Origin of the sequence: Corynebacterium sp. MSK006 (assembly GCF_030232385.1) — a bacterium.
Lineage (GTDB): Bacteria > Actinomycetota > Actinomycetes > Mycobacteriales > Mycobacteriaceae > Corynebacterium > Corynebacterium frankenforstense_A.
The window spans coordinates 1-57,671 of the sequence record NZ_JASPJZ010000016.1 but is presented as its reverse complement, the minus strand read 5'-3'; the positions used below and the strand labels follow the sequence as shown (position 1 = coordinate 57,671).

At 72.3% G+C, this 57,671-nt stretch carries 44 protein-coding genes (1 of these 44 running past the window's edge); 7 read left to right on the top strand and 37 right to left on the bottom strand.

The window, feature by feature from the left end; all coding sequences use genetic code 11:
- From resB to QQA02_RS09215, 16 genes are all read right to left on the bottom strand, one after another.
- Positions 1–1,034: the 5' portion of a cytochrome c biogenesis protein ResB gene (resB, locus tag QQA02_RS09290; RefSeq protein WP_284864189.1), read on the bottom strand. It extends 631 nt beyond the left edge of the window; the window shows 1,034 of its 1,665 coding nt (coding positions 1–1,034); the start codon lies at positions 1,032–1,034; the stop codon falls past the left edge of the window.
- Positions 1,035–1,183: 149 nt separating this feature from the next.
- A complete protein-coding gene (locus tag QQA02_RS09285) occupies positions 1,184–1,993 on the bottom strand; it encodes a cytochrome c biogenesis CcdA family protein (RefSeq protein ID WP_284775304.1) in 810 nt (269 codons plus the stop codon).
- Positions 1,990–2,529, bottom strand: coding sequence for a TlpA disulfide reductase family protein (locus QQA02_RS09280; RefSeq protein ID WP_284775323.1), 540 nt, complete (start codon positions 2,527–2,529; stop codon positions 1,990–1,992). The genes QQA02_RS09285 and QQA02_RS09280 overlap by 4 nt, the downstream gene beginning before the upstream one ends.
- A 155-nt stretch (positions 2,530–2,684) precedes the next feature.
- Positions 2,685–3,293 carry a histidine phosphatase family protein gene (locus QQA02_RS09275; RefSeq protein WP_284775302.1) on the bottom strand — a complete coding sequence of 203 codons (609 nt, stop codon included), beginning with the start codon at positions 3,291–3,293 and terminating at the stop codon, positions 2,685–2,687.
- A gap of 9 nt (positions 3,294–3,302) precedes the next feature.
- Entirely contained in the window at positions 3,303–4,631 is a 1,329-nt protein-coding gene (hemL, locus tag QQA02_RS09270; protein WP_423777785.1) for a glutamate-1-semialdehyde 2,1-aminomutase, read from the bottom strand.
- Between the two features lie 68 nt (positions 4,632–4,699).
- Entirely contained in the window at positions 4,700–6,271 is a 1,572-nt protein-coding gene (hemG, locus tag QQA02_RS09265) for a protoporphyrinogen oxidase (protein WP_284775322.1), read from the bottom strand.
- A 47-nt stretch (positions 6,272–6,318) separates the two neighbouring features.
- Positions 6,319–7,395: a uroporphyrinogen decarboxylase gene (gene hemE, locus QQA02_RS09260; RefSeq protein WP_284775298.1), complete on the bottom strand. Its 1,077-nt coding sequence runs from the start codon at positions 7,393–7,395 to the stop codon at positions 6,319–6,321.
- Between the two features lie 48 nt (positions 7,396–7,443).
- Complete coding sequence (locus QQA02_RS09255) at positions 7,444–10,179, bottom strand: heavy metal translocating P-type ATPase (RefSeq protein WP_284864188.1); 2,736 nt, start codon at positions 10,177–10,179, stop codon at positions 7,444–7,446.
- A 217-nt stretch (positions 10,180–10,396) separates the two neighbouring features.
- Positions 10,397–10,900 (bottom strand): hypothetical protein, encoded by a 504-nt coding sequence (locus tag QQA02_RS09250; protein WP_284864187.1) that lies wholly within the window; start codon positions 10,898–10,900, stop codon positions 10,397–10,399.
- 13 nt (positions 10,901–10,913) lie between these two features.
- Positions 10,914–11,648 (bottom strand): hypothetical protein, encoded by a 735-nt coding sequence (locus QQA02_RS09245; RefSeq protein ID WP_284775293.1) that lies wholly within the window; start codon positions 11,646–11,648, stop codon positions 10,914–10,916.
- Positions 11,649–11,738: 90 nt separating this feature from the next.
- Positions 11,739–12,737, bottom strand: a complete 999-nt coding sequence (gene hemB / locus QQA02_RS09240; protein WP_284775321.1) for a porphobilinogen synthase — start codon at positions 12,735–12,737, stop codon at positions 11,739–11,741.
- A 147-nt stretch (positions 12,738–12,884) separates the two neighbouring features.
- Positions 12,885–14,636: a bifunctional uroporphyrinogen-III C-methyltransferase/uroporphyrinogen-III synthase gene (locus QQA02_RS09235; protein WP_284775292.1), complete on the bottom strand. Its 1,752-nt coding sequence runs from the start codon at positions 14,634–14,636 to the stop codon at positions 12,885–12,887.
- Positions 14,637–15,023: 387 nt separating this feature from the next.
- On the bottom strand, positions 15,024–15,443 hold the full coding sequence (locus QQA02_RS09230) for a hypothetical protein (RefSeq protein WP_284775290.1): 420 nt from the start codon (positions 15,441–15,443) through the stop codon (positions 15,024–15,026).
- Between the two features lie 18 nt (positions 15,444–15,461).
- On the bottom strand, positions 15,462–16,379 hold the full coding sequence (gene hemC, locus QQA02_RS09225; protein ID WP_284775288.1) for a hydroxymethylbilane synthase: 918 nt from the start codon (positions 16,377–16,379) through the stop codon (positions 15,462–15,464).
- Positions 16,376–17,848, bottom strand: a complete 1,473-nt coding sequence (locus tag QQA02_RS09220) for a glutamyl-tRNA reductase (protein ID WP_284775286.1) — start codon at positions 17,846–17,848, stop codon at positions 16,376–16,378. Before QQA02_RS09220 ends, hemC begins: the two co-directional genes overlap by 4 nt.
- Before the next feature lie 155 nt (positions 17,849–18,003).
- On the bottom strand, positions 18,004–18,222 hold the full coding sequence (locus tag QQA02_RS09215; protein WP_075664795.1) for a glutaredoxin family protein: 219 nt from the start codon (positions 18,220–18,222) through the stop codon (positions 18,004–18,006).
- A 414-nt stretch (positions 18,223–18,636) separates the two neighbouring features.
- Here QQA02_RS09215 and QQA02_RS09210 point away from each other — a divergent pair, with 414 nt between their 5' ends.
- Positions 18,637–19,692 (top strand): HAD-IB family hydrolase, encoded by a 1,056-nt coding sequence (locus tag QQA02_RS09210; RefSeq protein ID WP_284775285.1) that lies wholly within the window; start codon positions 18,637–18,639, stop codon positions 19,690–19,692.
- 146 nt (positions 19,693–19,838) lie between these two features.
- Here the strand turns inward: QQA02_RS09210 and QQA02_RS09205 are convergent, their stop codons facing one another.
- From QQA02_RS09205 to QQA02_RS09185, 5 genes are all read right to left on the bottom strand, one after another.
- Complete coding sequence (locus tag QQA02_RS09205) at positions 19,839–19,940, bottom strand: 30S ribosomal protein bS22 (RefSeq protein WP_075663151.1); 102 nt, start codon at positions 19,938–19,940, stop codon at positions 19,839–19,841.
- 183 nt (positions 19,941–20,123) lie between these two features.
- Positions 20,124–20,315, bottom strand: coding sequence for a helix-turn-helix domain-containing protein (locus QQA02_RS09200; protein WP_075663150.1), 192 nt, complete (start codon positions 20,313–20,315; stop codon positions 20,124–20,126).
- Between the two features lie 329 nt (positions 20,316–20,644).
- The gene (gene proC / locus QQA02_RS09195) at positions 20,645–21,487 is read right to left on the bottom strand and encodes a pyrroline-5-carboxylate reductase (RefSeq protein ID WP_284775283.1); all 843 of its coding nucleotides are present in this window, start codon (positions 21,485–21,487) and stop codon (positions 20,645–20,647) included.
- A 216-nt stretch (positions 21,488–21,703) separates the two neighbouring features.
- A complete protein-coding gene (locus tag QQA02_RS09190; RefSeq protein WP_284775281.1) occupies positions 21,704–22,753 on the bottom strand; it encodes an Rv0497 family membrane protein in 1,050 nt (349 codons plus the stop codon).
- Positions 22,754–22,764: 11 nt separating this feature from the next.
- On the bottom strand, positions 22,765–23,694 hold the full coding sequence (locus tag QQA02_RS09185) for a Ppx/GppA family phosphatase (RefSeq protein WP_284775280.1): 930 nt from the start codon (positions 23,692–23,694) through the stop codon (positions 22,765–22,767).
- Positions 23,695–23,728: 34 nt separating this feature from the next.
- Here QQA02_RS09185 and QQA02_RS09180 point away from each other — a divergent pair, with 34 nt between their 5' ends.
- A complete protein-coding gene (locus QQA02_RS09180) occupies positions 23,729–24,679 on the top strand; it encodes a DUF3109 family protein (RefSeq protein WP_284775279.1) in 951 nt (316 codons plus the stop codon).
- 231 nt (positions 24,680–24,910) lie between these two features.
- Here the strand turns inward: QQA02_RS09180 and QQA02_RS09175 are convergent, their stop codons facing one another.
- The 4 genes from QQA02_RS09175 to mshA form a co-directional block, all read right to left on the bottom strand.
- The gene (locus tag QQA02_RS09175) at positions 24,911–25,603 is read right to left on the bottom strand and encodes a response regulator transcription factor (RefSeq protein WP_284775277.1); all 693 of its coding nucleotides are present in this window, start codon (positions 25,601–25,603) and stop codon (positions 24,911–24,913) included.
- On the bottom strand, positions 25,600–27,015 hold the full coding sequence (locus QQA02_RS09170) for a sensor histidine kinase (RefSeq protein WP_284775276.1): 1,416 nt from the start codon (positions 27,013–27,015) through the stop codon (positions 25,600–25,602). The genes QQA02_RS09175 and QQA02_RS09170 overlap by 4 nt, the downstream gene beginning before the upstream one ends.
- 16 nt (positions 27,016–27,031) lie before the next feature.
- Positions 27,032–27,775 (bottom strand): phosphoglyceromutase, encoded by a 744-nt coding sequence (locus QQA02_RS09165; protein WP_284775275.1) that lies wholly within the window; start codon positions 27,773–27,775, stop codon positions 27,032–27,034.
- A gap of 428 nt (positions 27,776–28,203) precedes the next feature.
- A complete protein-coding gene (gene mshA / locus QQA02_RS09160) occupies positions 28,204–29,466 on the bottom strand; it encodes a D-inositol-3-phosphate glycosyltransferase (protein WP_284775273.1) in 1,263 nt (420 codons plus the stop codon).
- 251 nt (positions 29,467–29,717) lie between these two features.
- Between mshA and QQA02_RS09155 the strand changes: the two genes are divergently transcribed.
- Entirely contained in the window at positions 29,718–31,439 is a 1,722-nt protein-coding gene (locus QQA02_RS09155; RefSeq protein ID WP_284775271.1) for a long-chain-fatty-acid--CoA ligase, read from the top strand.
- Between the two features lie 52 nt (positions 31,440–31,491).
- Here the strand turns inward: QQA02_RS09155 and QQA02_RS09150 are convergent, their stop codons facing one another.
- Positions 31,492–33,735 (bottom strand): HNH endonuclease signature motif containing protein, encoded by a 2,244-nt coding sequence (locus QQA02_RS09150; RefSeq protein ID WP_284775269.1) that lies wholly within the window; start codon positions 33,733–33,735, stop codon positions 31,492–31,494.
- Between the two features lie 830 nt (positions 33,736–34,565).
- On the opposite strand from QQA02_RS09150, the gene QQA02_RS09145 reads away from it, so the two are divergent.
- Positions 34,566–43,949 carry a fatty acid synthase subunit beta domain-containing protein gene (locus tag QQA02_RS09145; protein ID WP_423777784.1) on the top strand — a complete coding sequence of 3,128 codons (9,384 nt, stop codon included), beginning with the start codon at positions 34,566–34,568 and terminating at the stop codon, positions 43,947–43,949.
- Here the strand turns inward: QQA02_RS09145 and QQA02_RS09140 are convergent.
- Positions 43,889–45,010 carry a UDP-N-acetylmuramate dehydrogenase gene (locus QQA02_RS09140; RefSeq protein WP_284775267.1) on the bottom strand — a complete coding sequence of 374 codons (1,122 nt, stop codon included), beginning with the start codon at positions 45,008–45,010 and terminating at the stop codon, positions 43,889–43,891. The two genes, QQA02_RS09145 and QQA02_RS09140, sit on opposite strands and share 61 nt — an antisense overlap.
- Before the next feature lie 39 nt (positions 45,011–45,049).
- Here QQA02_RS09140 and QQA02_RS09135 point away from each other — a divergent pair, with 39 nt between their 5' ends.
- Together QQA02_RS09135 and QQA02_RS09130 are read left to right on the top strand one after the other, a co-directional pair.
- Positions 45,050–45,553 carry a DUF2505 domain-containing protein gene (locus QQA02_RS09135; protein ID WP_284775264.1) on the top strand — a complete coding sequence of 168 codons (504 nt, stop codon included), beginning with the start codon at positions 45,050–45,052 and terminating at the stop codon, positions 45,551–45,553.
- A 150-nt stretch (positions 45,554–45,703) separates the two neighbouring features.
- On the top strand, positions 45,704–46,606 hold the full coding sequence (locus QQA02_RS09130) for an LmeA family phospholipid-binding protein (protein WP_284775319.1): 903 nt from the start codon (positions 45,704–45,706) through the stop codon (positions 46,604–46,606).
- Positions 46,607–46,699: 93 nt separating this feature from the next.
- Here QQA02_RS09130 and QQA02_RS09125 read toward each other — a convergent pair whose 3' ends face one another.
- The 8 genes from QQA02_RS09125 to QQA02_RS09090 all read right to left on the bottom strand — a co-directional run bounded on the left by QQA02_RS09125 (position 46,700) and on the right by QQA02_RS09090 (position 54,094).
- On the bottom strand, positions 46,700–47,380 hold the full coding sequence (locus QQA02_RS09125) for a beta/alpha barrel domain-containing protein (protein WP_284775262.1): 681 nt from the start codon (positions 47,378–47,380) through the stop codon (positions 46,700–46,702).
- Positions 47,377–47,673, bottom strand: a complete 297-nt coding sequence (locus QQA02_RS09120) for a DUF2516 family protein (RefSeq protein ID WP_423777783.1) — start codon at positions 47,671–47,673, stop codon at positions 47,377–47,379. The genes QQA02_RS09125 and QQA02_RS09120 overlap by 4 nt, the downstream gene beginning before the upstream one ends.
- Positions 47,674–47,701: 28 nt before the next feature.
- Positions 47,702–48,337, bottom strand: a complete 636-nt coding sequence (locus QQA02_RS09115) for a CGLAU_01105 family protein (protein WP_284775261.1) — start codon at positions 48,335–48,337, stop codon at positions 47,702–47,704.
- A 98-nt stretch (positions 48,338–48,435) separates the two neighbouring features.
- On the bottom strand, positions 48,436–49,818 hold the full coding sequence (locus QQA02_RS09110; protein WP_284775259.1) for a DUF445 domain-containing protein: 1,383 nt from the start codon (positions 49,816–49,818) through the stop codon (positions 48,436–48,438).
- A gap of 290 nt (positions 49,819–50,108) precedes the next feature.
- Positions 50,109–50,468 carry a hypothetical protein gene (locus tag QQA02_RS09105; RefSeq protein WP_284775257.1) on the bottom strand — a complete coding sequence of 120 codons (360 nt, stop codon included), beginning with the start codon at positions 50,466–50,468 and terminating at the stop codon, positions 50,109–50,111.
- Between the two features lie 45 nt (positions 50,469–50,513).
- Positions 50,514–51,263, bottom strand: coding sequence for a succinate dehydrogenase/fumarate reductase iron-sulfur subunit (locus QQA02_RS09100; RefSeq protein WP_284775256.1), 750 nt, complete (start codon positions 51,261–51,263; stop codon positions 50,514–50,516).
- On the bottom strand, positions 51,263–53,275 hold the full coding sequence (locus QQA02_RS09095; RefSeq protein WP_284775255.1) for a fumarate reductase/succinate dehydrogenase flavoprotein subunit: 2,013 nt from the start codon (positions 53,273–53,275) through the stop codon (positions 51,263–51,265). The genes QQA02_RS09100 and QQA02_RS09095 overlap by 1 nt, the downstream gene beginning before the upstream one ends.
- Positions 53,276–53,323: 48 nt before the next feature.
- A complete protein-coding gene (locus QQA02_RS09090) occupies positions 53,324–54,094 on the bottom strand; it encodes a succinate dehydrogenase cytochrome b subunit (RefSeq protein WP_284775253.1) in 771 nt (256 codons plus the stop codon).
- 365 nt (positions 54,095–54,459) lie between these two features.
- Here QQA02_RS09090 and ramB point away from each other — a divergent pair, with 365 nt between their 5' ends.
- On the top strand, positions 54,460–55,920 hold the full coding sequence (gene ramB, locus QQA02_RS09085; RefSeq protein WP_284775251.1) for an acetate metabolism transcriptional regulator RamB: 1,461 nt from the start codon (positions 54,460–54,462) through the stop codon (positions 55,918–55,920).
- Between the two features lie 102 nt (positions 55,921–56,022).
- Here the strand turns inward: ramB and ybaK are convergent, their stop codons facing one another.
- On the bottom strand, positions 56,023–56,541 hold the full coding sequence (gene ybaK, locus QQA02_RS09080) for a Cys-tRNA(Pro) deacylase (RefSeq protein ID WP_284775250.1): 519 nt from the start codon (positions 56,539–56,541) through the stop codon (positions 56,023–56,025).
- 14 nt (positions 56,542–56,555) lie between these two features.
- Positions 56,556–57,629 carry a hypothetical protein gene (locus QQA02_RS09075; protein WP_284775248.1) on the bottom strand — a complete coding sequence of 358 codons (1,074 nt, stop codon included), beginning with the start codon at positions 57,627–57,629 and terminating at the stop codon, positions 56,556–56,558.
- Positions 57,630–57,671 lie beyond the last annotated feature (42 nt).

Genomic DNA, 57,671 nt, shown 5'->3' with positions numbered 1-57,671 from the left:
GCCGGCGGGTCGAAGCGCATCGCGCCCGAGGACAGGAAGTTCGTCGGGTCGTCCGGGCGGAACTGGATGGTCTGGGTGCGGGTCTCGCCGTTGGGCCACTTGACCGTGAAGGTCGGCGCGAAGCCGTGGCCCTGCAGGTAGACGCGGTCGCCGCCGAGGCGCAGCGGGTGGTTGACCTTGAGCTCGTAGTCGCGCCAGGTCGCCGGGTTGGTGGTGATGTCCTCGCCCTCGGCGTAGGAGATGTTCGAGGTGAACATCTCGGCCTGGCCGTTGGGCAGGTAGTCCGCGGTGAAGTCGTGGGCGATGAAGCAGAACGGGCTGAGCTTGCCGCGGTAGAGCGGCCCGGAGCGGAAGGAGTCGAAGTTGGAGTCCGAGGTGTTGCAGAACTCCGTGGACTGGTCCAGGGCGACCGCCCCGGTCGAGCCCGACTCCGTGACGACGATGACCTGGCCCTCGTAGTAGACCATCCGGCCGGCGGCGATGGTGACCAGGATGGCCACCAGGCCCAGGTGGAAGACGAGGTTGAAGAACTCGCGGGCGTAGCCGCGCTCCGCGGACAGCGAGCGGACCCCGGCGCGGTCCTCCTCGGCGGAGAAGACCGACACACGCCAGCCCTTGAGCCGGCCGCGCACCTGGTCGAGCACCTCGTCGGGGGTCGCGTCGAGGTGGCCGGTGTGGTGGTGCGGCATGCGCGTCAGGCGCTTCGGGGCGCGCACCGGCTTGGCGCGCATCGCCTTGTAGTGCTCCCAGCTGCGCGGGATGATGCAGCCGACCAGCGAGATCGTCAGCAGGACGTAGATCGCCGTGAACCAGGACGAGGAGAAGACGTCGAAGAGCTGGAGCTTGTCGTAGATCTCGGCGAGGCGGCCGTTGTTGGCGATGTAGTCGTTGACCTTCTCCTCGTTGAGGCTGCGCTGCGGCAGCAGCGCGCCCGGGATCGCCGCGACGGCGACGAGGAAAAGGAGGATCAGCGCCGTGCGCATGCTGGTCAGCCAGTTCCATGCGCGACGCAGCCAGCGCGTCACCTGCTTCATCTGTTCCTTCTCCTCTGTCGTCTGGTCGTGTATCGGATTGTTCCGGGGTCGTGCTGCCCGGGTGGTGGCTGCCGCTGGGGGGCCATGGCACCGGCCGTGCACCGGTCGCGCGCAGGTCACGCCTGCGACGGCGCCGGCCCCGGGAGGCCCTAGATCACGGTCGTGCCGTAGCCGACCGTCCACTGGCGGACCCAGCCGACGAACTCGGCCCACACCCCGGTCACCAGCGCGAGGCCCACGAGGATCATCAGGACCCCGCCGATGACCTGGATGGTACGGGAGTGCCTGCGCAGCCAGCCCACGCCCCGCAGCGCCCAGGTCGAGCCCAGCGCGAGCAGCAGGAACGGCAGGCCGAGGCCCAGGCAGTAGGCCACGATGAGCACCACCCCGCGCGCGGCCGTGGTGCCCTCGGTGCCGGCGGCCACCGAGATGATCGCCGCGAGCGTCGGACCCAGGCACGGCGTCCAGCCCAGGGCGAAGACGCCGCCGAGCAGCGGCGCGCCGACCCAGGTGGTCACCCGCTTCGGGCTCATGCGCGTGTCGCGCTGCAGCCCCGGGATGAAGCCCAGGAAGACCAGGCCCATCACGATGGTGACCACCCCGCCGACGCGCATGAGCGTCTCGGCGTTGAGGGTGAGCATGCCGATCGCGCCGAAGACGGTGGCCGTGCCGAGCACGAAGACCACCGTGAAGCCCAGGATGAACAGCAACGCGGCGATGACCACGGCCCACTGGCGGCGCCGGCCCACGGTCGGGCCGTGCTCGCCGGAGTAGTCCATCTCCCCGCCGACCGTGCCGGCCAGGTAGGAGAGGTAGCCGGGCACCAGCGGGACCACGCACGGGGTCGCGAAGGAGACCAGGCCGGCCAGCGCCGCGGCCACCAGCGCCAGCACCAGCGGGCCGCCGGCGACCGTCTCGGCGAAGGTGCCGCCCGCCGCCAGAACGTCAGCTTCCGTCACTGCTCCTCCAGGAGGCCGTCGACGACCTCGGAAATCTCGGTGTCGGTGATCCCGCGCAGGAAGACGGCGGCCGGACGGTGCTGCTTGTCCAGCACGATCGTCGTCGGCACCACGGAGGTCGGCACGCCGCCCAGGGCGGCCGCGGTGCGGAACGGCGGGTCGTAGATCGAGGGGTAGGTCACCCCGTTGTCCTTGACGAAGTCCCGCGCGATCTCCGCGTTGTGGTCGCGCACGTTGATGCCGAGCACCGTGGCCGGCTTGTCCTCCGCTCTGAAGGACTCCTGCAGGCGCTCGAGGTCGTCGACCTCCGCGCGGCACGGCGCGCACCACTGGCCCCAGGCGTTGAGCACGACGACCTGGCCGTCGAAGTCCGACAGCGAGATCGTCTCGCCCTCGTCCATCAGAGACTCACCCGAGAAGCCCTGCAGGGGGGCGCGCTCGGACTCGTCGTAGAAGACCTCGGTGCTGCCGCTCGGCGAGTAGAAGTCGAAGGTGCCGCCGATGGCCACGGCGTCGTCGCCGCCGGCGTCCTCCATCGAGCACGCCGACAGCGCACCCGCCGCCACCACGACGGCGCCGAACAGCCCGGCCACGCGCGCACCGCGGCGCACGCCGGTGCTCCCCGCACCCACGGCACGGGAACCGCGGCGGCGCAGGGCGGGACGTCGGAAATTGATGGGGTCCGCCACAGTCAGATCTCCTGCGCGGGCTCGGTGTAGACGCACTCGGCGACGGCGGCGCCGCGGAAGACCAGAGAGGTCACGCTCGCCAGCTCGCAGCGGCGGTCCCACGGCATGTGCGCGACGTCGAGGCCGGCGACCCAGCGCTGCACGGTCACGATCGGCAGCTGGTGGGTGACCAGCACGGCCTCGTGGCCCTCGGCGGCCAGGCGGGCGCGCTCGACGGCGTCGAGCATGCGCGACTGGATGTCGCGGTAGGGCTCGCCCCAGCTCGGCTCGGAGGGGTCGACCATCAGCGGCCAGCGCACCGGGTTGATCAGCTGGGTGCGCCAGCCCTTGGTGCGCAGCCCCTCGAAGCGGTTGCCGGCCTCGATGAGGGACTCGTCGACCTGCGGCTCCAGGCCGGTCACGCACGCCATCGGCAACGCGGTCTGGCGGGTGCGCTGCAGCGGCGAGCAGGCCAGGTGCGTCACGTCGTGGCCCTCGAAGGCCTGGGCCGTGCGCGCGGCCTGGGACTCCCCGCGCGCGGAGAGGCGGAAGCCCGGCAGGCGACCGTAGAGCACGCGCTCCGGGTTGTGCACCTCCCCGTGGCGCACGAGGTGGACGATCGTCGTGGACATGGCTGTCTCCTAGGAGTTCGGGTCGGCCACGGCGGCGGCGCGGGCGGCCGGGGCGAGCGCGGCCTCGATGCGCTCAAAATCATCGTCGGTGAGCGCCGACGAGACAAACCAGGTCTCGAAGACGCTCGGCGGGGCGTAGACGCCCGCGTCGAGCAGCGCGTGGAAGAACGCCGGGTAGCGGAACGTGTCCGCGGCCTTCATGTCGGAGAAGTTGCGGCCGGCGCCCTCGGCGAAGCGCACCGAGAGCATCGTGGCGGCGCGCTGGATGTGGTGCGGCACGCCCTCGGCCTCGAGCGCGGTGTCGATCAGACCGGCCAGGCGGTCGGCGTTGGTGCACACCGTGTCGTAGACCTCCGGGGTGGCGCTGGTCAGCGAGGCCACACCCGCGGCCGTGGCCACCGGGTTACCGGACAGGGTGCCCGCCTGGTAGACGGGGCCCTCCGGGGCGAGGTGCTTCATGATCTCGGCGCGCCCGCCGAAGGCCGCCGCGGGCAGGCCGCCGGAGACGACCTTGCCGAAGGTGGTCAGGTCGCCGGCGACACCGTCGACGCCGTACCAGCCGTTGTAGGAGGTGCGGAAGCCGGTCATGACCTCGTCGAGGATGAGCAGCGCGCCGTCGGCGTGCGCGATCTCCTTGAGCGCGGCGTTGAAGCCCTCGTCCGGGGCGACGGTGCCCATGTTGCCGGCGGCGGCCTCGGCGATGATGCAGGCGATCTCGCCCGGGTGCTCGGCGAAGGCGCCGCGCACGGCCTCCAGGTCGTTGTAGGGCACGACGATGGTGTCGGCGGCGGCCGCGCCGGTCACCCCCGGCGAGTCCGGCAGCGCGAAGGTCGCCACACCCGAGCCGGCCGAGGCCAGCAGCGCGTCGACGTGGCCGTGGTAGCAGCCCTCGAACTTGAGCACCTTCGGCCGGCCGGTGTAGCCGCGGGCCAGGCGCACGGCGGACATCGTCGCCTCGGTGCCGGAGTTGACCAGGCGGACCTCCTCGACGGAGGTGCGGTCGACGATCAGGCGGGCCAGCTCGACCTCGCCGTAGGAGGGCGTGCCGAAGGACAGGCCCTTGAGCGCGGCCTCACGCACGGCCTCGACGACGGCCGGGTGCGCGTTGCCCATCAGCATCGGGCCCCAGGAGCAGACCAGGTCGACGTAGTCGTTGCCGTCGACGTCGGTCAGGTGCGAGCCCTTGGCCGACTCGATGAAACGGGTCTGGCCGCCGACGGAGCCGAAGGCGCGCACCGGGGAGTTCACCCCGCCGGGGGTGAGCCGGCGGGCCTCGGTGAACATCTCGGCGGACCGGGCGGTGTTTTCGGAGGTGGGCTGGGAACCGGGGGTAGTCATGGGGACCATTGTAGGGGTGCCCGGGGCGCCGCCGGGAGGTCCCCACCGCCCGGCGCGCGCCCGGCGGGTCAGTCCCCCTGGCCGAGCAGCCGGGCCGCGGCGGCCCGCGCGTCGGCGATGACGGCCGGCACGCCCACGCCGCCGGCCCAGGAGCCGGTGACCTCGACGCCGGGCACCTCGGCGACGGCCGCACGGGCGGCGGCGACGTGCTCGAGGTGGTGCTCGTCGTACCGCGGGATCCCGCCGAGCCAGCGCTGCACGTAGATCTCGGCGACGCCGGCCTCGCGGGCGTCGAAGCCGGTGATCGTCTTCAGGTCGTCGAGGGCGTAGTCGACGAGGGTGTCCTCGTCCTCGCGGATCAGCGCGTCGTCGCCGAAGCGGCCGAAGCTGGCGCGCAGGATCAGCCCGCCGCGCTCGGCCAGGTGCGGCCACTTCTTCGACGAGAAGGTGAAGGCCTTGGCGTGCACGCCCGGCTCGTCGCCGGCGACGAGGACCCCGGAGTTCTCCGGGAAGCCCTCGCCGGACTCGAGGCGCAGCCCCACGACGACGGAGCCGGCGAGCTTGACCGGCCTGAGAGCCTCGGCGGTCGCCGGGGAGACGGCCGCGAGCAGGCGCGCGGTGGTCGGCGCCGGGGTGGCCACGAGCACGGCGTCGTAGGTGCCCTCGCCGGCGCCGGTCAGGCGGTAGCCCTCGCCGTCGCGGGCGAGCCCGCTGACGAAGGCGTCGAGGTAGATCCTGGCCCCGGAGGCCTCGGCGAGCGCCTCGTAGAGCTCGCGGAAGCCGCCGCGCAGGGTGCCGAAGATGACGGGGCGCTTCTTCCGCTTGCCGACGCCGTCCTGGTCGCCCTCGGCGCTACCCGCACCGTCGGCGGGCTGGGCGCCGTCGCCGGCGACGGCGCCGGTGGCCTGCGTCCCGGCCGGGTGCGCGGCGCTGGTGGTCGGCTCGGCGGTCGCGGCCACGGAGCCGCGTGCGCCCTTCTCCCCGCGCTTGGCGGCGGCCTGCGCGGCCCGGGAGTCGAGCACGCGCTTGACGGCCCCGGAGAGCGTGGGCTTCTCGCTGGCCTCGACCATCGCGTCGAAGGCCTCCGCGAGCTGCGGCACGGTCGCGCGCACGCCGAGGTCGTCGGCGGTGCAGGAGTAGACCCCGCCGAGCAGCGCGGAGACGGCCCGCTCGACGACCTCGCCGCCGTAACGCGCCCGCACCAGCTCGCCGACATTGAGGTCGCCGCCGACCGGCCAGTCGACCGGCTCGGCGTCGCCCTCGGCGTCGATGCGCGCGGCGGTCTCCGCGGAGACCAGGTGGGCCACCGGCTCACTGGTCGCCGGGATGCCCATGACGGTGCCCGCCGGCAGCGGCTTCATCACCCCACCGGTGAAGACGGTCGAGTGCAGCCCGGAGGTGCCCACCACGTCGTCGCCCAGGCCGAGCTCGTCGATGAGCTCGCGGGCCGCGGGCCGGCGCACCAGGAAGGCCTCGGCGCCGAGGTCGACGGGGCCGGCCTCGAAGGGCACCGAGCACAGCTTGCCGCCGATGCGGTCGGTGGCCTCGAAGACCTCGACCTCGGCCTCCGGGTCGCGGCGGTGGATCTCCCAGGCGGCGGTCAGGCCGGCGATGCCGGCCCCGATGATGGCGTAACGCAACGGGGTGTGCTCCTTCACTACTCGACTACCCGCGTGTCTCGCGGGCGCTAGTCCGTCTCGTGGACGATGCGGACGGCCTCGGTGACGGCCTCGGCGGGGGTCTCGGGCAGCACGCCGTGGCCCAGGTTGAAGATGTGGCCGGTGGCGTAGCCCTCTTCGACCGCCCGGCGCGCGGCGGCGCGGATGCGCTCCACCTCGGCGCGCACGACGTCGGGACCGGCGAACAGCAGCGCGGGGTCCAGGTTACCCTGCAGCACCTTCGGCCCGGCCGCGCGGAAGATGCGCTCGGCGGCGCGGTCCAGCGGCACGCGCCAGTCCACGCCGACGACCTCGGGTCCGGCCTGCGCCATGTCGGCGAGCAGCTCGCCGGTGGTCACGCCGAAGTGGATGCGCGGGATCTCTGCGCCGGCGACGGCCTCGAAGATGCGCCGCGAGTACGGCAGGACGTGCTCGCGGTAGTCGTACTCGGAGAGGTAGCCGGCCCAGGAGTCGAAGAGCTGCACGGCGTCGACGCCGGCGGCGATCTGCCCGGACAGGAACGCGGTGACCGTGGACACGAGGCGCTCCATGAGCGCGTGCCAGGTCTCCGGCTCGGTGTGCATCAGGGCCTTGGTGTGCCGGTGGTTCTTGCTCGGCCCGCCCTCGACGAGGTAGCTGGCCAGCGTGAAGGGCGCACCGGCGAAGCCGATGAGCACCTGGTCGTCGCGCAGGCCGTCGAGGATCCCGGAAATACCCTCGCCGACTGCGGCGACGGGCTCCTCGAGGACGGGCAGCGCGTCGACGTCGGCGCGGCTGCGCACGGGGTGGTCCATGACGGGCCCGCGGCCGGGCACGATGTCCACGCCCACGCCGGCGGCCTTGAGCGGGACGACGATGTCGGAGAAGAGGATCGCGGCGTCGACGTCGTGGCGGCGCACCGGCTGCAGCGTGATCTCGGTGAGCAGGTCGGGCCGGAAGCAGGACTCGAGCATGCCCACCCCGGCGCGGATCTCGCGGTACTCCGGCAGCGAACGGCCTGCCTGGCGCATGAACCACACCGGCGTGCGCGTCGGGGTCCGCCCGGCGACGGCGTCGAGGAACGGGGCGCGGGTGAGCCGGCGACGTGCCGGGGAAGGGGTGATCATGCCCCCGATTGTGCCCGAACCCGTCGGCGCCCGACCAACCGGCGTGCGCTACACGGCCACGGGGCGCGCGGCGAGGTTGGACATCCCCTCGATGACCAGGGAGGCGGCGAGCATCGCGACGGTCGCGCCGAGCGGGTGGAGCACGCCGGTCAGGGCGCCGACGACCGCGACGGCGTTGTAGCCCCAGGCGAAAAGGATGTTGCGGTCGATGATGCGGCACACGCGGCGGGCCAGGGCGAGCAGCTCCTCGATGGCGCGGACGTCCTTGCGCAGCACCACCACGTCGACGCCGCGGTCGATCTCGTCGCTGTCGCGGTCGGGCTCGAGCGGGACGGTGCCGGAGACGAGCACGCCGACGTCGGCGACGCGCAGCGCGGCGGAGACCGACTCGTCGCCGACCATGGTCACGGTGTTGCCCTGGGTGTGCACGGTGCGCACGGTGCGGGCCTTGCGGCCGGGGGCGATGCCGGCGAGCACCCGGGAGATGCCGACGCTGTCGGCGAAGCGGCGGGCGACCGGGTAGATGTCGCGCGAGATCATCATGGTCTCCACGCCGAGGGCCTCGATGCCGTCGACGGCCTCGGCCGCGTCCTCCTTGACCGGGTCGTGCAGGGTGATCACGCCGCGGTCCACGCCGCCGATCGCGACGATGATCGGGGTGCCCTGCACGGAGGCCAGGGTGGCCAGCGGCTCGTCGAGGTCACCGACGGTGCACGGGCGCCACAAACGGGCGTTGACGTGGCGCTCGCGGCGCTTGCCCTCGGGGCCGTCGACCGGCAGCGTGCAGGTGGCCACGAAGTCGCCGCCGGCGGTGACCTTGGCGCTGGTGACGGGCACGCGGCGGGGCACGACGGTGTCGCCCGGGGCGTGCGGGATGGAGCGCGCGGCGCGCACGATGGCGCGGGCGGCCGGGTGCGGCGAGTCCGCGACGAGGCTGGCGGCCACGCGCAGCAGCAAGTCACGGTCGTTGCCGGGCAGCGCCTTGACGGACTCGACGACCATGTCGGAGGCGGTCAGGGTGCCCACGCGGTTGAAGATCAGCGTGTCGGTGCCCTCGAGGCGGCGCATCACGCCGCCGTCGCGCAGCAGCAGGCCGTGCCGGGCGCCGGCCTCGGTGCCCAGGCGCAGCGCCAGCGCCGAGGAGAGCGCCAGGGCCGGCGGGGCCACGCAGGCGAGCACGGCCAGGCCGGTGGCGAAGGCCCCGGTCGGGTTGCCGGTGAACCACCACCAGCCGAGGAAGGAGACGACGGCCAGGAAGCAGGAGACGACGATCAGCCAGGACGCCGAGCGCGTCGAGAGCATGACCGCGTCGTTCTGCCGGCGGTTGACCTGGGCGACCCACCGCTCGACGGCGGCGATGCGGGTGGCGTGGCCGGTGCGGCGCACGCGCACCTTCAGGGTGCCGGACCCCACGCGGTCGCCGGCGCCGACGTGCCCGCCGACGCTGACCTGGTAGGTCGGCTTGGTGTGGCGGTGGTGGCCCAGGCCGTGGCCGCGCATGTGGGTGTGGCCCTCGCCATGGCCGTGGTCCGGGCCGCGGGCGGCGGAGAGCACCGAGGCGACGATGACGCCGGAGCCGCCGACGACCATGCCGTCGACGGGCACGAGCTGGCCCGGCGTGAGCACGATGTCGTCGCCGACGTTGACCTCGCCGAGCGGCAGGCGCTCGCCCTCCGGGTCGTTGGGGTGGCGGCGGCGCTGCGCGATGGTGACCTCGGAGTGCAGGTCGGGGCGGGCGGCGGCGAGCTCCTCGACGAGGCTGGAGCGCGACTGGATCGACCAGCGCCGGCCGACCAGCAGCAGCGTGGTCATGCCGCAGGCGACGTCGAGGAAGATGTCCGGCCCGGAGCCGCCGAACATCGGCGGGGTGAAGAAGCCCGACTCCGAGAGCCAGCCGGGCCGCCCGGCGTCGGTGAACAGCAGCGCGCCGAGCGACCAGACGAAGGCGGCGGCCACGGCGATCGAGCTCGCCCCGTCGAGGGCGGTCGCGCCGCGGCGCACGCCGCCGGCCAGGGCGCGGTGGAACGGCCAGGCGCACCAGGTGACCACGGGCAGCGACAGCGCGAGGGTGACCCACTGCCAGTAGTCGAACTGCCAGCCGGTCACGAGGCTGAGCAGCAGCACCGGCACGGTCAAAATCACGGCGGTGACCAGGCGCGGGGTCGTGATCAGCCCGCGGGCGGTGTAGAGGACGTCGCGGCTCGCGCCGAGGTTGCCGCGGCGCGCGGCGTGCGCGACGGTCGCCGAGGCGGGCGCGCCGTTGGTGCGGCGCTCGGCCTCGGCGTCCTCGCGGGCGGCGGCGCGCAGCCAGCCCTCGCGGCGGGCGCGCTGCAGGGCGCGCTCCTCGCCGACGGAGCGGCGCACGGGCCGCCGGTTGCGGCGCACCCGGGCGTGCCGGGTCTGCTCGAGCTGCTCCACGCGTCGGCGCGTGGCCGGCGTCGGGGTGGCGGTGAGCCCGAACTGCGCGAAGATCGCCGTGAGGCGCTCCCCCGGAATTTCCGACGGCGCGCTGACCCACGCCCTGGCGTCCGGGTAGATGATGCGCGCATGGACGCCGGGGACGGCCTCCAGGGCGGCGACGAGGTGCTCGACGTCGCTGGCGTCGACGGTCTCCTCGCCCAGGCCCTTCAGGTCGAAGGCCCAGGAGACGAGGGTGACCACGTCGTCCTCGACCTCGACGCCGGCGCGGGCGGCGGCGTGCCGGGCGCGCTGGATGACCTGGTCGAGGCCCTCGCCGGACGGCGGCGTCTGCTCCGCGCGGGCCGCCTGCTCCTCTGCGCTCACCCCGTCTCCGCCTCCTTGCGTGTGTCTCGGGTGTCCCGGGTGTCTCCCGGCGTCGGCCGGTGTGCGTCCGGTTACCGGGCGTTTCCCGGCCGGTTGATCCGTTCCACTGTAGACCGCCCGGACACGAAACGCCCGCCCGACCGGAGATCCGGCGGGCGGGTGCGGGCGCTGGCGGGGCCGACCGGGCGTCACCGCTGTCGGCCCCCGGCCCGGGGCGCTAGGCGCCCGGGGTGTCGACGCCGCTGTGGTAACGGATGAAGCCGTTGGCGTCGGGGCGGAACATCGCCACCGCGGCGGCGGCGAAGACGACCAGGCTCAGCAGCACCGCCGGGCCGACGACCTTGGCCACCAGCGCGATCATGTTGCCCACCACGAGCAGCACCAGGAACACAGCCACCCAGCGCCGCCAGACGCGCGAGCCGGCGCGCACCTGCGGGGCGCACAGGCCGACCAGCAGCGCGCCGACGAGATTGAACCAGGCGACGAAGCGCATGTTGGAGCGCACGTTCTCGGCGTGCTCAGCGTTCCACTCGACGATCTCCTGCGGCACGTCGGTGGTCAGCAGCATCAGGCCGGCCACGGCGCACAGCACGGCCCCGGCGGCGAGCAGCCAGTAGGCCACGTCGAGCGAGCGCGGCCGCCCGGACTCCGGGTCGTAGTGGTAGTCGCGGTTCGGGTCGGGCCGGTTTCCCCCGCTGGCGGGGGTCGGGAACATCGTCACGGCGGATCCTCTCTCAGCGGTTGCCCGGGTCGGTCCAGGTGCGGTCCTGCTCGGCGGCGGCCTCGGCCGTCCAGCGCACCGTCTCCGAGTTGAAGATGTACACCAGCGCCAGGGCCGCGGCCACCCCGGCGAGCACCTGCACCGAGCCGTCGACGGCGAGCAGCGCGACGGGGATGGAACCGGCCCCTGCCGCGCCGACGCCGAAGAGGGCGACGGCCCGGATGACCAGGTAGATGCTGAAGAACATCAGCAGCCGGCGCGAGCCGTCGGACCAGCGGTGGCGCCGGGCGATCATCACCGTGGCCCACAGCAGGATCAGCTGGATGGCGATGCCGACCAGCGCCGAGAAGCCCGCGGAGGCGTATACGGCCACGTCCAGCATCTGCGGGGAGACGTCCGCGCCCTCGGTCTGCTCGAGGGTCTCGCGGGCCATGGTGCGCAGCGCGCCCGGGTCCGCGAGCACGCCGGCCACGCTGAGCAGCTGGTGCAGGATCTCCAGGCCGACGATGCCGCGCCACAGCGCGACGAGGATGCGCACCGCCTCCGGCGGCCGCTTGGCGTCCTCCTTGCGGGACTTGCTGCCCTTGCCCGACGTGCCGGCTACACCGGTCGAGCCGGCCGTGCCCGGGGCACCGGGCGCGCCGGAGCCGTTGTCCACGGCGGCAGGCGCGTCGGCCGGCGCCTGCGGGGCGCCGGACCCCGTCCCCGGGGTGCCCGGCGCTCCCCGGCGGTCGTCTCCGGTGGTCATCAGGTGCTCCTCCTTCGTCCGCGGCGCACCACGGCCCCACGTTACGCAGGACGCCGCGCAGCGCGGCGTCGTCAATTCAACTCCGCGGCGTCAGTCGCGGGCGAGCGCGCGGGCGGCGTCGACGGCGAAGTAGGTCAGGATCTGGTCGGCGCCGGCGCGCTTGATGGAGGTCAGCGACTCCATCATCACGCGGTCCAGGTCGATCCAGCCGTTGGCGGCGGCCGCGTGGATCATCGCGTACTCGCCGGAGACCTGGTAGGCCGCGACCGGCACCGGGCTCGAGGTGGCGAGCTCGTGCAGGATGTCGAGGTACGGCAGGGCCGGCTTGACCATGACGATGTCGGCGCCCTCCTCGATGTCCAGCTGGGTCTCCAGCATCGACTCGCGCGCGTTGGCCGGGTCCTGCTGGTAGGTGCGGCGGTCGCCCTTTAGCGAGCTGCCCACGGCGTCGCGGAAGGGGCCGAAGAACGCGGAGGCGTACTTGGCGGAGTAGGCCATGATCGCCACGTCCTCGAAGCCCTCGGAATCCAGCGCCTCGCGGATCACGCGGATCTGGCCGTCCATCATGCCCGAGGGGCTGACGATGTGGGCGCCGGCCTCGGCCTGGGCGACGGCCATGGCCTGGTAGAGCGGCAGGGTCGCGTCGTTGTCGACATAGGAGTTTCCGTGGCGGTCCTCGCTGAGCGAGCCGCAGTGGCCGTGGTCGGTGAACTCGTCGAGGCAGGTGTCGGCCATGACGATGACCTCGTCGCCGAACTCCTCGCGCAGGGCGGCCACGCCGCGGTTGAGGATGCCGTCCTCGCGCCAGGCGACCGAGCCGGTGGCGTCCTTGTCCCCGTCACGCGGCACGCCGAAGAGGTCCACGCAACGCACGCCGGCGTCCAGGGCCTCGTGCACGGCGGCCTTGAGCGAGTCGATCGTGTGCTGGTACTGGCCCGGCATCGAGGGGATCTCGCGGGCGGCGTCGATGCCGTCGGCGACGAACATCGGCAGGATGAAGTCGCGCGGGTCGAGGCGGGTCTCCGCGACCATGCCGCGCATCGCCGGGGTGGTGCGCAGGCGGCGCGGGCGGCGGACAGGCACGGTCAGCGGGAAGGTCTTGTCCGGCTGCGGGGTGGGGGTGGACACGGTGAAAGGCGCCTTCTTTCTCGGGTTGCGGTCTTGCTTACCCGACCATCTTAGGTACTCCCCCGCGGCGCGGCCGGGCGGGGCGTTTCCGCCGCGGCCCCGGGCGTGCTACTTCGAGGCGTCCTTGCCGGCGTTCTTCCCGGCGTCCTTCGCCGTGCTTTCCGACGCCTCGTGCGCCGCGCCCTTGGAGGTGCGCTTGCGGCTGCGGCGCTTCTTGCGCGGCGGCGGCAGCTTGCGGGCGGCGCGCAGCGCGGCGACGTGGTCGGCCAGCGAGTCGACCAGGTGCGGGATGTCGGAGACCTCCGGCACGACGTCGACGCGCAGCCCCTGCTCGCGCACGGCCTGCGCCGTGGACGGGCCGATCGCCGCGATGACGGTGCGCTGGTGGGGCTTGCCGGCGATGCCGACGAGGTTCTTCACCGTCGACGGGGAGGTGAAGCACACCGCGTCGAAGCCGCCGGACTTGATCATGTCGCGGATGTCCGCGCTCGGCGGCGCGGCACGGACGGTGCGGTAGGCCACGACGTCGTCGATCTCCCAGCCGAGGCCCTCGAGGCCTTCGACGAGGGTGTCGGCGGCGATGTCGGCGCGCGGCAGCAGCACGCGGCCGACCGGGTCGAGGTCCTCGACGTACTCCGGGAAGACGTCGATGAGGCCGAGCGCGTTCTGCTTGGTCGCCGGGGGCACGACCTCGGGGGCCAGGCCCTGCACGCGCAGCGCCTCGGCGGTCTTGCGGCCGACGGCGCCGAGGTGGATGCCGGCGAAGGCGCGCGCGTCGAGCCCGAACTCGGAGATCTTGCGCCACACGGCGTTGACCGCGTTGACGGAGGTGAAGATCACCCACTGGTAGCGGCCCTCGACGATGCCCTTGATGGCGCGCTCCATCTGGTTGGGGTTGCGCGGCGGCTCCAGGGAGATCGTCGGCACCTCCTGCGGGATCGCGCCGTGCGAGGCCAGGCGCGCGCTCATCGGCGCGGCCTGCGACTTCGCGCGCGGCACGAGCACCCGCCAGCCGTAGAGCGGGCGGTTCTCCCACCAGGAGTACTTCGAGCGCGAGTCGACGGCGGTGCCCAGGGTCGCCACGAGCTGGCCGTCGAGCTCGGTGTCGAGGCGGCCCAGCGTCCCCAGGGTGGCGTCGACGGTGCGCTGCAGCCGGGTGGTGCCGTTGACCGTCACGGAGGCGGGCATCGCGGCGGGCAGGCCGCGGTCGAGCAGCTCGGCGGCGATGGTGGGCAGGTCCTCGCGGGTGGCCTGCAGCACGAGCGGCTGCGGCGCGGAGGCCAGCTGGTCCCAGTCGACGTCGCCGTCGGTGACGTCGGTCTCGGTGAAGGTGGAGCCGAGCGCGATGCCCGCGTAGGCCGGCACCGTCGAGGGCAGCGACATGCCGGGCACGACCTGGAAGTCGGCGTCGGCGGCGGCCACGGCGTTGATCTCGGCGAGCACGCCCTCGCGCGAGAGCGGGTTGCCGGTGACGAGGCGCACGACGTTCTCGCCCCCGGCGGTCAGCTCGACGAGCCGCTTGGCGACGTCCCGGGGGTCGTCGCAGGCGAGCTCCTCCACCTCGGCGGCCGTCGGCGGCGCCGGGCGGGGCGGGCGGCGGCGGGCACCGCCGGCCTTGGTCTCCTCGACGAGGCGCTTGTAGGCCTCCTCGGCGGCGTCGATCTTCTCCTGCGGGACGGGCAGCGCGCTCGCGACGACCGCGCGCACGCCGTCGAGGACCTCGGGTTCCACCAGCGCGGTGGCCGTGTGGGCGAGCACCTCGCGGGCGCGGACGGTCAGCAGGTCGGAGTTGCCTGGGCCGGCGCCGACGAAGACGACCGTGCCCTGGGGCTGGGGGGACTCCTGCTGGGCCATGCTCATGTACTTCTTTTCTCGCTCGCGGACGGGGACCGGGCACCGGGTGCGGGACGCCGCGTCCGTCGCGGCCGGCGGGCGGCGCGACGGGTGCCCTCCACCCCACGGACCGCGTCTCCGGGGTGCGTGTGTCGGGCGTCCCCGTGATGGGCAGTAGTACGGCCCGCCGGTTCGACGGGCCGTAAGAGGCGACCCCGTGGGCCGCCACTCCATCACTATGTGGTATACACACCATAATTTAGCGGGCGGCAAATGAAAAACCGTCGCCCGCGGGCGGCCCCGGCTTTTCCTTATTATCTGGGCCGCTTTCCGACGTCCCCGTGGTCGCCGTCGGCGGTGCCGGCGCCGTATGCGCGTGGGCGCAGGCCGCCCCTGGAGGCCCCGCCGGACGGCCTAGTCGCCGCCGTCTGCGTCAGCGTCCGGGTCGGCGAGGCCGGCGAGCTCGCGCAGGCGCCGCGCGTACTCCTCGGCGTCCGGGGTGGAGACGACGATGCGCCCCACGGTCACGCCCTCGAGGTCGACGGCGACGCCGGGCCGCGGGCGGCCGGTGGTGCCGTGACAGACGGCGAAGACGGGGCCGGCCCCGGGGGCGTCGGGAGCATCGAAGGTGCCCGTGACGGTCACCCCGCGGATGCGGGTGGCGGGCACGCGCTCGCCGCGGGCGACGGCCGGGTCGGCGAAGACGTCCTCGAGCACCTCCACGCCGGACACGGCGCGCAGCGGCACGCTCAGGTCCGAGCGGTGCGCGGCGAGTTTCTCCCACCACTCCAGCTCGACGGTCAGTCTCCGGTCGGAGATCTCCAGGCGGGCCACGGCGTCACTCCCCCGCCGTCATTCGGTGCCGAGGAGCTCGGCGGCCCCGTCGGCGAAGAGGCGCTCGGCGAGCTGCTCGCCGAGGGCGCGCGCGGTGCGCGGGTCGGCCTCGGCCTCGCCCTCGGCGCGCAGGGAGCGCGAGCCGTCGAGGGCGAAGACCCCGGCCTTCAGGTGCACGCGGTCGCCGTCGATGACGGCGTGGGCGGCCACCGGCGCGGTGCAGCCGGCCTCGAGGCGGGCGAGCACGCCGCGCTCGGCGAGGGCCGCGACGGTGGAGTCGCGGCAGATCAGGGAGTCGATCGCCGCGCGGGTGTCCTCGTCGTCGGCGCGGCACTCGACGGCCAGCGCGCCCTGGGCGGGCGCCGGCATGACCCGGTCGGTGTCGAAGACCTCGGTGGCGCGCCCGCCCTGGCCCATGCGGACCAGGCCGGCGTAGGCGAGGACGACGGCGTCGAGCTCGCCGGAGGTGACCTTGCCCATGCGGGTGTCGATGTTGCCGCGCAGCGGGCGGATGTCCAGGTCCGGGCGGTGCGCCTTGAGCTGGGAGATGCGCCGCGGCGCGCCGGTGCCGACCTTCGCGCCCTCGGGCAGGGTGTCCAGGGGCAGCCCGTCGCGGGCGATGAGCGCCTCGCGCGGGTCCTCGCGGCGCGGGACCACCAGGTGGAAGCGCTCGTCGGGGGCCGTCGGCAGGTCCTTGTGGGAGTGCACGGCGATGTCGCACTCGCCGCTGGCCAGCGCGGCGCGCAGCCGCTGGGTGAACACGCCCACGCCGATGCGCTCGACGGGGGCCATGTTGACGTCACCGTGCGTGGTGACGATGTGGAGCTCGGCGTCCCACCCGGCCTCCGTCAGGTCATCGCGGATGTGGCCGGCCTGCGTGGTGGCCAGGCCGCTGCCCCGGGTACCGATCTGGAGGATGTGGTGGTCGTCGCTCATGCAGTCTCCTTGCGTTCGGCGTGCCGGCCCTCCTCGTCGGACCGGCTGCGGAAGTCGCCGGCGGGCAGGTGCGCGGCGGGCACCGCGACGCTGCGGTCGGCGTCACCTGCGTAGTCTAGCCCGAACAGCTCCTGCAGGGCGGTGTCGTAGGAGACGGTGCCGGACTCGACGGCGAGCTGCTTGACGCGCACCGTCGGCTGGTGCAGCAGCTTGTCGACGACGCGGTGCACCGCGCGCGAGGCTGCGGAGAACTCGTCCTCGGTCAGCTCCGGGGTACGGTTGCGCAGGCGCTTCAGCTCGGCCTCAGCCAGCTCGTTGGCGTGGCGGCGCAGGGCGGCCACGGCGGGCACGACGTCGCGCACGCGCTGCTCGGAGGAGTAGGAGCGCAGCTCCTCGGAGATGATCGCCTCGGCCTCGCGGCGGGCGTCGGACTTGTCGTCCTCGGCGTCGCGGGCGGCGCGCAGGCCCTCGATGTTGATCAGGCCGGCGTTGCGGCAGTCCGCCACGCCCGGGTCGATGTCGCGCGGCATGGACAGGTCGACGAGCACGAGCCTCCGGCCGGCGGCGTCGACGTCGTCGCGGGTGACGGTGAAGGTGCCGGCGCCGGTGGCGGAGACGACCAGGTCGACGCCGGAGAGGGCTGCGGCGCGGTCGGCGAAGTCGACGACCTCGGCGGCCACCCCGGCCTGGCGGGAGTGCTCGGCGAGGCGCTCGGCACGCATCCGGGTGCGGTTGGCGATGACCAGCGAGTCGACGCCGAGGCGGCCCAGGTGGGTCGCGGCCAGCGAGGCCATCGCCCCGGCGCCCAGCACGAGCGCGCGGCGCCCGGTCAGCGGACGGTCGGCGCCGGCGGTGTCAGCGCCGGCGTCTGCGGCATCCCCACCGGAGACGGCGCCGTCGGCACCGGCGGCGCCCACCGGGGCGTCGTCAATCGCGGGCAGGATGTCCAGGGCGTGGTCGAGCGCGTAGGTGACCATGGAGGCCCCGGCGTCGTCGATCGCGGTCTCGGAGTGCACGCGCTTGCCGGCGTGCAGCGAGGCCTGCGCCAGGGAGTGCAGGCGCGGGCCGACGCTGCCGGCCTCGGCGGCGTCCTGGTAGGCGGCGCGGACCTGGCCGATGATCTGCTGCTCGCCGGTGACCATGGAGTCCAGGCCGGCGGTGACGGTCATGACGTGCTCGGCGGCGGCGTCGCCGTAGCGCACGTAGAGGTAGCTGCGCAGGGTCTCCAGGTCGACGCCGGAGACGTCGTGGAGCATGTTGAAGATGTCCTGCACACCCTTGTGGAATCCGCTGGTCACGGCGTAGACCTCGAACCGGTTGCAGGTCGAGACGATCATCGCCTCGGAGACCGACGGGCCGTCGAGGAGCTCCTCGGCGGCGGAGTGCTTGGTCTCCGTGTCCATGCTCAGCCGCTCGAGAAGGGACACGGGCGCGGACCGGTGGGACATTCCGACCACGAGCACGCTCACGTTTAACTCACCGCTTTCCTGGGCCGCCTGCTCCACCGCCGACGCCCGGCCGGTGCGCGTCTCCGACGGCTCCTCCACCCCACGCGCGCGAGGGTCCGCCCCGCACACGATAGGTAAATCAATCCAATGGTTTAAATTTTAATAGGCCGGAGAGGCTAGGACAACAAAGCTCGGCCTAACTCGTCGTTGTCCACTTCCCAGGCGGCGAACTCCTCGCCGTCGAGCACCACGACCGGCACCCGGTCGCCGTACTCCTGCGCCAGCTCCGGGTCGGCGTCGACGTCCCGGACGGCCAGCCAGGCCCCGGCTCCGGCGACGACGTCACGGATCTGGTCGAGCACCCGCAGGCACGAACCGCAGCCGGCCCGCACCATGAGTTCCACCCGGTGGTCGTTCACCCGCGCGCCTCCTCGCGGCGCCCGCGGCGCCCCTCGATCCTGAAAGTCAGACATTCAATAAGTACCACCCCCGCCGGGCGAACGCAGAGTGAGGCCGACCTATTCCACGACCCCGCGGCAGCAGGCAAAACGCACGGTCGACACCCCCGTGGGCGGCGCACCGCGCCGCCGAACCCGCGCACGGACGCCGCGGGGGCCGCGCACGCGGGGGCGACGGACGTCGGCAAGCGGAGACGGTCTCGACGCGCGTACCCGGACGCATGCGGCCTACGATGGTGGGGTGCGGCGACCGTCGCGAGGGCGGCCGCCACCGCATGGCGCCGGCCGCCCGAGTCCGCCGCGCGCCCGCAGCCCCCGAACCGCCGACCCGCCGCAGAAAGGCGCCGACACGTGACATCCCAGGTCCCGTCCCGCTTTCCGGGCAATCCGAGGGACTTTCTCGCCCAGTGGTCCGCCAGCCGGGGAAATCTGCGCAACTTCTTCGAGACCACCGCGCTGCCCCCGCTCGACGACGCCGCCCAACAGGCCGCCGGCGAGGCCGCGGCCGCCGCGGCCGTGCGCGAGGTCTTCGGCATCGACCTCGAGGAGTTCGAGCTCGGCGTCGAGTCCGTCTCCGGGTCGATCAAGGCCGCCGGCGGGCTGAAGGTCTCACCCGCGGACCCCGACATCCCCCAGGAGCCGGGCGTGGCCGCCTTCTTCGACGTGGACAACACGCTGATCCAGGGTTCCTCGCTCATCGCCTTCGCGATGGGCCTGGCGCGCAAGCGCTTCTTCACGCTCGGCGAGATCGTCTCGATCGGCTGGAAGCAGCTGAAGTTCCGGCTGACCGGCTCCGAGAACGCCGACGACGTCGCCGAGGGCCGCGCGATGGCCCTCGAGATCATCAAGGACCGGCCCGTCGACGAGATCGTCGCGCTGTGCGAGGAGATCGTCGAGAACAGCATGCAGCAGCGCGCCTTCCCCGGCACCCGCGACCTGGCCGACATGCACCTGGCCGCCGGTCAGCAGGTCTGGCTGGTCTCCGCCACCCCGGTGCAGCTCGCGCAGATCCTCGCGCGCCGCTTCGGGTTCACCGGGGCGCTGGGCACAGTCGCCGAGGTCGAGGACGGCCGCTTCACCGGCCGGCTCGTCGGCGACATCCTGCACGGCCCCGGCAAGAAGCACGCGGTCGCTGCGCTGGCGGCCATCGAGCACCTGGACCTCGAGCGGTGCACGGCCTACTCCGACTCCGTCAACGACATCCCCATGCTGTCGATGGTGGGCACGCCCGTGGCGGTCAACCCGGACCGCAAGCTGCTCGCCGAGGCGCACGCGCGCGGCTGGCAGGTGCGCGACTACCGCAGCCTGCGCAAGGCCGTGCGCACCTACGGGGTGCCGAGCCTGTTCACCGCCGCGTTCAGCATCGCCGGGTGGCGGCTGCGGCGGCGCTGGCGGCGCAGGGGGTAGGGCCGGCGCGGGCTCGCGGCGCGGGTGGACCCGGCGCGGGTGGGGCCGGCCGGACGGCGGAGATAAACCCCCTCAGACACGACGACGGCGCCGCCGCCACCGGGAGGATCCGGGGCGGGCGGCGCCGAGAGGCCGTGCGGGCGCGCTTACTTGCCGAGCTTGCGACGCTGCACGCGGGTACGACGCAGCATCTTGCGGTGCTTCTTCTTCGACATGCGCTTGCGGCGCCACTTGGTCACGGAACCCATGGGGCTTTTCCTCACTTCGTTTGACGATGTTCTCTGCCTGTGCCGCGCCGGGCCAACGGCGGAGACGGCGGGCGACACGAATGCGGTCCAGTGTAGCGGCAGGTCGCCCTGCAACCAAAAGGACCCCGGGTGCCACGGCGCCTGGCGGGCGTCGCGGCTCCCGGGGCCGGGGACCTGTCGGGGCTAGCCGGCGTCGTAGAACGACGCCTCAAGGTACTCGTTGACGGCCGACTCGTGGACCCGGAAGGAGCGCCCGACGCGGACGGCGGGCAGCTCGCCGGAGTGCACGAGACGGTAGACCGTCATCTTGGAGACACGCATGATCTCCGCGACCTCGGCGACCGTCAGGAAGGTCCCTTTATCTTCATTGGCCATAAAACTACCTAACCCTTCAGCAAGTGACGCGCTGCAGGCTTCCCCTCCCGCAGAACGAACACGCACATGCTCGGCCAAGCTTAGCGTGAACGGTGTTACTCGTGCGACCCACGTGCAAGAAAAAATTCTCTGCGCTGGGAGTGACCCACGATTGCGGATGGGACCACTCCCCCGGCCGGGGTGGATCGAAGAGAAGCGGCCGGGGAGCACCCGGAGGCTTCCCGGGCGCCCCTCCGGGCGCGGTAGGTGGCGTTTTATGGGGCGTTTTGTGCGGCGTCGGGCGCTGCTGCGCGCGGTACTCGGCCCCTCGCCGCGCGGCGCGGGGCCGACTACTCCTCGCCGCCCTCCTCGGCCTCCTCGTCGACGGCGCCGAGCTCCGCGGAGCGGCACGCGCAGGCCTCGGTCGCGCGGAAGAACATGCCGCGCAGGCCGGACTCCTCGAGCTGGCGCAGGGCGGCGACGGTGGTGCCGGCCGGCGAGGAGACGGCGGCGCGCAGCACGGCCGGGTCGGCGCCCTCCTGCTCGAGCATGGCGCCGGCGCCCGCGACGGACCCGGCGGCCAGCTGGGTGGCGACCTCGCGGCGCAGGCCCAGCGAGACGCCCGCGTCGACGAGCGCCTCGGCGACCAGGAAGAGATAGGCGGGCGCGGAGCCGGCCAGCGCGGTGACGGCGTCCATGTCGGACTCGGCGACGCGCACGACGTCGCCGACCGAGGAGAGCAGCTCGGCGACGGCGTCGGCGGCCGCGTCGTCAACGTAGCGGCCGGCGGCGATGGCGCTGACGCCCTTGCCCACGGTCATCGGGGTGTTCGGCATGACGCGCACGACGGGCGCGCCGGCGCCCATGGCGGCCTCGAGGGAGGCGAGCGTCACGCCGGCGGCCATGGAGGCGACGGTCGAGGTCGGCTCGTTGTCGTTGACGGTGTCCGCGATCTCCTCGGCCACGGCGAGGGTCTTGTCCGGCTTGACGCACAGGAAGACGATCTCGGCGCCGGTGGCGGCCTCGGAGTTGTCGGTCACGGCGGTCACCCCGTACCGCTCGGTGAGCTCCGCGGAGCGCTCCTCGCGACGGTTCGAGACGGTAACGGTCGCGGGGTCGACTCCGGCGGCGGTCAGGCCGGCGACGAGGGCCTCGCCGATCTTCCCGCATCCGATAACAGCGATTGAAGTCATGCGCACAAGGGTGCCACTACGCACCGCGCAACTCCACCCGAGCGCGCGACCTGCACCGATGCGCGTGCCTGCCGCGATTGACGACGTCCCGTCCCACCCCGTGCGCGCCCCCGCGCCGTCCGTGCGTGAGGCTACGGAAAACGGCGAAACCCGGCCGTCCCACAGGCGGGACGACCGGGTGTCAGGGCCGGGACCGGCGGGCCGGTCGGCGGACGATCAGAGGATCATCGGCAGGTAGGGCCCGAAGGTCATCAGCAGTCCGACGACGGCGGCCAGGCCCATGCTCAGCCCGTCGCGGGCGGTGCGCAGGGCGTGCACGACGCCGACCAGGACGGCCGTGACGGCGAGCGCCAGCACGGCGACCAGGATGCGCGAGAGGCCGGACTCCCAGAGCTGCTGGAAGCCGAGGAAGACGATCGCGCCGACGACGATGCCGAGGACCGCGAGAATGATCACGGAGCCGATGCCGCCGGAGGTCTCCTCGTCGTCTTCGTCGTAGTCGTAGTCGTAGTCGGCGTCCTCGTAGTCGGCCGCGTCGAGGTCGTCGGTGGGGCGATCGGTGCGGGCGTCGGCGTCGTCGCGGACGGCCTGGAGCTCGGTGGTGTGGTCCGAGGTGTCCTCGACGCGGGCGAGCTCGCCGGTCTCGGAGTCGCTCGGCGCGACGGTGGCGGCGGCCGAGCCGGCGGCACCGGTGGCCGTGGCGGCCGCGGCGGTGCCGGAGGTCTTCTTGTCGTTCTCCGGCTTGGCGACCTTCTTGTCCGCGGCGGGCTTGTCGGCCTTGGCCTGCTCCGCTGCCTTCTTCTCGGCGGCGGCCTTGTCAGCAGCCTTCTTGTCGGCCTCGGCCTTCTGGGCCTTCGCTTTTTCGGCAGCCTTCTTGTCGGCCTCCGCCTTTTCGGCGGCGCGCTTCTCGGCGGCGGCCTTCTTCTCAGCCTCCGCCTTCTGAGCGGCGGCCTTCTTCTCAGCCTCCGCCTTTTCAGCGGCCTGCTTCTCGGCGGCGGCCTTCTTCTCGGCGTCGTCGGAGGCCTTGCGGGCGGGCTCGGCCGGCGCGTCGATCGGCACCGAGGAGTGCCGCGACTCGGCGGGCTTCTCGCGGACGCGCGGCATGTTGCCGGTCAGCTCCGCGACGGAGATGCCGCCCTCCTCGAGGCTGCGGCGGTGGCGCCGCCGGCGGGACGACGATCCCGAGCCGGACCCGTCGCCGGAGCGGGCGAGAAGCTCGGCAACGGTCAGCTGCTGCTTCCCCTCCTGGCTGTCCTTGTCGCTCATGGTGTCCCTTTCTATTCGAGGCCCTTGTCGATGCGCTGCAGGATGACACCCTCACGCAGCGCCCACGGGCAGATGTCGAGCTCCTCGAGGCCGAGGGCACGCATGGACGCCTCCGCGACCAGCGCACCGGCGACGATCTGGTGCGAGCGGTCGGCGCTGACACCCTCGAGCTCCGCGCGGTCGCTGGCCGTCATGCGCGAGATGAACGCGATGAGCTGGCGCAGGCCGGGGGCGGTCAGGGTCCGCTTGGTGAAGGGGCCGGCCGAGGACGGCGCTGCACCGGTGAGGCGGGCGAGCGTGCGGAAGGTCTTCGAGGTCGCCGCAGCCACGCGCGGCTCGCCGAAGGCGCGCATCATCTTCGCGGGCTCGGCGAGCTCGGCGTCGATGTAGTCGCGCAGCAGGTTGATCTTCTTGCGCTCGGGCGGGTCCGTGTCGAACCACGCGTGGGTCAGGCGGCCGGCGCCCAGGTCGAGCGAGTACGCCACGTCGGGGTGCTCGTCGGAGCCGGTGCTGATCTCGAGCGAGCCGCCGCCGATGTCAAGGTTGGCGATCCGCCCGGCCGACCAGCCGTACCAACGGCGCGCGGCGAGGAACGTCAGGCGCGCCTCGTCCTCGCCGGAGAGGATCTCGAGCGTGATGCCCGTCTTCTTGGCGACGTGCTCGATGACCTCCTTCCGGTTGGTCGCCGATCGCACGGCCGACGTGGCGAAGGGGATCACCTCGTCGCACCCGAGCTGCTGGGAGAGCTCGGCGGCCTCGGAGACCGCCTTGGTCAGCTTCTTCAGCCCGCGCTCGTCGATCGCTCCGTCGTCGTCGACGAGCTCGACGAGCCGCAACGACGTCTTCCAGTCACTCATCGGGGTCGGCCGGCCACCGGCCGTCGCATCGACCGCCACGAGGTGGACAGTGTTGCTGCCCACGTCCAATACACCTAGTCGCACACCCATCAGGGTAGACGGTCTACCGTAAGCAGGTGTGAATCACCCGCAGTCGACCCCGGTGTTCCTCGGCTTCCCGGAGGCGTCCCCGGCCGGCCGCTCCATCACCGCCGGCCGTGAGGTGCCCCCGGACTTCGCCCGGGAGATCTTTGAGTTCCCCGACCCCGAGGACCCCCAGCACGTCTTCTCCGTGGACCTGACCTGGGTCGAGTCGTACTGGGAGTGCGCCTTCGGCACCCCGGAGTGCCACGGCATCGACGCCGCCCTCCCCGAGGTCGGCTGCTGCGTGCACGGCGCCTTCCTCAGCGACGAGGCCGACCGGGAGAATCTGGTCGAGCGTGTCGCGCAGATGCCGGCGCGCTTCTGGCAGCTGCGCCCCGAGGGCACCGACGACTGGCTGGCGGGCACCGGCGACTACGCCGGAGTGGCCGTCGAGGCCGAGATCGAGCCGTGGCTGGTCTGGGACGAGCTCGACGACGAGGACGGCGAGCCCGAGCCCGCCCTGAAGACGAAGGTCGTCGACGGGGCGTGCATCTTCGCCAACCGCGCTGGCTGGGCGACGGGCGCCGGCTGCGCGCTGCACCAGTGGGCCGTCGCGCAAGGCGTCGACATCACCGAGGCCAAGCCCGAGGTCTGCTGGCAGGTGCCCTTCAACCGCGACGAGCGCTGGGTCACCCGCGACGACGGCCGGGAGATCCTGCGCACCGTCATCGGCGAGTACGAGCGGCGCACCTGGGGCGACGGCGGCGAGGACCTCGACTGGTGGTGCACGGGCGCGCCGCGCTGCCACACCGCCGAGCGCCCCGTCTGGCAGCACCAGGAGTCGGAGCTGCGCGGCCTGATGGGCGACGCCGCCTACGAGCGGCTCGCCGAGCACTGCCGCGAGCGCGCCCGCCTGCGCGAGGCCGCCGCGGCCGCCGTCGAGGATCCCACGGTCGCCTGGCCGGCGCACCCCGCCACCCGCGCCAACCTCGAGTCGCGGAGCTAGCCAGAGCACGCTCCCTGCGCAGGCCCCGCCCGACACGGGGACACCCGCCGACGCACACCGACGCCCCTTCCCCGCGGCGCCGCGGGGCGCCGCCCCACGCACCTCGCCACAGGTGCGCGCCTGGGCGCGCTGCGGGACGTCGTCAATTGACGACGCCGCGCCCCGCCCCGAGCGCGCGAAAGTCCCGCTCCGCCGGGTGGGCGGGCGGGACGGTGACCGGGCCCGACCGGCTCAGGCCTCGAACTTGTAGCCCAGGCCGCGGACCGTGACGAGGTTGCGCGGGCGGGAGGGCACCTGCTCGATCTTCGAGCGCAGACGCTTGACGTGCACGTCGAGGGTCTTGGTGTCGCCGACGTAGTCCGCGCCCCAGATGCGGTCGATCAGCTGGCCGCGGGTGAGCACGCGCCCGGCGTTGCGCAGCAGGTACTCGAGCAGGTCGAACTCCTTGAGCGGCATGTTGACCGGCTCGCCGTCGACGGTGACGGTGTGGCGCTCGACGTCCATGCGCACGCGGCCGACCTCGAGGACGCGCTCGGGCTCCTCCTCGGACTCCTCGGTGTCGACGGCCTGGCGGCGCAGGACGGCGCGGATGCGGGCGATCAGCTCGCGCGAGGAGTACGGTTTGGTCACGTAGTCGTCGGCGCCCAGCTCGAGGCCGACGACCTTGTCGATCTCGGAGTCGCGCGCGGTGACCATGATCACCGGGACGTTCGAGGTGGTGCGCAGCTGCTTGCACACGTCGGTGCCGGACATGCCCGGCAGCATCAGGTCGAGCAGGACGATGTCGATGTCGTGGGCCTCGAACTCCTCGAGGGCGGTCGGGCCGTCGCCGGCGATGACCGTCTCGAAACCCTCCTTGTTCAGCAGGAAGGCCAGCGGATCCGCCAGTGACTCCTCGTCTTCGACGATGAGGATGGTGGTCATTGTGTCTTGTCCTTTCTCCTGGCGGTCACCCGCGAGACCGCCTTGCGCAGCGGTCCGTCTGCCTGCTGTTCACCATGGTCATCCCGTCCGTCCCGGCCGCCACGTCCGTCACGGTCGGCGCCGCCCGTCGACCCGGCCTTGCCGGGGTGACCGGCCTTGCCGACCCTGCCGGCCGCGGCCTGCCTCGCCTGGCGGCCCGGACGGTCCGGTCCACCGACGACGTCCTCGGCCGCCGGGTGGTCCGGGTCTGCCGGGTCGGCGGAGTCCTCGGGACGGTAGATGGGAAGTTCCACGGTGAAGGTCGAACCCGTGCCCGGTTTCGACCACAACCTAATGTTACCGCCGTGGTTGGCGACGACGTGTTTGACGATGGCCAGCCCCAGTCCGGTGCCGCCCGTGGAACGCGACCGGGCCTTGTCCACGCGGAAGAAACGCTCGAAGACGCGCTTCTGATCCTCGGCGTCGATGCCGATGCCGCGGTCGGTCACGCGGATCTGGATGACGTCGCTGTCCACGATCTTCTGCGTCAGGGAGACCGGCATGGACTCCGAGGAGTAGTGGATCGCGTTCGACACCAGGTTCGACACGGCGGTGACCAGCAGCGACTTGTCGCCGTTGACGTAGACGCCGGAGCGCTTGCCGCGGGTCAGGGTCATCTTGTGGTTCTCGGCGGCCAGCTGGTTGCGGGCGATGGCCTCGTCGATGACGGCGTCGACGGAGACGGGCTCCATCTCGGGCAGGGCCTCGGCGCCCTGCAGCTTGGACAGGCTGATCAGCTCGGTGATCAGGTCCGACATGCGCAGTGCCTCGGTGTGCAGGCGCTTGCCGAAGTACTGGACCTGCTCGGGGTCCTCGGCGGACTCGGTGAGCGCCTCGGCGAGCAGCGCCATACCGCCGACCGGGGTCTTGAGCTCGTGGGAGACGTTGGCCACGAAGTCGCGGCGGGCGTTCTCCATGCGCACGTTCTCGGACTCGTCGGTGCCGTAGACGATGGTGAAGCGGTCGTCGACCAGCGTCAGCGGCTTGACCACCACGCGCACCGAGGTCACCCGCGAGCCGGTGCGCCGCTCTGGCAGGTTGAGGTCGAGGGTGTGGGTCTCCTTGTCCTCGTAGGCGCGCAGCGCGAGCTCCCACACCTCGGGCAGCACGCTGCGTTCGTGGACGAGGCTCATCTCGTGGGCCCAGCCGTTGGAGAGCACCACCTCGCCCCCGCGGTCAAGGACGACGATGCCCGTCGGCGAGCCCTGGATCGCCAGGTGGAGCACCTGGCTGACCGTGGTGACCTGGTTCTCCTCGAGCGTGGCGGCCGAGCGGTAGCGCCGCAGGTGACGACGCAGGAACGCCAGAAGTGGCGGGAGCAGCCCTGCGAGGGCCGCCCCCGCCACGAAAGCGAGGAGGATCTGCCAGGTCAAGACGGAATTTGTTCCGTTACTTACCCTGCGAGGCGACGGCGGCGGCGCCGGCGGCGGCGGCCTCGGGATCCAGGTAGGTGCCGCCCGGGTTGGCGACGGAGCCGTCCTCGTTGATCTCGTAGACCAGCGGCTGGCCGGTCGGGATGTTCAGACCGGCGATGTCGTCGTCGGAGATGTTGTCCAGGTACTTGACCAGGGCGCGCAGGGAGTTGCCGTGCGCGGCGACGAGGACCTGCTCGCCCTTGGCGGCGCGCGGCAGGATGTTGTCGGTGAAGTACGGGACGAAGCGGGCGACGACGTCCTTGAGGCACTCGGTCAGCGGGACCTGCGGCAGGTTGTAGTAGCGCGGGTCGCCGACCTGGGAGTACTCGTTGTCGGCGTCGATCTCCGGCGGCGGGGTGCCGTAGGAGCGGCGCCACTCCATGAACTGCTCCTCGCCGAACTTCTCGCGGATCTCGGCCTTGTTCAGACCCTGCAGCTTGCCGTAGTGGCGCTCGTTGAGGCGCCAGTTGCGGATGACGGGGATCCAGTGGCGGTCGGCCGCGTCCAGCGCCAGGTTGGCGGTGGAGATCGCGCGGCGCAGCAGGGAGGTGTAGACGACGTCCGGCAGGACGCCCTTCTCCTTGAGGAGCTTGCCGCCGGCGATGGCCTCCTGGCGGCCCTTCTCGGTCAGGTTGACGTCGACCCAGCCGGTGAACTGGTTGGACTCGTTCCATTCGCTCTGGCCGTGCCGGAGCAGAATCAGCTTTCCGTTGCTCATGGCGACCATTCTGCCATGTTTTTGCCCGTCTCGCCGCCCACGGGTGCCCGACCGGGCATATCCGGACATTTACGACGGCGCGTCTGCCCTACCGCCGCGCCCGACGCGCGTCGTGGGCGCTTTCCGAGGCCCCCGCGGCACCCCCGCGGCGTTCCCGTGCAGCGTCGGCGTGTCCGTACGGGCGGAATCGGACAGTGCGAGAATTGTGCGGGGACCACGGCGGAGCGCACCGTTCATGCGCGGGAACGTGGCCGGCGGTCGATGCGGACGGGCACGTGGGTGGACGCACCGTTCATGCGCGCGGGAACGTGGCCCGCCAGGCACACGGCACGGGAACCGCGCACGGCGTGGGACACGCACGGAACGGGAACCGCGCACGGCGTGGGGCGCGGCGTCGGAAATCACCGGCGGCGCCGGGAGCTGAACTTCTAGCCGGCGGCGTTGCGCTCCTGGCAGTCCGGCACGCCGCGGTTGACCAGCGGGCGGTAGACGTCGAGCAGCGCGTCGGCGCTGGCAGCCCAGGAGAACTCGGCGGCGTGGCCGACGGCGGCCTCACCCATGCGGATGCGACGCTCGTCGTCGTCGAGGAGCTCGCCGAGGGCGCGGGCCCAGTCGGCCGGGTCGTGGCCGTCGACGAGCAGACCTGTCTCCCCGTCCGCGACGGCGTAGGGCAGCCCACCGACGCGCGCGGCGACGACCGGGGTGCCCGAGGCCTGCCCCTCGAGGGCGACCAGGCCGAAGGACTCGTTGTAGCTGGGCACGGCCACGATGTCGGCGGCGCGGTAGATGCCGACGAGCTCCTCCGGCGGGCGCGGGTCGAGGAAGCGGACCACACCGGCCGCGCCGAGCTCCTCGGCCAGGCGATGGTATTGCTCGGTCGTCGCCCGCGTGCCCGAGGCCCCACCACAGACGAGCACGCGCAGCGGACGGTCGGGGCGGGCGGCGACCATCTCGGCGGCGGCGCGGATGAGCACCTGCGGCCCCTTGAACTCCTGGAGCCGGCCGACGAAGGCGACCACCTTCGCCTGCATCGGCACGCCCAGCTCGCGGCGGGCGCGCTCGGTGTTGCGGTCGGTGCCCGGGGTGTAGAGCTCGGTGTCCGCACCCGGGGAAACGACGGCGATGTCGCGGCCCTGGGCGTCGTAGTGGGACATCAGGTCGCGCGCCTCCTCCTCGGTGTTGACGACCAGGCAGTCGGCGTTGTCGACGATCTGCTGCTCGCAGATGCGCCGCGCCTCGCTCTCCGCGGTGTCGCCCGCCGAGCGCGAGAGGTTCTTCACGGCCGCCAGGGTGTGCGCCGTGTGCACCTGCGGCACGCCCCACAGGTCGCGCAGCAGCCAGCCGACCTGCCCCGAGAGCCAGTAGTGCGAGTGGATCAGGTCGTAGCTCAGCCCCTCGCAGCGGGCGTGGGCGAGCACGCCGCCGGTGAAGGCCGCCAGCTGCGTCGACAGCTCCTCCTTGGCCAGCCCCTCGTAGGGGCCGGCGACGACGTTGACCACGTCGTAGTTGTCCTCGACGTGGACCACCTCGCCCTGGCTCGGCCGGGTCGCCCGCGTGTAGACGTCCACCTGCACGCCCTTGCGCGCGAGCTCGCGGGCCGTGGCGTGGACGTAGACGTTCATGCCGCCGGCGTCGCCCGTGCCCGGCTGCTCGAGCGGGGAGGTGTGCATGGAGATGATCGCAACGCGCATGCGTTCATCGTACGGCCGTCCGCGGGGCGGGGACGGGGAGTGCGCACCCCTCAGACTGAAGACCACGCGGGGTCACGCTTATACTCGGGGAAACAAGAACTTACGTTCCAGTAACTTCGACACCGACCACGCAAGCGACGACGCCGCACCGCGGCGACCGATCCGTTCACGCCCCGGGCGCGGGGCGCGGGCGTCGGAAAGCGCCACGGCGCACCGCACCCGGACAGGATCCCGGAAGGACCGCCCAGCACATGACCGAGACGACCGACAAAGACCGCATCTGGCTGCAGCACTACGGGGACTGGACCCCGCACCACCTCGACTACGGCGAGACCACGCTGCTCGACATCTACGACAACAACCTCGCCGTGAACCCCGGCAAGCCCGCCACCTGGTTCTTCGGCCGCTCGTTGACCGTCGCGGAGATCGACCGCCAGGTGCGCGCCGCGGCCGCCGGCCTGCGCGCCCTGGGCGTGCGCCCGGGCGACCGCGTGGCCGTCGCGCTGCCGAACTGCCCGCAGCACCTCGTCATTTTCTACGCCGTGCTCAAGCTGGGCGCGACCGTCGTCGAGCACAACCCGCTCTACACCACCCCCGAGCTGCGCGGGCCCTTCCAGGACCACGCCGCGCGCGTCGCCGTCGTCTGGGACAAGGCCGCGCCCGTCTTCGAGCGGCTGCGTGGGCAGTCCGAGCTGGAGACGATCGTCACGGTCAACATGATCGACGAGATGCCGAGGACCATGCAGCTGGCGCTGAAGCTGCCGCTGCCGATGCTGCGCAAGAAGCGCGACCAGCTGACCGCGCCGGCGCCGAACTCGCTGCCCTGGGCGATGCTGCTCTCGCCGCGACTGGGCGGCAACGGCGACGACGTCGAGACCCCCGAGGAGGTCACCCGCGACTCGGTGGCGCTGATCCTCTACACCTCGGGCACCACCGGCTCGCCGAAGGGCGCGCAGCTCAGCCACGGCAACATCTACGCCAACCTGCTGCAGGGCAAGTACTGGGTGCCGGGCCTCGGCGAGCAGCCGGAGCGCATGCTCGCCGCGCTGCCGGGTTTCCACGCCTACGGCATGACCATGAACTACGCGCTGATGATGCTCATCGGCGGCGAGCTCGTGCTGCTGCCGAGCCCGCAGATGGACCTGATCATGGACGTGTTCAAGAAGCATCCGCCGACGTGGATCCCGGGCGTGCCGACCCTCTACGAGAAGATCGTGGAGACCGCCCAGAAGAAGGGCGTGAAGATCGAGGGCGTGCGCAACTCCTTCTCGGGCGCGTCCACGCTGCCGGTCTCGACGGTCCGGCGCTGGGAGGAGATGACCGGCGGACTACTCGTCGAGGGCTACGGGCTGACGGAGACCTCCCCGATCGTGACCGGTAACCCGATGAGCGAGCACCGCCGCCCCGGCTACGTGGGCGTGCCGTTCCCGGACACCGACGTGCGCATCGCCGACCCGGAGAACCTGGACCGCACGATGCCCTACGGCGAGAAGGGCGAGCTGCTGGTCAAGGGCCCGCAGGTGTTCAAGGGCTACCTGAACAACCCGGAGGCCACGGAGAAGAGCTTCCACGACGGCTGGTACCGCACCGGTGACATCGCGGTGATGGAGGAGGACGGCTTCGTCCGCCTGGTGGCCCGCATCAAGGAGGTCATCATCACCGGCGGCTTCAACGTCTACCCGGCCGAGGTCGAGGAGGCGCTGCGCGAGCACCCGGCAATCGAGACCCTCGCCGTGGTGGGCGTGCCGCGTGGCGACGGCTCCGAGTCCGTCGTGGCGTGCGTGACCCTCAACGAGGGCGCGGCGCTGGATCCGGAGGGACTCAAGGAGTTCGCCCGTGAGCGTCTGACCCGCTACAAGGTGCCGCGCACCTTCTACCACTTCGAGGAGCTCGCCCGGGATCAGATGGGCAAGATCCGCCGCCGCGAGGTGCGCGAAGAGCTGCTCAAGATCCTGGAGAAGAACGAGAAGTAGCGAGCCCCGGTAGGCCTGCCCCGCAGGTCTCCGCCAGCCCTGCCCGCTCCGCTCACGCGGAGAAGAGGTAGGGCTGTTCGCCGTCTTCGGGGTCATCGTCTCGGCCGGCGCTGCCCGCGGCGTCGTCGCTGTAGTTGGCGTCGAAGGGCCCGTCGGGTTCCACCGCCCACTCGTCGTCTGCCTGCGCCCACGCCTCGCGGTCACGCTCGGCGCGCAGTTCGTCCAGCAGTTCCTCTTCCTCCCCCGACGGCTGGTCAGTGGGCCCCTCGTCCGACGGTTGGCCGGCGGCGTGCTCCCCCGACGATTGGCCGGCAGACCCCTCGGTCGGCGTACCCGGTGACGGGCCCACTGCTCCCGACTGACCGGGTGGCGCACCTGTCGTTTCGTCAGGTCGGCCGCCGGGTTCACCGCCGGTTCCATCGTCGGATCGGTCGCTCGACCGGTCGTCGGATTGCGTGCCCGCGTTGAGGGCACGGATGCGCGCCCCGGCCGAGAGTTGTGCCTGGGCCGTCTCGTTGTATTCGATCTCCGGGGAGCCGGGCCACTTCTGCCCGACCCGGCCGTCCGACCCGCGGGCCGCCCATCCCCTGGCGAGATTCGCGTTCCGACGGTCGTTGTTGTCCGTGTGGTGGGTGCGGCACCGCAGCGTCAGGTTCTCGATGTCGGTGCGCCCCGCGAGGAAGAACGCGATGATGTGGTGGACGTCGCACGCCTCGGCACGCTGGGTGCACCCCGGGAAGGAGCAGACCAGCTCGGTGGCCACCAGCGCAGCCTTCTGGATGAAGGTAGCCGAACGGTAGGCCCGGCCCGCGATCAACGGGTTTCCGTCCTTGTTGTGCAGCACCATGATGTCGTGGCGGGCAGCCTGCAGCTGCAGCACCGCGAACAGGTCGAGGTCTGCACGAGTGTTGGTCGGGTACGTCTTCAAGGGGCCTCCGGGTGAGCGCCCGGCACTCGCGGTGATGTCTGCGAGCGATCGGGTGTCGGTCGGAAGGTCGTGGACGGGGCCGGCAGGGCTTCTGCCCGGCGGCGCCGCCCCACCCGGAGCGGCAGCCGCGCCGCCGGAGCCGTCGTGGCCTCCGCCGGAGCCTCCGCCGCCGCCACCGGGGCTGCCCTCGGGACCGCCGCCAGGGCCGCCCTCGGGGCCGTCGACCCGGCCACCGTCGTCGGACCCCGCGTCCCGGCCGGCGCCACCGGCCGGCTCCTCCGGGGAGAGGTCGTCGAGGTCCGAGGCAGTGAAGGAGACCACCACGGAGGCCGCGCCGCGCTTCCTCGAGTCACACGAGGCCGCGTGCAGCAGCGCCTGGTGCAGGGCGTCGGCCCGGCGCTGGTCCAGCGTGCGCGCGTCATCCATCTCGACGCCCTCGGGGAAGTCGAAGCCGGGGCGACGCGCCGGCGACACCAGGCTCTCGATCAGCGCCAGCGTCTCCCCCGGCACATACCCGCCGATGCGGGCACCGCCGTGCGCGTCGGGCTTGCCGATCCAGAACTTGCGCAGACGCCGGGCCGCGAACGGGTCCCGTGCCAGCGCGTTCGCGCGACGCACCCGGTGGCGCACCCAGTCGCGGAGGTCCTCGACCCCGCGTCGATCCGCCTGCTCGAGAGCCTCGCGCAGCAGTTGGTCGTAACCGGGCCGGGCGGTCGGCAGGAGTTCCTCGAGCTCCGAGGCGATCACGGCCTTCTTCTCCGCGGCCACCCGCTTGCGGTACGCCTCCTTCCTGGCCTTCTCGCGTTCCTCGGCGGCGCGACGCCGCTCCGCCTCACGCCGCTCGGCCTGCAGCCGCTCCCACTCCTCCTGCCTCTTCCGCTGTTTCTCTTCCTCGCGGCGCTGCCGCTCACTCTGGGTGTCCGAGCCGTCCGATCCGTCGGACCCGTCCTGGCCGGCCTGCTGATCCTGCGCGCCCTGCTGATCCTGCTCATCCTGCGGCCGGCCGTCATCACCGCCCGAACCATCGCCGGCACCGTCGACCGAACCGGAGGGGACGTCCCTGGGCGGGCGCGGCTCACCGAAGGTCATCTCCGCGCGCCGGATGCGGTCGAAGGCCTCCTTGCGGGACAGGCCCAGACGGCGCACCAGGAACTGCTCGGCCTTGTTCGAGCCGACCATGTCGCCGGCGTGGTGCATCCCCGCCAGGTGGGCGACGACCTCGTCGACGAGCTCCTTGGAGCCCATCGCCTTCTCCAGGCGTTCGACCGCGGGAACGATCGCGGCGAAGTCCTCGGCGCTCATGTCCGGGGTCACCAGGTCCGGCAGCGCGACAAGGGCGTCGGCGGCAGCATCCAGCGCCGCGGCCACGGCTTCCGCACCCGAGGCGGAGTTCGCCTTCGAGCCCGGTCGCGTCGACGCAGAATCTTCGCCCCGAACATTCGAACTCCTGGACGTTTCCGCGACAGCTTCCCGGTCATTCATGGATACACACCCCCTCTCCCGGACCGAAAGAGTCTCCGATCAGCCACCACCCCGCCGAACCGCAGATCACTGCAGTAAAACGACTCAGAAGCCGATATTTCCTTGCCCCGGAGCCCCGTCACCGAACCGATGAAACGTCGTCCCCCGAGATTTTCCGTTCGCCCTTGAGCATACAGAACCATGAACACATTCGCAATCATGTTCGGTAAATTCCCGAACTTTTTCGAACCCGCAGGTCAGTGCACGGCGACCCCAAAGAGGACACCCGCCCCGACGACCCCGTCACCCGACGAGGCAGCACCCCACCCCACAACACCCCCTCGCCTCAACCGCCCCGACCCAAGAACGACCTTCCCCCACCCCAACCACTCCGACCTGCCACTCCGGCCCAAAAACGACCTCTCCTCCACTTCAACCACTCCGGCCTCAGAACCGCCCCACCTCAACCACTCCGACCCGAGAGCCACTCCGCCCAAAACCCTCGCCTCAAGCCCGAGACCCCCGCCTTAACCTACGCACACGTAACATTGCCTGAAGAAACATTTAGCACCGCCCACCACCGGAGACACTCTCAAACATGAGTGTTTCTTCACATTATCAGCCATCCTCGCTATAATGTTGCCTCGGCCAAAGAAACGTGCAGCCCAGCAGCCCGCCCAGACGGGCCGTCAGACCGCTGCGGCCGACCACTGACCGCCGATTCGCGAAGGATAAGCATGTCCCTCACCCCCCTTCTGTCCATGGAGCACCCGGCCCTGATCTTCGCCGGCCAGGGTTCCCCGTGGCAGCTGGCCGTCTCGACCACGGCCGCACAGCCCGGCGTCGCGCCGCGCCTGCAGGCCCTCATCGACCGCGTGCGCACCCGCACCGCGCCGCTGGCCCGCGAGATCGGCAGCACCGTGCCCGGCGTCTTCGAGCGCCTCACCGGACTGACCGGCCCGGACGCGACCGCCGCGGCACGCCCCGCCGACGCCCAGCCGGCCGTCTCCGTGCCGGGCATCGTGCTCGGCCAGATCGCCGCCGTCGAGCACCTCCGCGACCTCGGCCTGGACCTGACCGCCACCGAGTGCGCCGGTCACTCCCAGGGCGACCTCGGCGTCGCCGCCGTCCGCCACCCCGAGGCCGCGCTCGCCCTCGCCGTGCTCATGGGCACCGCGCTGTCGGCCCCCACCGCCTTCGACAACCGCTCCCGGATGCTGTCCGTGCGCGGGCTGCCGCTTGACGACGTCGCGTCGGCCGCCGATGCGGCCGACCGCACCGCCGTGGTGGCCGTCGTCAACGGCCCCACCCACCAGGTGCTCTCCGGCACCCCGGAGGACCTCGCGGCCGTGCGCCGCGCCCTCGAGGAGCTCGTCGCCGCGCACAACCGGCGCGTCGAGGAGCGCGAGACCGGCGGCGACCCGCTGGAGCCGCGCTTCGACGAGCTGCCTGTCGCCGCCGCCTTCCACAACCCGGTCAACGCGGAGGCCGCCGCCACCGCGATCGAGTGGGCCCGCCGTTGCGGCGTGGACGCCGACGTCGACGCCGCCGCGCTGGTCAACGAGATCTTCATCAATCACTTCGACTGGACCGCACGCGTCGCGGACCTGCGTGCCAAGGGCGTCACCCACGTCCTCAGCCTCGACACCGGCCTGGCCCGGATGACCGAGAACCTGCTGGCCGGCACCGGCGTGCCCGTCATCCCGGCCGGCTCCGCCGCCGAGCGCGACCGCCTGGCCACCCCGGGCACCGCTCTCCCGCAGGCCGAGACCTGGGAGGACTTCGTCCCGCGCCTGGTCCGCCTGCCCGACGGCGAAGTCAAGCTGCAGACCCGCTTCTCCAAGCTGACCGGCTACTCCCCCGTCATCCTCGCCGGCATGACGCCGACCACGGTGGACCCGGACATCGTCGCCGCGGCCGCCAACGCCGGCCACTGGGCCGAAATGGCCGGCGGCGGGCAGTTCTCGGAGGAGGTCTTCACCGCCAACAAGGACGCCCTGATCGCCCAGCTCGAGCCGGGCCGCGCCGCCCAGTTCAACTCCATGTACTTCGACCGATTCCTGTGGAACCTGCAGTTCGGCCAGCAGCGCATCGTCTCCCGAGCCCGCGCGGCCGGCGCCGCGATCAACGGCGTGACCGTCTCCGCCGGCATCCCGGAGCCGGAGGAGGCCCGCGAGCTGCTCGCCCAGCTGCACGCCGACGGCTACCCCTACGTCGCCTTCAAGCCGGGCACCTCGGTGCAGATCCGCGCCACCCTGGCCATCGCCGACGACAACCCGGACACCGCCATCATCATGCAGGTCGAGGACGGCCACGCCGGCGGCCACCACTCCTGGGTCAACCTCGACGACATGCTGCGCGCCACCTACGCGGAGATCCGCCGCCGCCCGAACGTCACCCTCGCCGTCGGCGGGGGCCTCGGCGACCCCGAGCGCGCCGCGGACTACCTGCTGGGCACCTGGTCGGCCGCCTACGGCCTGCCGGCCATGCCGGTCGACGCCGTGCTCGTGGGCACCGCTGCCATGACCGCCCGCGAGGCCAAGACCTCCCCGCAGGTCAAGGAGCTGCTGCGCCAGACCCCGGGCGTCGCGCCCGAGGAGAACGAGGGCTGGGTCGGCCGCCTGGCCTGCGCCGGCGGCGTGACCTCCGGCCAGTCCCACCTGCTGGCGGACATGCACGAGCTGGACAACGACTTCGCCGCCGCCTCCCGCCGCATCACCGAGCTGGACTCGGACTCCTACGCGGAGCACCGCGAGGAGCTCGTCGAGCTGCTGTCCAAGACCTCCAAGCCCTACTTCGGCGACGTCGACGAGATGACCTACGCCGAGTGGGTCGACCGCTTCGTCGACCTGGCCTTCCCGTGGATCGACCCGACCTGGCCGGACCGCTTCCTGGACCTGGTCCGCCGCGTCGAGGCCCGCCTCAACTCCGCCGACCACGGCGAGATCCCCACTCTCTTCCCGGACCTGGCCTCCGTCGAGGACGGCCCGGCCGCCGCCGCGCGCCTCAAGGAGGCCTACCCGGAGGCCGCCGAGACCGCCGTGGCCGCCCGCGACGCCGCCTGGTGGGTCGGACTGAACCGCAAGCACCACAAGCCTATGCCCTGGGTCACCGCCATCGATGGTGACCTCAAGCGCTGGTTCGGCCTGGACTCCCTGTGGCAGTCCCAGGACGAGCGCTACCCGGCCTCCGCCGTGCGCGCCATCCCCGGTCCGGTCTCCGTCGGCGCGATCACCACCGTCGACGAGCCCGTCGCCGCCATCCTGGACCGCTACGAGCAGGTCGCCGCCGGCCGCATCGACGCCGAGCCGGTCGCCCGCTTCGCCCGCCTCGAGGACGCCGCCGACGCCCGCGAGCTGATCACCGCCTCGCCGACGATCGTCTGGCACGGACACCTCATCGACAACCCGGCCCACGTCCTGGCCCCCGGCGCCTTCGAGCTCATCCCGGGCGACTCCGAGACCGAGTGGACCGTGCGCGTGCTCGCCGAGACCCGCTGGGACGACCTGCCCGAGCGCCCCTACGCCGTGCGCAACGTCGACATCCCGCTCGACCTCGGCCCGGCCGTGCACACCGGCGCCTCCCCCGTGGTCAGCGACGCCCGTCTGCCCGAGAGCGTCTTCGCCCTGCTCGCCGGCGTCGCCGGCGTGGGCTCCACCTCCGCCGCCGGCGACACCGTCGACGCCCTGCCGACCGTGGGTGCCACCACCGAGTCCGCCCCCTACGGCCTGGTCACCGACTCCTTCCACCTGCCGGAGCACCTGCTGCGCGCGCACAGCACCGTCACCGGCGCCCCGCTCGGCGTCGAGGCCGGCACCCCCGACGTGCTCGTCGGCCCCTGCTGGCCGGCCATCTACACCGCACTGGGCACCGGCCGGCTCGCCGACGGCTACCCCGTCATCGAGGGCCTGCTCAACGCCGTGCACTTCGACCACTCCGTCGAGCTGCGTCGCCCGCTCGCCGAGCTCGCCGCCCCGGGCGCCGGCCGCCGCCTGACCGTCGAGTCGCGTTGCACCTCCATCGACGAGTCCGCCTCCGGGCGCATCGTGCGCGTCGACCTCGACGTCTTCGCGGACGCCGGTGAAATTGACGACGTCGCGCACGCCGGCGTCGGCGCCGACGGCGCCGTGGGCGCGCCCACGGCGACCGACGGGACGTCGGCAAGCGGACGTGTGCTCGTGGCCACCCTGGTCGAGCGCTTCTGCATCCGCGGCCGCGCCGTCGGCCACGCCCAGCCGCCGGCCGCGCCGGAGTACGGCGACGCGCCGGCCGCCACGGGCATCCGCTCCGGGCAGCGCTCCTTCGTCGACCGCGCGACCGTGACCGCGCCGGGCAACATGACCGCCTTCGCGATGGTCTCCGGCGACTACAACCCGATCCACACCTCGGCGAACGCCGCCCGCCTGGTCGGCCTGGACGCGCCGCTGGTGCACGGCATGTGGCTCTCCGCGACCGCGCAGCACCTCGCCGGCCGCCACGGCCACGTCGAGGGCTGGACCTACAACATGTACGGCATGGTGCAGCTCAACGACGAGGTCGAGATCACCGTCGAGCGCGTCGGCCGCGCCGGGCTGCACGCCGCCCTCGAGGTCACGTGCCGTATCGGCGGCGACGTCATCTCGCGCGGGCAGGCGCTGCTCGCCGAGCCGAAGACCGCCTACGTCTACCCCGGTCAGGGCGTGCAGGCCACCGGCATGGGGGCGGCGGACCGCTCGGCCTCCGCCGCCGCCCGCGAGATCTGGCGCCGCGCCGACCGCCACACGCGCACCGCGCTGGGCTTCTCCATCCGGCACATCGTCGACGACAACCCGACCGAGCTGACCGTGCGCGGGCGGACCTTCCGCCACCCCGCCGGCGTGCTCAACCTGACCCAGTTCACCCAGGTCGCGCTGGCCGTCGTCGCCTACGCGGAGACCGAGCGCCTGCGCGACGAGGACGCCGTGGCCGACAGCCCGGGCGTGATGTACGCCGGGCACTCCCTCGGCGAGTACACGGCCCTGGCCAGCCTCAGCGACATCTTCGAACTCGAGGGCGTCATCGACATCGTCTACTCGCGCGGCTCCGCGATGGGCTCACTCGTCCCGCGCGACGAGACCGGCCGCTCGAACTACGGCCTGGCCGCCCTGCGCCCGAACATGATCGGCGTGGGCCCGGACGAGGTCCAGGGCTACGTCGACCGGATCGCCGAGCAGACCGGCGAGTTCCTCGAGATCGTCAACTACAACATCCCCGGCCAGCAGTACTCCGTGGCCGGCACCGTCGCCGGGCTCGACGCCCTGGCCGCGGCCGCCAACGCCGTCAACCCGCGCGCCCTGGTGCGCATCCCGGGCATCGACGTGCCGTTCCACTCCACCGTGCTGCGCCCGGGCGTGGCCGCCTTCGCCGAGAAGCTCGACGAGCTGCTGCCCACCGAGATCAACCTCAAGGCGCTGGTCGGCCGCTACGTGCCGAACCTCGTCGCCCGCCCCTTCGAGCTGACCGACGACTTCCTCGACGCCGTGCGCGCCGTCGCCCCGTCCGAGCGCCTCGCCGGGGTCACCGCGGACTCGCTGAGCCCGAACGACCTCGCCCGCGTGCTGCTCATCGAGCTGCTGAGCTGGCAGTTCGCCTCCCCGGTGCGCTGGATCGAGACCCAGGAGCTGCTGCTGGACTCCGTCGACCAGATCGTCGAGGTCGGCCTCGCCGCCTCCCCGACGCTGGCGAACATGGCCAAGCGCACCATGGACGTCCTCGGCCGCCACGTGCCCGTCTTCAACGTCGAGCGCGACCACGACGCCGTGACGCTTTCCGACGTCGCGTCCGCCCCCGTGGCGGCCGCTGACGTGACGGCCGCTGACGCGGCCGCCACCGGCCCAGAGGACGCACCCGAGGCGCCCTCCGAGTCCGAGACCGTCCCCGCCCCGGCCGCCGAGGCCTCGCCCACCCCGGCCGCGGTCGCCGAGGTCGGTTCGGCCGCCCCGACCGCCCCGACCGCCCCGGCCGCCGGCGGTTCCGCCGCCGACGCGCCCGAGCTGCCCTTCGACGCGGCCGACGCGATCATGGTGCTCTTCGCGTTCCAGAACAAGATCCGCCTCGACCAGATCAACGACTCCGACACCGTCGAGGAGCTGACCAACGGTGTCAGCTCGCGCCGCAACCAGCTGCTCATGGACATGTCCGGTGAGCTGGGCGTGCCCGCCATCGACGGCGCGGCCGACGCGGACGTCGCCACGCTGCGCGAGCGCGTGCGCACCGCCGCACCGGGCTACCACCCCTTCGGCTCCGTCCTCGGCGAGGCCGTCGACTCCCGCCTGCGCACCCTGACCGGTGCGGCCGGCCTGAAGCCCGCCGCGATCGGCGAGGCCGTCACCGGCTCCTGGGGCCTGCCCGAGAGCTGGGTCGGCCACGTCGAGGCCGAGATCCTGCTCGGCTCCCGCGAGGGCGAGTCCGTCCGCGGCGGCGAGCTGACCACCGTGCCCACCTCCGCCTCCACCAAGCAGGAGGTCACCGCGCTTGTCGACGCCGCGGTGGCCGCCGTCGCCGCCCGCGCCGGCGTCTCCGTCTCCCGCGCCGCCGCCGGCGGCCAGGGCGGCGGGGCCGTGGTCGACTCGGCCGCGCTCGACGCCTTCGCCGAGACCGTCACCGGTGCGGAGGGCGTGCTCGCGACCGCCGCCCGCGGCGTGCTCGAGCAGCTGGGTCTCAACACCGACGCCGACGAGGCCGCCGCCGCGCTCGCGGCCGCCGGGGAGGGCGCCGCCGAGGCGGCCACGCTGGCCGCCACCGTCGAGGCCGAGCTCGGCACCGACTGGCTGCGCCTGGTCACCCCGACCTTCGACGGCAACCGCGCCGTCCTCTTCGACGACCGCTGGGCCTCCGCCCGCGAGGAGCTCGCCCGCATCGCCCTCGGTGACGACGGCTTCGCCGCCGCCACCGGGAACAAGGACGCCGCCACCGACAACAAGAATGCCGCCGGCAGCGACGGCTCCGCCGCCGCTGCCCAGGACACTGACGAGGAGCAGATCCTCGCCCGCTTCGCCGGCACCGGCGCCACCGTCGCCGCCCAGGCCAACTGGTGGGCCGACAACGGCGGCGAGAACCCCGCCCTGCTGCGCCGCATCGCAGAGTCCGCGGCCCGGCCGGCCGCCGAGCAGCGCTTCGCCGACCAGATCGCCCTGGTCACCGGCGCGGCCCCCGGCTCCATCGCCGCCGACGTCGTCGCCCGCCTGCTGGGCGAGGGCGCCACGGTGATCATGACCTCCTCGCGGGTGCCCCAGGCCCGCAAGGAGTTCGCCCGCACCCTCTACGCCCGTCACGCCGTCAACGGCGCGGCCCTGTGGCTGGTGCCCGCCAACCTCTCCAGCTACCGCGACGTCGACGCCCTGATCGACTGGATCGGCACCGAGCAGGTGGAGACCCAGGGCAACCAGGCCACCGTGATCAAGCCGGCCCTGGTGCCCACCCTGGCTTACCCCTTCGCCGCCCCGTCGGTCTCCGGCTCCCTGGCCGAGGCCGGCCCGGCCGCCGAGAACCAGGCCCGCCTGCTGCTGTGGTCCGTCGAGCGCACCATCGCCGGGCTCTCGCTCCTGGCCCAGGACGCCGTGGACACCCGCTGCCACGTCGTGCTGCCCGGCTCCCCGAACCGCGGTATGTTCGGCGGCGACGGCGCCTACGGCGAGGTCAAGGCCGCCCTCGACGCGATCTGCGCCAAGTGGTCCGCCGAGGCCGGCTGGCCCGAGGGCGTCACGCTGGCCCAGGCCCGCATCGGCTGGGTCGCCGGCACCAACCTCATGGGCGGCAACGACGTCCTGGTGCCCGCCGCCCGCGCCCACGGCATCCACGTCTGGAGCCCCGAGGAGATCTCCACCGAGCTCGTCGGGCTGGCCGACGCCGAGACCCGGAGGAAGGCGGCCTCCGCCCCGGTCATCGCCGACCTCACCGGCGGCCTCGGCTCCGCCGCCATCTCCATCACCGAGCTGGCCGCGGAAGCCGCGGCGTCCGCTGACGCGAACGCCGCCAACCAGGCTGACACCGCAACGGACGCAGCGACGGCGACCGCGACGTCCGCTGGCGCGAACGCCGCCGGAGACAAGGAGCCCAGCATCACCGCGCTGCCGAACTCCCCGCGGCCCGTCCAGCCGAACGGCGAGGGCGTGCAGCTGGGCGAGGTCACCCAGGACCTCGACGACATGGTCCTCATGGTCGGCCTCGGCGAGGTCTCCTCGTGGGGCTCCGGGCGCACCCGCACCGAGGCCGAGTACGGCATCCACCGCGACGGCTCCGTCGAGCTCACCGCCGCCGGCGTGCTCGAGCTGGCCTGGATGACCGGCCTGGTCCACTGGGCCGAGGACCCGACGCCGGGCTGGTACGACGCCGAGGGCACCGCCGTGCCCGAGGAGGAGATCTACGAGCGCTACCGCGACGAGGTCGTCGCCCGCTCCGGCATCCGCGCGCTCAGCGACAAGTTCTTCCTCAAGGACGGCGGCTCCGTGGACGTCGCCGAGGTCTTCCTCGACCGCGACATCACCTTCACGGTGCCCACCCGCGCCGAGGCCGAGGACATCGCCGCGGCCGACCCCGCCAAGACCTCCGTGCGCGAGGCCGACGGCGAGTGGGAGGTCACCCGCCACAAGGGCGCGACCGCCCGCGTGCCGCGCCGCGCGACCCTCTCGCGCAGCGTCGCCGGCCAGATGCCGGACGACTTCGACCCGGCGCGCTGGGGCGTGCCCGCCTCCATGATCGACGCCGCGGACCGCATCACCGTGTGGAACCTGGTCACCGCCGTCGACGCGTTCATCTCCTCCGGGTTCTCCCCGGCCGAGCTGCTGCGCGCCGTGCACCCGACCGACGTCGCGTCCACCCAGGGCACCGGCATCGGCGGCATGGAGAGCCTGCACAAGGTGTTCGTCTCCCGCTTCCTCGGCGAGGACCGGCCCAGCGACATCCTGCAGGAGGCGCTGCCCAACATCGTGGCCGCACACGTCATGCAGGACTACGTCGGCGGCTACGGCGCGATGATCCACCCGGTCGCCGCCTGCGCCACCGCGGCCGTCTCCGTCGAGGAGGGCGTGGACAAGATCCGCCTGCACAAGGCCGACGTGGTCGTCGCCGGTGGCATCGACGACGTCCAGGTCGAGTCCCTGCAGGGCTTCGGCGACATGAACGCCACCGCCGAAACCGCGAAGATGACGGCCAAGGGCATCGACCCGCGGTTCATCTCCCGGCCGAACGACCGGCGCCGCGGCGGCTTCCTCGAGGCCGAGGGCGGCGGCACCGTGCTGCTGGCCCGCGGCTCCGTGGCCGCCGAGCTGGGCCTGCCGGTGCTGGCCGTGGTCGGCTACGCCGCCAGCCACGCCGACGGCGCGCACACCTCGATCCCCGCGCCCGGCCTGGGTGCGCTCGGCGCCGCGCGCGGCGGGGAGAACTCGACGCTGGCGCGCTCCCTGCGCGAGCTCGGCCTGACCCCGGACGACGTGCGCGTGGTCTCCAAGCACGACACCTCGACCAACGCGAACGACCCGAACGAGTCCGAGCTGCACGCCCTGATGTGGCGCACCGTCGGCCGCGACGAGGGCAACCCGCTGTTCGTGGTCTCGCAGAAGTCGCTGACCGGCCACGCCAAGGGCGGCGCCGCGCTGTTCCAGATGGGCGAGCTCGTCGAGATCCTGCGTTCCGGGCGCCTGCCGCAGAACGCCTCGCTCGACTGCGTCGACCCGGAGATCGGCACCAAGGGCGGCCCGCTGGTCTGGCTGCGCGCCCCGCTCGACCTGGGTGCCGGCGCGGTGAAGGCCGGCGTGCTGACCTCGCTGGGCTTCGGCCACGTCGCCGCGGTCGTGGTGCTCGCGCACCCGGCCGTCTTCGAGGCGGCGCTGCGCACCGCCCGCGGCGAGCAGGCCGCGCGCGACTGGCGGAAGCGGGCCACCGCGCGCCTGCGCGCCGGCGTGCACCGCCTGGAGGCCGGCATGATCGGCCGTGCCACGCTCTACGAGGCGCCGGACGCCCGCCGCCTGCCGGAGCAGGCCGGCCACGAGGCCGAGATCGCCCTGCTGCTCGACGCCGACACCCGCCTGGGTGCCGACGGGGTCTACCCGTCGAGCTCGACGCCGACCCAGACCGGCTCGGGGACCAGCGTGACCCCGAAGTAGTCGCGCACCCCGTCGCGGATCTCGCGGGCCAGGCCCACCAGATCCGCGGTGCGCGCCCCGCCCCGGTTCGTCAACGCCAGCGTGTGTCTGGTGGACACGCGGACCGGGGCGTCGGCGTCCGGGTAGCCGCGCGGGTACCCGGCGCGCTCGATCAGCCACGCCGCCGAGAGCTTCACCCCGCCGGGCGCGGGGTAGCGCGGCATGCCGTCGGCCTCCGCGTCGCCGTAGGTGGCGCGCACGATGTCGCACACCGCGTCGGCGGTCTCCGCGTCGACGACGGGGTTGGTGAAGAAGGATCCGGCCGACCACGTGTCGTGGTCGTCGGCGTCGAGGACCATGCCCTTGCCGCGGCGCAGCTTCAGCACCTCCTCGCGCACCTGCGCGGCCGGGAAGCGCTCGTCGGCGCGCTCCGCGCCGAGCGCCCGGGCCAGCGCGCCGAAGCGCAGCGGGGCGGAGAGCCCGTCGCAGGCCAGCTGCAGCTCGATCTCGAGCACGACGGCGCGGCCCGAGTACTTCAGGTTCGACCAGCGGTAGGCCAGCTCCAGCGAGGCCGCCGGCACCCACTCGTCGACGCGGCGGGCGCGGTCCCACAGGCGCACCCGGGTCAGCCGGTCGCCGACCTCCGCGCCGTAGGCGCCCACGTTCTGCACCGGGGTCGCCCCGGCCGAGCCCGGGATGCCGGAGAGGCACTCGATGCCGCCCAGGCCCGCGGTCACGGAGGTGGCCACCACCTCGTCCCACACGGCGCCGGCCTGCGCGCGCACCAGGCCGGTCGCGGCGTCCACGGCGACCTCGTCGCACTCGAGAACGACGACGTAGAGGTCGAGCTCGCCGTCGGCGACGACGAGGTTGGAGCCGCCGCCCACGACGAGCACATGCGCTCCGGCGGCGTCGAGTTGCCCCACGGCGGCGCAGACGGCCTCCGGGCTCGCGCACCGCACGGTGGCGGCCGGGCGCCCGCCGAGGCGCAGGGTGGTCAGGTCGGCCAGGCGCGTCCCGGTGTCGACGCGCACCGCGTCGATCTCCCCGAGCCGGCGGATGAGCTCGTTGTCTGGTGTCACGGGTTCAGCACACACGCCTTTAACGGTAGTCTGAAGGCCATGGCTACCCGTAGCGAGACAACCGTCACCATCAACCAGCCGGTCGAGAAGGTCCACGCCGCCCTCACCAACGAGGAGTTCTGGAAGTTCGACGTGGCCAACCTCTCCCCCGAGCCGGGCGAGGTCCACGAGTACGCCGCCACCGACGGCGGCGGCGAGGCGACCCTCTTCGAGGTCCTGCCCCTGGAGGTCCTCCCCGAGGCCGTGCGCTCCATGATCTCCCAGGCGCTCAAGGTCAAGCGCGTCGTCACCGTCGGCCCGCTCGAGGACGGCAACGTCAACCTCGACTACACCGCCGACGTCAAGGGCACCCCCGTCAGCTACGAGGGCGAGGGCACCGTCTCCGGCGACGGCGAGACCACCACCATCGACTACGACAACGAGGTCAGCGTCAACATCCCGTTCATGGGCGACGCCATCGAGCCGAAGGTCTCCGAGGCCCTCGGCGAGATCCTCGAGAACGAGGCCAAGCTCATCGAGCGGTGGATCGGCGACAACCTCTGATCTGCACCTGATCCGACCAGGCCGAGGCCCGGTCGCCCGCCCCGGGGCCCTCCCCGGGTGGGTGACCGGGCTTTCGCGTGCGGTTGACATGTGACTTTCAGGGGCACCACGTGGACCCGCGAGGGTCGGATGCGTCACACTGGTCAGGTGATGAAGACCCTGTGGAAGACCCTGCTCATCGTGGCGGTGGTGCTCCTGGCGCTGCTGCTCGTCGCCGAGATCGGCCTGCGCTGGTACCTGGGATCGCAGATGAAGACCCAGTTCCGCGAGGCCACCGAGGCCCAGGGCGTGACCGCCGAGGCCGACCCGGAGGTCTCCTTCGGGGCGGGCCCGCTGACCCTCGGCGTGCTGCGCGGGGTGATCCCGCAGATGGACATCGACACCCCGGAGTCACTCAAGATCACCGGCACCGACGCCGGCTCCCCCGAGGTCAGCGGCACCCCGGCGGCGAAGGTGCACGTCACCGACCTGGACCTGACCGACCAGGACAATCCGGTGGCCGGGCACCTGAAGGCCACGACCGACGTGCCCGACGAGTTCATGCTCGCCGCCATCCAGCGCGCCTTCGAGCAGGCCGGCTCCCGTTCCACCTCGGGTACCCGGGTCTCGGACGGGCAGAGCCTGGCCGAGGGGATCATGCGCCAGCTGATCAAGGTCACCGACGTCACCTCGGACCCGGAGTCACAGGCCCTCGAGCTCGAGTTCACCGACGGCGCGGCGACGCTGAAGATGCAGCCGCAGGTCGCCGACGGCACCGTGACCTTCAACGTGCTGGGCACCACGTTCTTCGGCTTCGACCTGCCCGAGGAGGTCACCGAGATGATCGAGCAGGCCCTGCAGGGCTCCGTCGACGACGCCGTGGACCCCGCCTCGACCGGCGGGCTGCGCGTCGAGGAGTTCCGCGTCGTCGACGGCGGCGCGGTGGTCACCGTCAGCGGTGACGACGTCCCGCTCTCCGAGGCGAGCGCCCCCGCCGAGCTGGGCGCCGGGCAGAGCGCGCACGCGAATGCGGCGGCGGTGGAGCCCCCGCGGCGCACCCCGGTGGCCGCCTAGTCGGGTGACGGCGCTGCGCGCCTGAATTGACGACGCCCCGCCGCGCCCCCGGCGGGCGCGCACGCGCGGCGTCGGCGGGTGCGCCGACGGTGCTCAGCGCGCGGCGTCGGCAAGCAACGGGTAGGGATCCGTGAGGAAGACGCGGCCGGCGCCCGCCTCGAGCGCGCCCGCGGCGGCCTCAGCGTCGCCGAGCAGGGCGTCAACGCGGGTGGCGGTGCCGCCCAGGCCCGCGCGGCACTCGAGCACGCGGCGATCCAGGTCCTCGGCGCTTTCGCGGGCGTCGAGCACCACGGCGTCGACGCCGGCGCGCGCGGCCGTGCGCACCAGGTACTCGAGCCCCGAGCCTGCTGTGGCCGCGGGCAGGAGCACGCCGAGCCAGACCTGCTCGGAGACGGCCTCGCGGGCGGTGACCAGGCGGGTGAGCACGGCGTTCTCGCCGCCGTGGGCGACCACCGCCGGGTCGAGGCCCAGCAGCACGCCGACGGCGCCGAACTGCACGGCCAGGCGCGCCTCGGAGGCGGCGACGAGGTCGTGCTGGCGGCCGTAGGGGAAACCGCAGGTCGCGATGACGGGTGCCGCAGAGTCGTCCTCGCCGGTGTCCGGGGGCAGCCAGCCCGAGGGCGCGAGCACGGCGCCCAGGCCGGCCTGACCGGCGCGCGCGGCGGCCTGCCGCACGGTCTGCGCGGGGGTCGTGTCCGGCACGGCGCCGGGTGCCGTCAGGTCGACGCCCAGGCGTGCCGGGGCGGCGGCTGCGGCGTTCGCCTCGGGGCTCACCAGCCGCCGGACCCGTTGATCAGGGAACGCAGCTGCGGGCGGACGTCCCACCAGTACAGGCCGATGATGACCAGCCCGATCCAGGACAGGAAGATCAGCGGCTGGCCGATGACCACGAAGAACGCGGAGAGCACGAGCAGGCCCACCCAGACCCACTTCTGCTGGCGGTCGGCGGCCGTGAACGCGTCCTCACGCGTCGTCGCCGCCTGTACGGCACCGATCAGCCCGAAGATGCCCGCAATCGCGTACAGGGCGAACTTGAACCAGTTCAGGGCCGTCAGCAGGACCGCCACTCCACCCAATGTCAAAAGTCAACCTCTCCTAGTTACCGGTACGGCCGTCGTCCACGACCTCGCCGTCGATGATATCGGGAGTGCCGGTGTCGCCGGCGGCCGCGTCCTCGGCGCCGTTCGCGCCGGCGGCACCGTTCGCGCCGTCGCCGTCCGTGCCGCCGCCGAGGATCTCATCGAGCCGGCGGCGCAGGTCGGTCAGGCGCTCGCCCACCCCGCCGTCGGAGGCGTCGTCGATACCGGCGCGCAGGCGCTTGAGCGCGCCGTCGACGGCGGCGCGCAGCGCGGAGGCGGCGTCGGTGACCGCGGCGCGGGCCTCGGCCGGGCGGCCGGACTCGGCGGTGCGGTCGCCGGCCTCATGCAGCCGCGCGGTCAGCTCGGAGACGTACGCCTCGACCTCGTCGGCCAGGCGCGAACCGGCGGCCTTGGCGTCGTCGACACCGTGGATCTCGCCGAGGGCGTCGCTGACCTGCCGGGAGGCCTCCTTGATGCGGTCGATCAGGCCGGGGCTCTCGGTCTCGGCGGCGTGCCGGCCGGACGGGGCCGCGTCGTCACCGCGCAGGTTGCCGGCGAATTCGCTGATCACGCCGCGCAGGCTGCGCGCCGCCTCCCCGATTCGGTCGAGGGGTTCGTTGCTGCGGTCCGGGCCGTCGGTGGGGTTGGTCATGGGGAGTCCTTCCTCGGTCTCCGGCGGCGTCGGGTTCGCCGGCGCCCCGGCTGCGGTGTCGTTGCGGTGGTGCGAACGGGAGGCGCCCCCGGCGTGAGTCACACGCCGAAGAGCAGCTGCGACCCAGTGTAAATAACAAGTCCGGCCAGCGCCCCGACGACGGTTCCGTTCAGTCGGATGAACTGCAGGTCCTTGCCCACCATCAGCTCGATCTTGTCACTGGCCTCCTTGGCGTCCCAGCCGTGGACGGTCTCGGCGATGATGCCGGTGATCTGGTCGGAATAGTTCTCCGCCAGGAAGGCCGCGGCGCCGACCACCCGCCGGTTGACGGAGTCGCGCAGGGCGGGGTCGGTCTCGAGGCGCTCGCCCCACTCGCGGGCCAGCCCGGCGATGCGACGGCGCAGCGCGGAGTCGGGGTCGGCGGCGGCCTCGGAGAGCAGCTCGGAGCCGCGGTCCCAGATGGCCGCGGCGGCCTCACGCACGGGCCGCGAGGACATCACGCCGGTCTTCCAGCGCTCGACACGCGCGATCATGGCGGGGTCGTGCTGCAGGTCCCGGGTGAACTCCGCCAGGCGGCGGCGCAGCGCCTGCCGCGCCGGGTGGGCGGGGTCGGCGGCGACGTCGGCGGTGAACTTGGCCAGCTCGCGGTAGATCTTCTCGCCGACGAGGTTGTTGACGAAGCGGGGCGCCCAGACCGGCTTGCGCTGGTCGACGAGGTCGACGATGAGCTCCTCGGAGCCCTGGACGGCGCGGTCGGCCCACCCGACGGCCTCGTCGATGAGCGGGTCGAGCTTGCCCTCCTTGATCAGCTCGGCGAGCATGCGCCCGATCGGCGGGCCCCACTCGGGCTCGGCGATGCGCTGGATGACGCTGCGGTCGATGACCTCGCGCGCCTCCTCCGGGTCGACGGCCGCCACGGCGTTGCCCAGCAGTCGGCCCGCCTCGGCGGAGACCCGCTCCGCGCTCTCGGGGCGCGCCAGCCACTCGCCGAGGCGCCGGGCGATGTCCGCGGCGGCGATCTTCTCGGTGATCAGCTCGGCGTTGAGGAAGTTCTCGCCGACGAAGCCGGAGAGCGCGTCGCCGAGCTGGTCCTTCTTGCGCGGGATCAGCGCGGTGTGCGGGATGGGCAGGCCCATCGGGTGGCGGAAGAGCGCGGTGACGGCGAACCAGTCGGCCAGCCCGCCGACCATGCCGGCCTCGGCGGCCGCGCGCACGTAGCCGACCCAGACAGGCGCCCCGTCGGGTCGGGCCTGCCACCAGGCGCAGCCGATGAAGATTGTGGCGGCGACCACGAGCAGCCCGGTGACGAGCGCCTTGTGGCGGCGCAGCGCGGCGCGGCGCTCGGCCTCGACCTCGGGGCTGGGCCCGGGCATCGCGCGGTGGGTGGTGCCGGCGGGCGCTGCGACGTCGACGGCACCGGAATCGGTACCGGGGCCGGACGCGGCGGTGTCGCCTGCGGGCAGGAGTTCATGTCGTCCCATGCGGCCATTATCCCCCGCCGCGGCACGCTGACCGCGGGCGGCCTCAGAGCATGTCGACGCCGGCGGCGATCAGCTGCACGGCGACGATCAGCGTGATCAGCGCGGCGCAGATCATCCCGATCTTGCGGAGCATCCCGGTCCTCCTCCCTGGCGCTCGACCCGCCCCCACGCTACCGGCGCCGTGCGTGCAGCAGAAAGCGGCGCGGGCGGCTCCCCGTTGAGGGAACCTGCCGCGCCGCCTGGAGGTGCCGGGGCGAGATCGACCCGGACGTGCGCGCGAAGGCGCCGGGCTAGTTCTTGCGCCCGGTCTCCTTCCGGTACTGGAAGTACTTGCTGCGTCCGCTGTAGATCAGGGAGGACCCGACGCCCAGGGCGATGACCGCCAGGACGATACCGATGATCAGGTACGTCGTGGTCGGGAATTCGAAGGACGCGCTACGCGTCTGCATGGCACCGACCCACAGCAGCATGCCGAGCGGGGCGAGACCGGCCAGGACCATGCCCATGCCGATCCAGGTGCGGGAGCGCACGAGCGACGAGTGCGGCGCGGCGAAGCTGACCGGGTCGTAGCCCTCGATGTAGTGCATCCGCCCCGTGTAGGCGGGGTGGGTCTCCGACGCCGTGTCGGCGACGACGCTGTGCTGGGACATCTGTCGACTTCCTTTTCTACGTGTCCGCCGTTGTGTTACTTCAGCTTAGTCGTCCTTGCCGCGGAAGGCGGCACGGGCGCGTTCCTTGGTGACGGCCGCCACTGCCGAGAGCGGGACGCCCGCCGGGCAGACGTCGGCGCACTCGCCGTAGAGCGAGCAGTGGCCGAAGTCCTGCTCGAGCTGGTCGACCATGTTGCGGGCGCGGCGGCCGCGCTCCTCCTTGCCCAGCGGGAGCTTGGACAGGTGGGTGAGCTTGGCGCCGGTGAACAGGTGGGCCGCACCGTTCGGGCAGGCGGAGACGCAGGCGCCGCAGCCGATGCAGGCGGCATGGTCCAGCGACCACTCGGCGAGCTGGTGGTTCTCGTGGAGCGTGTCGGCGTCCGGGGCGGTACCCGCGTTGATCGAGACGTAGCCGCCCTGCTCCATGACCTGGTCGAGGGCGGAGCGGTCGACGACCATGTCCTTGATGATCGGGAACGCGGCCGAGCGGAACGGCTCGATCTTCAGCGTGTCACCGTCGTTGTAGTTGAACAGGCGCTGCTGGCACGCCGGCGAGTTCTTGCCGGCGCCGTGCGGACGACCGTTGACGGTCAGACCACAGGTACCGCAGATGCCCTCACGGCAGTCGGAGGCGAAGGCGAAGGGCTCCTTGCCCTGCTCGATCAGCTTCCCGTTCACGTGGTCGAGAAGCTCCAGAATCGACATCTGCTCAACCGCGTCGTCGACGTCGAGAGACTCGAAGGCGCCGTCCTGGGTCGGCCCGGCCTGACGCCAGATCTCAAGATGAAGTTTCATTACTTGTAGTTCCTTGTCTGCAGCGGGATCGATTCGAAGTGCAGGGGCTCGGCGTGGCGGATGAACTTGCCCTCGCCGTTGTCCTCCCATGCCGAGACGAAGCACCAGTGCTCGTCGTCGCGCTCGGCCTCACCCTCGTCGGAGAGATGGTCGAGGCGGTAGTGGGCGCCGCAGGACTCGTCGCGGTCCAGGGCGTCGACGCACATCAGCTCGGCGAGCGTGAAGTAGTCGTAGAGGCGCAGGGTGCGCTCCAGGACCTGGTTCATCTCGTCGCCGCGGCCCGGCACGCGCACGTTCTTCATGAAGTCGGCGCGCAGTTCGCGGATCTTGGCGATGCCGTCGCGGGTGGTGTGGTCCTCACGAGCCACGCCGCACGCGTAGTACAGCAGCTTGCCCAGCTTGGTGTGGTAGTAGTCCGGGCCGTGCGGGTCCGGGCCGTCGTTGTTGAGGAAGTAGTCGATGTGCTTGCGGGCACGGTCGACGGCCTCCTGGATGGCCGGGTCGTTCTCGTCGATCAGCGGCTCGTTGAGGTGGTCGGCGAGGTAGTTCGGCACGGTGAACGGCAGGGTGAACCAGCCGTCGACCGAGGCCGACAGCAGCGAGTTCGCGCCGAGGCGGTTGGCGCCGTGGTAGGTCCACGAACACTCGCCGGCGGCGAACAGGCCGTCGATCGAGGTCATCTCGTTGAAGTCGGTCCACAGGCCGCCCATGGAGAAGTGGACGGTCGGGGCGATGCGCATCGGGCTGGTCAGCGGGTTGTCGCCGACGGCCTCGTGGTACATCTTGAACAGGTTCGAGTACCGCTCGACCACGGTGTCCTTGCCGAGGCGCTGGATGGCGTCGCGGAAGTCCAGGTACACCGAGTTGTGGTTCGGGCCGACACCCAGGTTCTTCTCGAGCTGCTGGGTGATGGCACGCGAGGCGACGTCACGGGGGACGAGGTTGCCGAAGGCCGGGTAGCGGCGCTCCAGGAAGTAGTCGCGCTCGTCCTCGGGGATGTCGTTGGGGTCGCGGTCGTCCCCCTCGGTGACCGGCGACCAGATGCGGCCGTCGTTACGCAGCGACTCCGACATCAGGATCGTCTTCGACTGCCAGTCCGCGTTGATCGGCAGGCCGGTCGGGTGGAACTGGATGAACGCCGGCGAGGCCAGGTAGGCGCCGCGCTCGTAGGCGCGCATCATGCCCGAGGAGTTCGAGTTGATGGCCAGCGTGGTCATGCCGTAGACGTTGCCGTAACCGCCGGTGGCCAGCACCACGGCGTGGCCGCGGAAGGTCTGGAGCTCGCCGTTGACCAGGTTGCGGGTCACGATGCCGCGGGCGCGCTTCACACCGTCGTGCTCGGTGATGATGAAGTCCTGCAGATCATTGTGCGTGAAGATCTCGACGTTGCCCAGGTGGATCTGCCGCTGCAGTGCAGAGGCGGTGGACAGCTGCAGCTGCTGTCCCGTCTGGCCACGGGTGTAGTAGGTGCGGGAGACCTGCACGCCGCCGAAGGAGCGGGTGGCCAGGGAGCCGCCGTACTCGCGGGCGAACGGGGCGCCGATGGCGTTCATGTGGTCGATGACGCGGACCGACTCGTAGGCCAGGCGCCAGCAGTCGGACTCGCGGCAGCGGTAGTCGCCGCCCTTGACGGTGTCCTTGACGTGGCGGTAGGCGGAGTCGTTGTCCACCTTCTTGCCGCGGGCGGCGTTGATGCCGCCTTGGGCCGCGACGGAGTGGGCGCGGCGCGGGGCGTCGTGGTAGGTGAAGGACTTCACCGTGTAACCGAGCTCGCCGAGGGCCGCGGCCGCGGCACCGCCGGAGAGACCGGTGCCGATGACGAGGATGGTGAACTTGCGGCGGTTGAGCGGCGAGACCAGGTTCATGTGGTTCTTCTGGTGCTGCCACATGTCCTTGGTCGGCACGCCCTTGGGCTCGTGCGAGTCCAGGACACTGCCGAGGCTGACGCCCTCGACGCTGCTGTCCGGTGCGGTGAACTCCGGACGTTCCTGGGTTTCAGTGTGAGTGCTCATGGAATTCCTTTTTCCTTAGTCGTCCCTTGATGGTCGCTGTCGCGTTACCTAGCTGACCCAACCGACGACGACGGAGAGCGGCAGGATGATGTTGCCGATCACGACGATCGCGGGGACGAGGTAGGCGAGGAACAGGATGACCTGACGGGTGCGCTTGCCCGTGATGCCCAGGTCGCTGGCGGCGAGCCAGATGCCGTGGGTCAGGTGCAGGAACAGCATCAGCATCGCGAAGATGTAGAAGATCGCGACCGGCCAGCGCGAGAAGCTCGCGACGACGTTGGCGTAGACCTCACCGTGCTCGAAGACGTCCGCTGCGGCCGGCTGGACACCCATGGTCAGGTCCATCAGGTGGAAGATGAGGAACAGCAGCAGGACGACGCCGGTGACCAGCATCGTGCGGGTGGCGAACGAGTTCATGCCGCCCATCAGGTTGCTGCGGCTGAACTTGCCGCGGGAGCGACGGGAACGCCCGTGCAGCGCGAACGCGCCGTAGACGTGGATGATCAGGCACGCCAGCAGGACGATGCGCAGCATCCACAGCAGCGAGGTGCGCGGGAACATGGGCTCGCCGACGGTGCGGAAGAACTCGCCGTAGATGTCGAGAGCGGGGCGGACGACACCGTGGGCGTCCTCGTGGGCGGGCAGGTAGAGCTTCAGGTTGCCCACCATGTGCACGACGACGAATGCACAGAAGATCAGGCCGGTGACGGCCATGCCGAGCTTCAGCGCCCAAGACGGGACGGCCGGCTTGTCGCGCAGGGGCTCGGTCGAGATTTTGCCGTGACGGATTGCTTCACGGTCCGGGTTTTTGACAGTCATGACACCTCCAATGTCCCCTCCAACTCTAGGGGGTCCCGCCCCGCGTTACCCACCCGTTAATGGGGGTACCCGATACGTCCGCCACCTCCCCCCCCATTTTTCCTAGGACAGGCTTACCTAGAGGTTTGGTCCCGTAGGTCCTAAAGACCGAAAATAACGGCGCGGACGATATGAGATGCAGTAGGTTTTTACTAATAGTGAGATTGGTCACCATTTATTCGACTCTCCTTTGCATCACCCCTAAAGGTGTCAACCTTTAGGTTGAAAGACCGCCGTTTCCTCCCAGTTTCCTGGCACGCGCCCCGGCGCCGCCTCCCGACGACCCCCACAGCCCGCGGGGAGGCCGGCGGCTAAGATGACGGGCCATGGGAAAGGTCTACGTGGGCAGCCGGCTGCGTCAGCTGCGCCGCGAACGCGACCTCAGCCAGGCCGCCCTCGCGGAGGCGCTCGGGCTCTCCGCCAGCTACGTCAACCAGATCGAGCACGACGTCCGCCCGCTGACCGTCGCGGTCCTCGCGCGGGTGACCGAGACCTTCGGCGTGGACGCCGCCTTCTTCTCCAGCGACGACGACTCCCGCCTCGTCGCCGAGGTCCGCGACGTCGTCCTCGACCAGGAGCTCGGCGCGCGCACCCCGGACATGCAGGAGCTCTCCGAGTTCGTCCGCCAGCACCCCGGCATCGCGCGCACCTTCGTCGAGATGCACCGCCGGTACCGCAACGTCAGCGACAAGCTCTCCCTGGCCACCGACACCCGCCGCCTGCCCGACGACGCCCACGGCGAGGACTCCCCCGGCGGCCGCCTCGGGCGCCGCAACCTCGGCATCCTGTCGACCTCCATGCCGCACGAGGAGGTCCGCGACTTCTTCTACACACGCCGCAACTACATCGACACCCTCGACCGCGCCGCAGAGGACACCGCCGCGGAGCTGAGCGTGCGCCGCTTCGGCGTCGCCGAGCTCGCCGAGACGCTGGCCCGGCGGCTCAACGAGCGCCACGGCGTGGAGATCGAGTACGTCGACCCGGCCGGCGGGGTGCTGCACAGCTTCGACCCGGAGACCCTGAGGCTGCGGCTGTCCCGCCTGCTCGACCCCGGCCAGGTCGCCTTCCGCATGGCCGCGGAGCTCGCCCACCTCGAGCAGTCCCCGCTGATCGAGCCGCTCCTCGACGACGAGGCGCTGACCGGCGAGGACTCCCGCAACCTCGCCCGCCGCGGCCTCGGCCTCTACTACGCCGCCGCCCTGACGCTGCCCTACCGGCTCTTCCACGCCGAGGCCGAGCGCACCGGCTACGACGTCGAGCTGCTCTGCCACACCTTCGGGCTGGGCTACGAGACGGTCGCCTCGCGCCTGTCCACGCTGCAACGGCCCCGCCTGACGGGCGTGCCGTTCACCTTCATCCGCGTCGACCGGGCGGGCAACGTCTCCAAGCGCCAGTCCGCCACGAGCTTCCACCTCACCCAGGCCGGCGGCACCTGCCCGCTGTGGAACGTCTACGACGCCTTCTCCCAGCCGCGCCGGATCTCGCGCCAGTTCGCGCAGATGCCCGACGGGCGCACCTACCTGTGGATCGCGCGCACCGTGCGCCACCACCAGGGCGCCTTCAACACCCCGGGCAAGCTCTTCGTCATCGGGCTGGGCTGCGAGACCCGCCATGCGCACCGCACCGTCTACGCCGAGGGCTTCGACTTCGACGACGTCTCCACGGCCGCGCGCATCGGCACCGGCTGCCGCGTGTGCACCCGCGCCGGCTGCCCGCAGCGCGCCTTCCCGCCGATCCAGTCCGAGCTGTCGATCGACCCGCACCGCTCCTCGATCGCGCCGTACTGACGCCTCTTCAATTGACGACGTCCCGGTGCGCGCCCCCGGCGCGCACCCGCGCCCGGGGTGCGTGGTGCAGCCCCGGTGACCGGCGGGACGTCGGCAATCGAGCTAGTGGTGGTGGCGGGTGAAGTCCGCGATCGCGGCGTAGGCGCCCTGCTCGCCGACGGCGGCGAGCAGGTCGTCGGGGGCCAGCGCCAGGGACCAGCCGCGGCGGCCGGCGCTGACGAAGATGTTCTCCTGCAGGATGGCGGACTCGTCGAGGAAGACGCGGTGGGGGTGCTTCTGGCCCAGCGGGGAGATGCCGCCGGCGACGTAGCCGGTGACCACCTGCGCGCGGTTGCGGTCCATCATCTCGGCGTGCTTGCCGCCGGCGGCGCGGGCGAGGTTCTTCAGGTTCAGCGTCGCGGTGGCGGGCACGATCGCGATCAGCGCCTCGTCGCCGTCGAGGACCGTCATCAGCGTCTTGAACACGGCCGCGGGGTCCACGCCGAGGTGCTCGGCGGAGTCGAGCGCGAAGCCGTCGGCGGAGTGGGCGTCGGCGTTGTAGCGCTCGAGGCGGTAGTCGATGCCCGCGGCGTCGAGCTGCTCGAGGGCGGGAGTGGCGGCGGCGGATTTCTTCTTCGACATGGTGACGTCTGATCTTACCCCCGCACCTGCTGCGAACCGTCCTCCTCGTCGTAGTAGCCGGAGCGCACGCGGCGGGCGTACTCGCGCTTGGAGTAGGTCGCGCTGCGGATGGTCACGTCACGGTCGAAGTTGGAGCCCAGCGCGCCGCCCATCGTGCCCAGGCAGGCGGCGAACCAGGCGATGGCCAGGTAGGTCGCGGGGCCGACGGGCGCGGAGATTTGCTCGGCCAGGTAGTCCGGCGGGACGACCACGACGGCGAGGAAGAGCATCATCGCCACCGCCGCCAGGTAGATCGCGCAGGTGGCCAGGCCAACGGTGCCGAGCGTGGACAGGTTGTCCAGGCGGCGCCGCCACGGCGAGACCCGCCCGCCGCGGTGCCACATGCCGTTGTGGAAGACGAGCCAGCCGCAGAGCACGGCCACCGAGACCAGCGCCGTCAGCGCCAGGCGCCACGGCGGGATCGAGTGGGCCATCTGCCAGATCGAGCCGTAGAAGATGCCGAACCCGCCGGTCGCGGCGACGGCTGCCAGGCAGCCGGTCAGCGCGCGCAGCAGCGTGGCCGGGCGGTTGCAGCGGATCATGCCGGCCAGAAGCCGCAGCCGGGCCAGCGGCCCGCGCAGGACGTGGGTGGCGGCCAGTTCGTCGTCGGAACCCTCGCCGTCGCCGCCGGTGGCGGTAGTGGTCTCACTGTCGTCCCCGGACTCCTCGGCGAAGGCGTGCAGCGCGGCGAGCTGGCGGCGCAGCCGCCGGGAGACGCCGAGGACGCCGAGCGCGGGCAGCGAGACGACGGCGACCGAGCCGTCCGGGCGGGACTGGCGGACCACGGGGCGGCGCTCGGCCGTCAGCGGCAGGTCGGTGACGTAGATCAGCCGCGACCAGCCCTCCTCGCGGCGCATCCGCTCGCCTGCCCCGGCCAGGTCCAGGTCGCCGTCGGAGTTGAGCGGCACGGTGCCGACCACCGTGCGCACTCGGTCGCGCTCCTCGACGGCGCCGCCGACGCGGGCGGCGGCCAGCCCGTCGTCGGAGACGATGCCGACGGCGGCGCCGGTTGTGGTGTCTGTCGGGGTCGTGTGGTCGGTGGAGCTCATGGCCCCAGGCTAGGAGAGCCGGCCGGGCCCGCGGTGGCTGTC

Bases quoted from the DNA above. Each gene is read 5' to 3' on its own strand.
- QQA02_RS09280 (WP_284775323.1), bottom strand. From the start codon at position 2,529: ATGGAGGACGCCGGCGGCGACGACGCCGTGGCCATCGGCGGCACCTTC.
- QQA02_RS09275 (WP_284775302.1), bottom strand. From the start codon at position 3,293: ATGTCCACGACGATCGTCCACCTCGTGCGCCACGGGGAGGTGCACAAC.
- hemL (WP_423777785.1), bottom strand. From the start codon at position 4,631: ATGACTACCCCCGGTTCCCAGCCCACCTCCGAAAACACCGCCCGGTCC.
- hemE (WP_284775298.1), bottom strand. From the start codon at position 7,395: ATGATCACCCCTTCCCCGGCACGTCGCCGGCTCACCCGCGCCCCGTTC.
- QQA02_RS09245 (WP_284775293.1), bottom strand. From the start codon at position 11,648: ATGACCACCGGAGACGACCGCCGGGGAGCGCCGGGCACCCCGGGGACG.
- QQA02_RS09235 (WP_284775292.1), bottom strand. From the start codon at position 14,636: ATGAGCATGGCCCAGCAGGAGTCCCCCCAGCCCCAGGGCACGGTCGTC.
- hemC (WP_284775288.1), bottom strand. From the start codon at position 16,379: ATGAGCGACGACCACCACATCCTCCAGATCGGTACCCGGGGCAGCGGC.
- QQA02_RS09215 (WP_075664795.1), bottom strand. From the start codon at position 18,222: ATGGTGCGGGCCGGCTGCGGTTCGTGCCTGCGGGTGCTCGACCAGATC.
- QQA02_RS09205 (WP_075663151.1), bottom strand. From the start codon at position 19,940: ATGGGTTCCGTGACCAAGTGGCGCCGCAAGCGCATGTCGAAGAAGAAG.
- QQA02_RS09200 (WP_075663150.1), bottom strand. From the start codon at position 20,315: ATGGCCAATGAAGATAAAGGGACCTTCCTGACGGTCGCCGAGGTCGCG.
- proC (WP_284775283.1), bottom strand. From the start codon at position 21,487: ATGACTTCAATCGCTGTTATCGGATGCGGGAAGATCGGCGAGGCCCTC.
- QQA02_RS09190 (WP_284775281.1), bottom strand. From the start codon at position 22,753: ATGAGCGACAAGGACAGCCAGGAGGGGAAGCAGCAGCTGACCGTTGCC.
- QQA02_RS09175 (WP_284775277.1), bottom strand. From the start codon at position 25,603: ATGACCACCATCCTCATCGTCGAAGACGAGGAGTCACTGGCGGATCCG.
- QQA02_RS09165 (WP_284775275.1), bottom strand. From the start codon at position 27,775: ATGAGCAACGGAAAGCTGATTCTGCTCCGGCACGGCCAGAGCGAATGG.
- mshA (WP_284775273.1), bottom strand. From the start codon at position 29,466: ATGCGCGTTGCGATCATCTCCATGCACACCTCCCCGCTCGAGCAGCCG.
- QQA02_RS09155 (WP_284775271.1), top strand. From the start codon at position 29,718: ATGACCGAGACGACCGACAAAGACCGCATCTGGCTGCAGCACTACGGG.
- QQA02_RS09145 (WP_423777784.1), top strand. From the start codon at position 34,566: ATGTCCCTCACCCCCCTTCTGTCCATGGAGCACCCGGCCCTGATCTTC.
- QQA02_RS09135 (WP_284775264.1), top strand. From the start codon at position 45,050: ATGGCTACCCGTAGCGAGACAACCGTCACCATCAACCAGCCGGTCGAG.
- QQA02_RS09130 (WP_284775319.1), top strand. From the start codon at position 45,704: ATGAAGACCCTGTGGAAGACCCTGCTCATCGTGGCGGTGGTGCTCCTG.
- QQA02_RS09115 (WP_284775261.1), bottom strand. From the start codon at position 48,337: ATGACCAACCCCACCGACGGCCCGGACCGCAGCAACGAACCCCTCGAC.
- QQA02_RS09110 (WP_284775259.1), bottom strand. From the start codon at position 49,818: ATGGGACGACATGAACTCCTGCCCGCAGGCGACACCGCCGCGTCCGGC.
- QQA02_RS09105 (WP_284775257.1), bottom strand. From the start codon at position 50,468: ATGTCCCAGCACAGCGTCGTCGCCGACACGGCGTCGGAGACCCACCCC.
- QQA02_RS09100 (WP_284775256.1), bottom strand. From the start codon at position 51,263: ATGAAACTTCATCTTGAGATCTGGCGTCAGGCCGGGCCGACCCAGGAC.
- QQA02_RS09095 (WP_284775255.1), bottom strand. From the start codon at position 53,275: ATGAGCACTCACACTGAAACCCAGGAACGTCCGGAGTTCACCGCACCG.
- QQA02_RS09090 (WP_284775253.1), bottom strand. From the start codon at position 54,094: ATGACTGTCAAAAACCCGGACCGTGAAGCAATCCGTCACGGCAAAATC.
- ramB (WP_284775251.1), top strand. From the start codon at position 54,460: ATGGGAAAGGTCTACGTGGGCAGCCGGCTGCGTCAGCTGCGCCGCGAA.
- ybaK (WP_284775250.1), bottom strand. From the start codon at position 56,541: ATGTCGAAGAAGAAATCCGCCGCCGCCACTCCCGCCCTCGAGCAGCTC.
- QQA02_RS09075 (WP_284775248.1), bottom strand. From the start codon at position 57,629: ATGAGCTCCACCGACCACACGACCCCGACAGACACCACAACCGGCGCC.